The organism is Geobacter sp. SVR (assembly GCF_016865365.1).
Lineage (GTDB): Bacteria > Desulfobacterota > Desulfuromonadia > Geobacterales > Pseudopelobacteraceae > Pelotalea.
The window spans coordinates 1,480,697-1,536,789 of sequence record NZ_AP024469.1; the positions used below are offsets into that span (position 1 = coordinate 1,480,697).

Sequence of the window (56,093 nt, forward strand, 5' to 3'; positions counted from 1 at the left end):
AAGTCGAACTTGGCAAGGTAACGTGGCCTACGCGCAAAGAGACTGTTGCAACCACTTCGGTGGTTGTACTGATCGTTCTGTTGATTTCTCTCTATCTTGGTGCCTGTGATATCGTTCTCGCCAAGTTGATGCGGCTGATACTGGGGTAAAGGAATATATATGTCCAAAAAGTGGTATGGAATTCACACGTATTCCGGCTTCGAAAACAAGGTCAGGCTCAACCTGCTTGAACGCATAAAAAACGAAGGAATGGATGAATTTTTTGATGAAATTCTGATTCCTTCCGAAACGGTGGTCGAGTTAAAGAAAGGCGAAAAGAAAACTTCCTCCCGCAAATTTTTCCCCGGCTACATTCTGGTCAAAATGGAGCTCACCGACGAAAGCTGGCATATCGTCAAAGAAACTTCCAAAGTCACTGGATTTGTCGGCGGAAATACTCCTTTTCCGATACCGGACGACGAAGTCAATAAAATCACCCGGCGGATGGTGGAGGGAGCCGAAAAGCCGAGGCCGAAAGTTCAGTTCGAAGTTGGTGAAACAGTACGGGTAATCGATGGTCCTTTCCTGAACTTTTCCGGCATTGTCGAAGATGTCAAGCCTGATAAGGGCAAGTTGCGTGTAACGGTCACCATTTTCGGCCGGGCAACTCCGGTCGAGCTGGAGTTCATGCAGGTAGAAAAGAACTAATCACTTCATTCCATATAAAGATGTAGGCATCAGGACACAAAGGAGCACGAAATGGCAAAGAAGATCACGGGGTATATCAAGTTACAGGTTCCTGCCGGTAAAGCCAATCCCTCGCCACCGATCGGTCCGGCACTTGGTCAGCACGGCGTGAACATCATGGAATTCTGCAAGGCATTCAACGCCAAGACCCAGGCTGACGAAGGCACGATCACTCCTGTCGTAATCACGGTATACGCCGATCGTTCGTTCACATTCATAACCAAAACGCCTCCTGTTCCGGTGCTCATAAAGAAGACTCTTGGTCTTGCGAGCGGCTCCGCCGTACCCAACAAAACCAAGGTCGGCAAGCTTACCAAGGCTCAGGTTGAAGAAATCGCCAAGAAAAAGATGCCTGATCTCAATGCAGCCTCTCTGGAAGCTGCCATGAGAACTGTTGAGGGAACTGCCCGTTCTATGGGCGTTGACATCGTTTAGCCATTTGCGATTTGTTTATTTACGATACAAAGAGAGGTTGCATCATGTCGAAGACAGGAAAAAAACTTACTGCGGCAGCCGAGAAAATCGATAGATCGAAAGTTTATCCCATTGCCACCGCTCTCGATGTTGTGAAAGAGGCATCTTTTGCAAAATTCGATGAGACGGTAGATCTCGCTGTACGTCTGGGGGTAGATCCCCGGCACGCCGACCAGATGGTGCGTGGCGCAGTCGTACTGCCCAATGGCCTTGGAAAAGAGGTGCGTGTTCTCGTTTTTGCCAAGGGCGAGAAGGAGAAGGAAGCTCTCGAGGCTGGTGCCGACTATGTCGGTGGGGATGACCTCGTTGCCAAGATCCAGGAAGGCTGGTTTGAATTCGATACAGCCATCGCAACACCCGACATGATGGGCGTTGTCGGCAAGATCGGCAAGCTGCTCGGGCCACGCGGACTCATGCCCAACCCCAAGGTTGGCACCGTTACCTTCGAAGTGGGCAAGGCGGTCAAGGAGTCCAAAGCCGGCAAAGTTGAATTCCGCGTCGAAAAGGCAGGGATCATTCATGCTCCGGTGGGTAAGGTCTCTTTTGATTCCGACAAGCTGAAGGGCAATGTGCTTGCACTGGTCGAGGCTCTTGTGAAAGCCAAGCCTTCCGCGGCAAAGGGTGTTTATATAAAGAAGATCTCCGTCTCCTCCACCATGGGGCCTGGGATCAATCTTGACGTTGCTGACGTAACTTCACAGCTTTAATCTTCACATAGCCAAAGTCAAAGACAGCAGGCGTGCCCACTTAATCCATCAATACTGGACCTGCCGAGACTTGGGTGTCGCGAAGCAGTTTATCGCGTTTCCTGACTTTGGCCGGGGGAAACCCCAGATACCAAAAGAAAGGAGGAAGTCGCTTGAACAAGGAAAACAAGCAAGAGTTGGTCACACAGATGCATGAGCGGCTCTCACGCGCGAAGGCTGTCTTTCTGGCAGATTTTCGCGGCATGAACGTGGGGCAGGCCACCAATCTCCGTACCGAGTTGCGGAATGCATCCGTTGAGTACAAGGTTTTTAAGAATACTTTGCTCGATCTTGCTGCCAAAGGGACTGACGTCGAATGTCTTACACCCTACTTGGCCGGTCCGACTGCTATCGCCATTTCGTATGACGATCCTGTCAGTGCCGCCAAGGTGATCAGCAAGTTTGCCAAAGACCCGCAGGGAAAGCTTGTTTTAAAAGCAGGAGTGCTCTCTGGCAAGCTGCTGGATGTAAAACAGATTCAGGCATTGGCCGATCTTCCCTCGCGGGAAGTGCTCATCGCCAAAATGCTTGGCTCCATGCAGGCACCTGCTACCAACTTCGTTGGCGTGCTCGCAGCTCTCCCGGGCTCGCTCGTTCGTGCTCTGGACGCCATACGCGCTAAAAAAGCAGGTAACTAACTTCACCATATCAGTAACTCAACATTAATTGGAGGAATATCCCAATGGCAGAAATCACCAAACAGGACGTTGTTGCTTTTATTGAAAAAATGACTGTTCTCGAACTCGCTGAACTGGTCAAGGAGCTGGAAGAAAAGTTCGGCGTTTCCGCAGCGGCTCCCGTTGCCGTTGCCGCTGCCGGCCCTGCCGCTGCTGCTGAGCCCGCTGAAGAGCAGACTGAATTTGATGTTATTCTGAAAGCTGCCGGTGCCAACAAGATCAATGTCATCAAGGTTGTGCGTGCTCTCACCAGCCTTGGTCTCAAAGAAGCCAAAGATCTCGTTGACGGCGCTCCGGGCACTGTCAAAGCCGGCATTTCCAAAGCTGAAGCCGAAGACGCCAAGAAGCAGCTGGTTGAAGCTGGCGCTGAAGTAGAAATCAAATAATTACTCTCTCTACAGAGACGTAGAAAGCCAAGGTCGCCTGGTGCGGCCTTGGCTTGTCCTGTTTAACTGTCCTCGTAGATCTTTATATATCAATAATTCCAGCCGGTTACCCTTTTCGGCCGGATGTCGCCACGAGACTCGCCAAAGGAGAAGCTATGGCTTATTCGATTGCCAACAACCACCTGTTGCGTAAAAACTTTGCCAAAATCAAGAACATCATTGATATCCCCAACCTGATTGATATCCAGAAAAATTCCTACAGACGATTTCTGCAGCAGGAAGTAACGCCGGAACAACGCAGCAATATCGGCCTTGAAGCCGTATTTCGCAGCGTTTTTCCGATCAAGGACTTCAGTGAAAGCGCCTCGCTGGAATACGTATCCTACTCGCTGAGCAAGCCGAAATATGATGTGGAGGAATGCCATCAGCGCGGCATGACCTTCGCTGCGCCGATGAAGGTCAAAGTGCGGCTGGTCATTTGGGATTCCGGCAAGGATACTGGTGTCAGGGCTATCAAGGATATCAAAGAACAGGAGGTTTACTTCGGCGAAATACCGCTGATGACCGACAACGGTACTTTCATTATCAATGGTACCGAGCGTGTTATCGTCAGCCAGCTGCACCGCTCTCCAGGCGTATTCTACGATCATGACAAAGGCAAAACCCACTCGAGCGGGAAAGTACTCTACTCCGCCAGGGTGATTCCATACCGCGGGTCATGGCTCGATTTCGAGTTCGACCACAAGGACATACTGTACGTACGCATCGACCGGCGCCGCAAAATGCCTGCTACGGTGCTGTTGAAGGCGCTCGGTTATTCCGTCGAGCAACTCCTCAACTACTATTACAAAAGTGAAGAAATCTTTATTCAGGGAGACTCGCTCTCCAAAAGCATAGACCCGGAACTGCTCACGCTTCAGAAAGCAGCCATAGACGTATGCGATCCCAAGACCGGTGAAGTGATCGTAAAGGCCAACCGGAAATTTACCAAAGCTTCGATCAAGAAAATGCTCGAGCATGGCATCGCGGGCGTCCCGGTCACCACTGACGGCATTATCGGCCGCTACGCATCGGCCGATGTCGTTGATCCGGCAACCGGCGAAGTTTTGCTTGAGTGCAACGAGGAAATTACCGCGGACAAGCTGGAGGAGATCAAGACCCGCAGCGTCTCCAGCTTCAAGCTGCTTTTCATAGACAATCTTCATGTCACCTCATCATTCCGTGACACGCTGCTGGTTGACAAAATCGGAACCACCGACGAAGCGCTCATCGAGATCTACCGGCGTCTGCGCCCCGGCGATCCGCCGACGCTCAAGAGTTCGCTGGCTTTGTTTGAAAACCTGTTCTTCAATCCGGAGCGGTATGACCTCTCTGCTGTCGGCCGCCTGAAGCTGAACTTTAAACTGGGGCTCAAAGTATGGCCCGATTGTACCGTACTCAACGCTCCGTGCATGTTCAGCACCGACGACGTCACCAGTTTCGAGGAATTGGTGAAGCTGCTCGCCGACAAGAACGGCACGTTCGCGCAATATCTGGGCACCAAGTTGCCCGGTGATTTCTATAAGACCCTGCAGAAACAGGAGCCGGGACAGCCGGTGCCGGACAAGCTCAAAGAGCAACTGCTGCATGAGCTCAACAACGTGGTGAAGGATGCTGATTTCATGCCCAAGGATGTTGCCGCCGGCTTGAGGATCAGCGAGGAAACCATCAAATTGACGGAATATATCGAAGCCGGTGGCTTCGATGAGAATCGCCGTGTCATCGAGATTCTCCGCCGCAACCGCATGATCTTTGAAGACCTGTTCGCGCCGGTTATTCAGAAGAGCCCGAAAAACGACATTCTTGAAATCGTCAGGTATCTGATCGAATTGAAAAACGGTCGTGGCACCATTGACGATATCGATCATCTGGGAAATCGTCGTGTCCGCGCAGTCGGTGAACTGCTCGAAAACCAGTACCGGATCGGGTTGGTCCGCATGGAGCGGGCCATTAAAGAGCGCATGAGCCTCCAGGAAGTGGAGAATCTGATGCCTCACGACCTGATCAACTCCAAGCCTGTCTCGGCAGTGGTCAAGGAGTTCTTCGGTTCGTCCCAGCTGTCGCAGTTCATGGACCAGACCAATCCGCTGTCGGAAGTTACCCACAAGCGGCGCCTTTCGGCTCTCGGACCTGGCGGTCTGACCCGTGAAAGGGCCGGTTTCGAGGTCCGCGACGTCCATCCGACGCATTATGGCCGTGTGTGTCCAATTGAGACACCTGAAGGCCCGAACATCGGTCTGATAGCTTCGCTCTCGACCTATGCCCGCATCAACGAGCACGGCTTCGTGGAAACTCCGTACCGGATAGTCCAGGACGGCAAACTTACCAATGAGGTGCGCTTCTTCTCGGCTCTGGAGGAAGAGGGGCATGCCATTGCCCAGGCCAATGCCGAGGTCGACAAAAACGGCCGCTTTGTGAACGACTACGTTTCCGCCCGTAAGAGCGGCGAGTTCATTCTGGTCCACCGCGACGAGATCGAGCTGATGGACGTGGCGCCGAAGCAGCTGGTTTCCGTAGCAGCCGCTCTGATTCCCTTCCTGGAAAACGACGACGCCAACCGCGCCCTGATGGGGTCCAACATGCAGCGTCAGGCCGTACCGCTGCTGCGTGCCGACTCCCCTCTGGTTGGTACCGGCATGGAGCGCATCGTGGCAAAGGATTCCGGTGTTTCTGTCATCGCCCGGCACAAAGGGGTGGTGGAATCGGTCGATGCATCCCGCATCGTCGTCAAGATCGACGAAGGGGAGCATGACGAAACCGGCACCGGCGTGGACATCTACAATCTGATCAAGTTCGCCCGCTCCAACCAGAATACCTGCATCAACAACAAACCGGTGGTAAAGGTCGGAGATGCGGTCAAGCGCGGTGATGTGATCGCCGACGGCCCTTCCACGGAGATGGGTGAACTGGCCCTAGGCCAGAACATCGTGGTGGCCTTCATGCCGTGGGGCGGCTACAACTTCGAGGACTCGATCCTTGTTTCCGAGAAGCTGGTCAAGGATGATCGCTATACCTCGATCCACATCGAGGAGTTCGAATGTGTTGCCCGGGATACCAAGCTCGGCAAGGAAGAAATTACCTCGGATATTCCCAACCTGGGTGAAGAGGCTCTCAAGGATCTGGATGAATCCGGGATCATCCGCATCGGCGCCGAAGTCAAGCCGGGCGATATCCTGGTCGGAAAGATCACTCCCAAGGGTGAGACCCAGCTCTCTCCTGAAGAGAAACTGTTGCGGGCCATATTCGGCGAAAAGGCCGGCGATGTCCGTGATACCTCTCTTACTGTTCCTCCGGGTGTCGAGGGTACGGTTATCGGGGCCAAGGTCTTTTCCCGCAAAGGCGCTGATAAGGACACCCGTACCGAACTGATCGAAAAGGCCGAAGAAGAGAAGCTTCGCAAGGATGAGCAGGACGAGATCCGCATCATCAGGGATTCGGCCGTTGGCAAGCTGATGCGGTTGCTGGTCGGCAAGACTCTGGCGGTCAAGCTGGAGAAGGCCGATGGCACCCTGATTCTGCCGAAAGGCAAAAAGATCACGGAAGAAACCCTCAAATCCCTGCCAATGGCTGACTGGAGCAGCATCTCGGTCAGCGACGACGGTGATACCGATGAGAAGGTCAGCCTGGTTCTTGACACCCTCAACCGGCAGATTGATCTGATCCACAGCGTTTTCGAGGACAAGATTCAGAAGCTCCGGCGTGGCGACGACCTCCCCCCGGGCGTGATCAAGATGGTCAAGGTCTACATCGCCATCAAGCGCAAGCTGCAGGTCGGAGACAAGATGGCCGGGCGCCACGGCAACAAGGGTGTTGTGTCCCGCATTCTTCCCGAGGAGGATATGCCCTACATGGAGGACGGCCGGCCGGTGGAGATCGTTCTCAACCCTCTGGGCGTGCCTTCGCGTATGAACGTGGGACAGATCCTCGAAACCCATCTCGGATGGGCAGCCAAGGGAATTGGCTGGAGGATCGAGGAGATGCTTCAGAAACATACCTCCGAAGAAAGCCTGAAAAAGTATCTGAAGGATGTCTACGGCGACAAGGAAACCGGTTCCTTTATCGATGGCCTTGATCGCGACGAGATGCTTAACGTCTGCCGGCGTCTGCAGCGTGGGGTTCCCATGGCATCCCCGGTATTCGAAGGGGCTTCCGAAGACAAGATCAAAGGCATGCTTGAGAAAGCAGGCTTCCACTCTTCCGGTCAGGTAACCCTGTTCGACGGGCGCAGTGGTGATCCCTTCAAGCATAAGGTCACGGTCGGGGTGATGTACGTTCTCAAGCTGCACCACTTGGTCGATGACAAGATCCATGCCCGTTCAATCGGGCCTTACAGCCTGGTCACCCAGCAGCCGTTGGGCGGCAAGGCCCAGTTCGGCGGACAGAGGCTGGGCGAGATGGAGGTCTGGGCGATGGAAGCCTACGGCGCCTCCTATGCCCTGCAGGAGTTCCTCACCGTAAAATCGGACGATGTCTCCGGTCGCACAAGGATGTATGAAGCCATAGTCAAAGGCAAGCATACCCTCGAGCCGGGTCTGCCCGAATCTTTCAACGTTCTTATCAAGGAACTGCAGTCGCTGTGTCTTGATATCGAACTTCTGGAAGGCGAAGAGGAATAGGTCGTCGCGTGAGAAGTGCCGGGCACGCGACCAGCATACTGCACACCTGCGCCGACGGCCGTTTTCGGCACTGACGCGGAGCTTCAGATAACGGAGGAGAGCATCGTGGAAGATTACTTCAGCTTTTTTGATAAACCCAAGGATCCGCTCCATTTTTCAGCAATCAGAATATCGGTGTCTTCCCCGGAAAAGATCCGTGAACGTTCTCACGGTGAGGTGAAGAAACCGGAAACCATCAATTATCGTACCTTCAAACCGGAACGGGACGGCCTTTTCTGTGCCAAGATCTTCGGTCCGACCAAGGACTACGAATGTAACTGCGGCAAATACAAACGCATGAAACACCGCGGCATCGTCTGCGAGAAATGCGGCGTCGAGGTAATTCCCTCCAAAGTGCGCCGCGAACGACTGGGGCACATCGATCTGGCCACGCCGGTCGCACATATCTGGTTCCTCAAGTCTCTGCCCTCACGCATCGGCAACCTTTTGGACATCACGCTGAAGGATCTGGAAAAGGTTTTGTATTTCGAGGCCTTTGTCATCAGCGATCCAAAAAACACTCCGATGCAGTTCTGTGAGGTCATGTCCGAGGAGAAGTTCCTGAAGGCCCAGCAGGAATACGGTTCCGACGCGTTCGAGGGGGGCATGGGCGCGGAAGCTATCAGGAACTGTCTCAAATCGCTCAACCTGGATGAACTGGCGATTCAGCTCCGGACCGATATGATGGAGTCCACCAGCGAGGCAAAGCGTAAGAAGAACGCCAAACGTCTCAAGGTGGTTGAGGCTTTCAAAACCTCCGGTAATCGGCCGGAATGGATGATCTTGGAGTGCATCCCGGTGCTGCCTCCCGAGTTGCGCCCGCTGGTGCCGCTGGATGGCGGCCGTTTCGCCACCTCCGATCTGAACGATCTTTACCGCCGGGTCATCAACCGTAACAACCGCTTGAAACGCCTGGTCGAACTGCAGGCCCCCGAAGTCATCATCCGCAACGAGAAACGCATGCTGCAGGAGGCGGTTGACGCCCTTTTCGACAACGGTCGCCGTGGCCGGGCAATTGCCGGCCCCAACAAGCGCCCGCTCAAATCCCTGTCCGACATGCTGAAAGGGAAGTCGGGCCGCTTCCGTCAGAACCTGCTGGGCAAGCGCGTCGACTACTCCGGCCGTTCGGTTATCGTCGTTGGACCCGAATTGAAACTGCACCAGTGCGGTCTTCCTAAGAAGATGGCCCTGGAGCTGTTCAAGCCGTTCATTTACAACAAGTTGGAAGAACGGGGCTTGGTAACCACCATCAAGAGTGCCAAAAAGATGGTTGAAAAGGAACGGCCCGAGGTGTGGGACGTCCTGGAAGAGGTGATCAAGGAACATCCGGTTATGCTCAACCGTGCTCCTACGCTGCACCGCCTCGGTATCCAGGCTTTCGAACCGGTTCTGATCGAGGGCAAGGCGATTCAGCTGCATCCGCTGGTCTGTACCGCCTTCAATGCCGACTTCGACGGCGACCAGATGGCCGTGCATCTGCCCCTTTCCATCGAGAGCCAGGTCGAGGCCCGTGTTCTCATGATGTCCACCAATAACATTCTCTCTCCGGCACACGGCAAACCGATCATCGTTCCGTCCCAGGATATGGTTCTGGGCGCTTACTACATGACTCGGGACAGGCTGTACGAGCCGGTGATCGACGAGAAGACCGGTAAGCCCTTTATCAACGAGAGCGGCATGCCGATGTACCGTAAGGTCAAGGGCACCGGTAAGGTCTTTGCCGGTCCGGATGAAGTCCGGATTGCTTTTGATGCCGGTGAAGTCGACATGCAGGCCACTGTCAAGGTTCGCATGAAGAACCTGACTTCCGACGAAAAGCCGCAGTTGGTGGATACTACCGTCGGAAGGGTCCTGCTGCGCGAAATTCTTCCCGATTCCGTACCCTTCAGTGCGGTTAACAGGGTCATGAACAAGAAGGAGTTGTCGAATCTGGTCGATACCTGCTACCGCATGGCCGATAACAAGGAAACGGTCATTCTCGCCGACAAGCTCAAGGATATCGGTTTCCGTTACGCCAATCTGGCCGGTATTTCGATCTGTCTCGACGACATGGTCATTCCGGAAGGAAAAACGGCCATCATTACCAAGGCCGAGGACGAGGTCAAGGAAATTCAGAACCAGTACACCGAAGGTCTTATTACCGACGGCGAGCGTTACAACAAGGTAATCGACATCTGGGCCAAAGCAACGGAAGATATTGCCAAGGAAATGCTCGACAACCTCTCCAAGGAAAGCTTCTTCGTGGATGGGGTAGGGGATCTGCAGGAGTCTTCCTTTAATGCCATCCATATGATGGCCGACTCCGGTGCCCGTGGTTCCGCACAGCAGATCCGTCAGCTGGCAGGGATGAGGGGGCTGATGGCCAAACCGTCCGGCGAAATCATTGAGACACCGATTACCGCCAACTTCCGCGAAGGACTGACGGTACTCCAGTACTTCATCTCCACCCACGGTGCCCGTAAGGGTCTGGCCGATACGGCTCTCAAGACTGCCAACTCCGGTTACCTGACGCGCCGTCTGGTCGATGTCGCCCAGGATGCAATCATTACCGAAGAGGATTGCGGTACCCTGGACGGGCTGGTCGTCTCCTCCCTTACCGAAGGTGGCGAGATCATCGAGCATATCGGGGACAGGATTCTGGGACGTGTCGCGCTCGACGATATTCTTGATCCGATCACCGGCGATGTGCTGGTGGCTGCCAACGAGGATATCGATGAAAGCCTGGTCAAGAGAATCGAGGATGCCGGTCTTGAAAAGGTCAAGATCCGTTCGGTGCTCACCTGCCAGAGCCGCCGGGGCATCTGTTCCAAGTGCTACGGCCGCGACCTGGCACGCGGACACAGCGTCAACATGGGTGAAGCTGTCGGTGTCATCGCAGCGCAGTCCATCGGCGAGCCGGGTACGCAGCTGACGATGCGTACCTTCCATATCGGTGGTACCGCTTCCCGGCACGCTGAGCAGACTTCGCTCGAAGCGCGTACGGACGGTATCCTCAAATTCATCAACCTGAACACCGTTGTGAATGCTGAGGGACACCACATCGTCATGAACCGCAATGGAGAAATTTCCATTGCCGATGAAACCGGCCGTGAGCGTGAAAAATACATGGTCGTGTACGGTGCCAAAATCAAGATCGCTCCCGGCGGCAAAGTCACCCAAGGTTCGATCCTGGCCGAGTGGGACCCCTACACCATGCCGATCCTCACCGAGTTTGCCGGAAAGGTCAAATTCGGCGACATCATCGAGGGTGTGACCATGGAGGAGCAGTTGGACGAGGTAACCGGCCTCTCACGCAAGGTTATCATCGAATCCAAGGATAGCGACAAACGTCCTCGTATCGCCATGAAGGCACTTGGCGGCGATTCGGGAGACAGCGCAACAGGCACAATCGGGCGTTATTTCCTGCCGGTAGGTGCCAATATTACCGTTCAGGACGATACCGTCATCAGTGCAGGCGATATCATCGCAAAGATTCCTCGCGAAACTACCAAGACAAAGGACATCACCGGTGGTCTGCCGCGTGTTGCCGAGCTGTTCGAGGCGCGCAAACCCAAAGACTTCGCGGTCATTTCCGAAATCGATGGCCGGGTCTCCTTCGGCAAGGATGCCAAGGGCAAACGCAAAGTGATCGTAACCCCCGAGCTGGGCGAGCCGAAAGAGTACCTGATCCCCAAAGGAAAGCATATCAGCGTCCATGAAGGCGATCATGTACGTGCAGGAGAGCCTCTCATGGATGGTTCCTCCAACCCCCATGACATACTGCGGGTATTGGGGGTCAAGGAACTGGCCAAGTATCTCGTGGACGAAGTTCAGGAGGTATACCGCCTCCAGGGCGTCAAGATCAATGACAAGCACATCGAGGTCATTGTCCGCCAGATGCTGCGTCGCGTACGCATTAAAGACGTAGGCGATACGAGCTTGCTGGTGGATGATCAGGTGGAGCGTTGGGTGTTTGAGACTGAGAACCAGAAAGTGCTGAACGAAGGAAAGCGTCCGGCCATTGCTGAACCTCTTTTGCTCGGCATCACCAAAGCTTCTCTTTCAACCGAGTCGTTCATTTCAGCCGCTTCCTTCCAGGAAACCACCAAAGTGCTGACTCAGGCTGCCATTGAAGGCAAGGTAGACTACCTGAGAGGGTTGAAGGAAAACGTCATCATGGGCCGGTTGATACCTGCCGGCACCGGTTTGTCGCGTTATCGCAGTCTCAGGATGGTTGCTGAAACTGCTGATCAGGAGCAGCTTGAAAGCTCTCTGGAAAAAGAGCCTCAAGACATTCAGGAAGCCGCTTGATCGTCGTTTCTTAGAGCCGGGGGCACAGCCAATGGTTGCGTCCCCGGCTTTTTTTGATATCCTTTTCCGGAACACAGCAATAAAAAAACGAGACTGTAATTTTTTTTGTTGACAATCGTCGCGTAGTCTAGTATCTAATGTGTCTCATTTGAGATTGAGAGCCCAGGATGAAATGTGTCCTGCGACATGAATGGAGATGCCGGTGCGATTCCGGCCCTACACTTATTCCATTCCCCACCTCGTTTATGCGCCTTCGCGCTAGGCCGGCCTCAATCTCGAGCCACCAATTGAGTAAGCTTTTTGTGTGCCCGGTTGCCTGTTTGATGGGTTTTTTTGGTAATATTTGTGTGTAAGTTAAAAAAATGATTGACATTCTGAAAATTTCTCTGTTATTTTCATCGTTCACCCTGCTTGGGGTGGTAAAAATAATTTAAAGCTGGAGAGGTCGGGAAGTATGCCAACGATTAACCAACTGATTCGTATGGGCAGAGAGAATAAAAGGGACAAGTCGACAGCCCCTGCTCTGAAGTGTTGTCCGCAAAAGCGCGGCGTTTGCACGAGGGTCTATACTACTACCCCTAAAAAGCCGAACTCCGCTCTGCGTAAGGTTGCCAGGGTGAGGCTGACTAACGGGATTGAGGTTACCTCTTATATTCCGGGGGTTGGTCATAATCTGCAGGAACACTCCGTTGTTCTGATTCGCGGCGGCAGGGTCAAGGACCTTCCTGGTGTCCGCTATCATATCGTACGCGGCACGCTGGACTCGGTTGGTGTCAAGGGGCGCATGAAAAGTCGCTCCAAGTACGGCGCTAAGCGGCCGAAATAATTTAGCACTGATCTAGTTGAGGGGATTGATTTATGCCAAGAAGAAGAGAAGTTCCCAAAAGGGTCATTCTGCCTGATCCGAAGTTTCACGACAAGACGGTTGCCAAGCTGATCAATATCATGATGCTTGGTGGCAAGAAGAGTATAGCCGAATCGATTCTTTATGGTGCCTTGGATGTTGTGGCTCAAAAGGCAAATGAAGATGCTGTCAAGGTTCTTAAGAAGAGTCTTGATAATATAAAGCCGATGCTCGAGGTGAAGTCGCGCCGTGTTGGTGGCTCTACCTATCAGGTGCCAATCGAAGTTCGGCCCGATCGCCGTGTTTCGTTGGCGATGCGTTGGTTGATCAAGTATTCTACCGCCCGCAGCGAAAAGACGATGAAAGACAAAATTGCTGGCGAAATTCTTGATGCCTACAACAATCGCGGCGCCGCTGTCAAGAAGCGCGAGGATGTACACAAGATGGCCGAAGCCAACCGCGCCTTCGCCCATTATCGCTGGTAATTGTCTGATCAGTACTGGAGGAATTTGTGCCCCGTTTATCACCGCTTGAACAATACAGAAATATCGGAATCATGGCTCACATTGACGCCGGAAAAACGACGACGACTGAGCGTATTCTCTACTACACGGGTGTCTCGCACAAGATAGGCGAGGTTCATGACGGCACCGCCACCATGGACTGGATGGAGCAGGAGCAGGAGCGTGGTATTACCATTACTTCCGCTGCCACCACCTGTAACTGGCGTGACAGCCGTATCAATATTATTGACACCCCGGGTCACGTTGATTTCACTATCGAGGTTGAGCGTTCCCTTCGCGTGCTCGATGGTGCTGTGGCTGTGTTCTGCTCTGTCGGTGGTGTTGAGCCGCAGTCGGAGACTGTCTGGCGTCAGGCTGACAAATATGGCGTTCCCCGTATAGCGTTCATCAATAAGATGGACCGCATTGGCGCCGATTTTTTCCGCGGCGTACAGATGATCAAGGACCGTTTGAAGGCGAATCCGCTTCCCATTCAACTGCCTATCGGCAAAGAGGAGTATTTCAAAGGTGTCATCGATCTCGTGCGGATGAAGGGGATCGTCTGGGAAGATGAGTCGCTCGGCGCCAAATTCAACGAGATAGATATTCCGGCTGACTTGGTTGACGAGGCTAACGAATATCGCGAGAAGATGATTGAAGAGATCGCCAGCCACGATGATGCTTTGATGGAGAAGTATCTTGGCGGCGAAGAGTTGTCCGAAGACGAAATCATGGGTGCGATTCGTTCGTGCACCATTAACATCAAGATCTGTCCGGTAATCTGCGGTTCCTCCTTCAAAAACAAAGGTGTGCAGAACCTGCTGGATGCCGTTGTCGATTATATGCCTTCTCCTGTCGATATTCCCGCCATCAAGGGTGTCGATGTTGACAGTGGCGCTGAAATTGAGCGTAAGGCTTCTGATTCTGAGCCCTTCTCTGCCTTGGGGTTCAAGATCATGACCGACCCCTTTGTTGGCCAGCTGACCTTCTTCCGTGTGTACTCGGGTGTGGTCAATGCCGGCTCATATGTATATAACTCCACCAAGGGCAAGAAAGAGCGCATCGGCCGCATCCTGAAAATGCACGCAAACAAGCGTGAGGAAATCAAGGAAGTCTATGCTGGTGATATCGCCGCCGCTGTTGGTCTGAAGTATACCACTACCGGCGATACTCTTTGCGATGAAGACCATCAGGTCATTCTGGAGTCGATTGAATTTCCTGATCCGGTTATCGACATCGCCATTGAACCCAAGACCAAGGCAGACCAGGAGAAACTGGGACTCAGCCTGCAGAAGCTTGCCAGCGAGGACCCTTCTTTCCGCGTGAAGACCGATGTGGAAACCGGTCAGACCATCATCTCCGGTATGGGTGAACTACACCTCGAGATCATCGTCGATCGTCTGATGCGGGAATTCAAGGTGGAAGCAAACGTCGGCAAGCCTCAGGTTGCCTACCGTGAGACGATCACGAAGAAGGTCAAGGCAGAGGGCAAATTTGTTCGCCAGTCCGGCGGCCGTGGACAGTTCGGTCACGTGTGGCTCGAAATCGAACCACAGGAGCCTGGCAAGGGTTACGAATTCGTCGACGCCATCAAAGGCGGTGTCGTTCCTCGCGAGTACATTCCTGCAGTTGACAAGGGTATTCAGGAAGCTCTCGACAATGGTGTCATGGCAGGTTTCCCTGTCGTTGACCTCAAAGTAACTCTGATCGATGGTTCCTACCACGAAGTCGACTCTTCCGAGATGGCATTCAAGATTGCTGGCTCCATGGGCTTCAAGGAAGGCTGTCAGAAGGCTTCGCCCATTATCCTCGAGCCGATCATGTCTGTGGAAGTCGTTGTGCCTGAAGAATATATGGGAGATATCATCGGTGACCTCAACTCCCGCCGTGGCCGCATCATGGGTATGGATTCACGTGCCGGCGCACAAGTCGTCAGCGCCATGGTGCCCCTCGCATCAATGTTTGGTTACTCTACCGATATGCGGTCCGCTACTCAAGGGCGTGCTACCTACTCCATGACCTTTGACCACTACGAGCCGGTACCCAAATCGGTAGCTGAAGAAATCGTCGCAAAAGTAAAAGGTTAAGAAATAACCAGAATCAAGGAGGGCCTGTCATCATGGCGAAGGCTAAATTCGAGCGTACTAAACCTCATGTTAACATTGGCACGATCGGTCACGTAGACCACGGCAAGACCACTCTGACTGCAGCTATCACCAAGGTGCTTGCAGGCAAGGGTCAGGCCGAGTTCAAGGCCTTTGATCAAATCGACAACGCCCCTGAAGAGCGCGAGCGTGGTATCACCATTGCCACCGCCCACGTGGAATACGAAACCGACAAGCGTCACTATGCGCACGTCGACTGCCCCGGCCACGCCGACTACGTAAAGAACATGATCACCGGTGCTGCACAGATGGACGGCGCCATCCTGGTCGTGTCCGCCGCTGACGGCCCCATGCCGCAGACCCGCGAGCACATCCTGCTGGCCCGTCAGGTTGGTGTACCCTACATGGTCGTCTTCCTCAACAAGGCCGACATGGTTGATGACGCCGAACTGCTGGAGCTGGTAGAACTCGAAATCCGCGAGCTGCTCTCCAGCTACGACTTCCCCGGCGACGATATCCCCATCATCAAAGGTTCCGCTCTGCAGGGCCTCAACGGTGAAAAGGGCGAGCTGGCCGAGCCGGCCATCATGGCTCTGATGGACGCTGTCGACGCCTACATTCCGGATCCGGAGCGCGCCATCGACAAACCGTTCCTCATGCCGGTAGAAGACGTCTTCTCGATCTCCGGTCGTGGTACCGTGGCCACCGGTCGCGTTGAGCGCGGCATCGTCAAAGTTGGCGAAGAAGTTGAAATCGTCGGCATGAAAGCCACCGCGAAGACCACCGTCACCGGCGTTGAAATGTTCCGCAAACTGCTCGACGAAGGTCGTGCCGGCGACAACATCGGCGCACTGCTGCGCGGCGTCAAGCGTGAAGATATTGAGCGCGGCCAGGTACTTGCCAAGCCGGGTTCCATCACCCCGCACACCAAATTCAAGGCCGAAGCCTACATCCTCACCAAGGAAGAAGGCGGTCGCCACACCCCGTTCTTCAACGGCTATCGTCCGCAGTTCTACTTCCGTACAACTGACGTAACCGGTGTAGCAGAATTGCCTGCCGGCATCGAAATGGTTATGCCCGGCGACAACGTCGCCATGACCGTCAAACTGATCACCCCGATTGCCATGGACGAAGGTCTGCGTTTCGCCATCCGTGAAGGTGGCCGTACCGTTGGCGCCGGCGTCGTCAGCTCGATTGTTGAATAATAACGTTTACGAGGATATCAATGCAGAGCCAGAAGATCAGAATTCGCCTTAAGGCATACGACCATAAATTGTTGGATGTATCCGTCAACGAGATTGTTGATACCGCTAAGCGGACGGGAGCACGTGTTGCGGGGCCGATCCCGTTGCCGACCGTAATCAACAAGTACTGCGTACTGCGTGGGCCGCACGTTGATAAGAAATCGCGTGATCAGTTTGAAATTCGGACTCACAAAAGGCTTATTGATATTCTCGATCCGACGCAGCAGACGGTCGATGCGCTCATGAAGCTGGATCTGTCCGCTGGCGTCGATGTAGAAATCAAACTATAAGCACACTTTTTTCGAACAGGAACAGATATGAAAAAAGGCATCATTGGAAAAAAACTGGGTATGACCCAGATATTCACCGAAGACGGAACCTGTTTGCCCGTCACCGTAATTCAGGCTGGCCCCTGCGTGGTCACCCAGAAGAAGACCTCTGCCACCGACGGATACAATGCCATCCAGGTCGGCTTCCAGTCAATTAACGCTGCCGGTGCCAACAAACCGCAACTTGGCCACTGTACAAAGTCCGGCCAGGGTGTTTTCAGGCATCTGCGCGAGTTTAAATTCGAAAACTCTGCGGACCTTAACGTGGGCGATGCACTGAATGTCGATCAGTTTGCCGCAGGCGATTATGTCGATGTTACCGGAACCAGCATCGGTAAAGGTTTCCAGGGTGTTATCAAACGCTACAATTTTGCTGGCGGCCGGGCATCTCACGGTTCACGCTTCCATCGTGCGCCCGGTTCCATCGGTTGTTCGGCTACCCCTTCCCGTGTTTTCAAAAACAAAAAAATGCCGGGACAGATGGGTAATGCCAAAGTCACTGTTCAGCGACTGCAAGTAGTACGAGTGGATGCTGACCAGAACCTGCTCCTGATCAAGGGCGCCGTTCCGGGGCATCGTAACAATATCGTTCTCATCAAAAACAGCGTTAAAGCAATCAAGTAACCAAGCGGGAGTATTCGTATGCCTTCGATAGCAGTTTTCAATATGGACCGGCAGCAGGTAGGAGAGCTTACGCTGTCAGAAGAAATCTTCAACGCTGAGGTCAAAGAGCATTTGATGCATCTTGCTCTTCGCATTCAACTCGCGAATCGCCGCGCTGGAACAGTGAAGACGAAAAACCGGTCAGAAGTTGCAGGCAGTAACAAGAAGCCTTTCAAGCAAAAAGGCACCGGCAATGCTCGTCAAGGTAATATTCGCGCTCCGCAGTATCCCGGCGGCGGCGTAGCTTTTGGCCCCCAGCCCAAGGAATACAACCTGAGCATGAATAAAAAGGCCCGCAATGCCGCTCTGCGTTCGGCTCTGTCGTTCCAGTTCAAGAACGAGCGTATCACCGTGATGGATAAACTTGACTTTGATTCCATCTCCACCAAAGCTTTTGCAGGTTTCTTGAAGCGTTTCGACATTGAACGGTCTCTGATTATCACCGATAATTTTTCCAATAATCTTCAGCTTTCATGTCGCAACGTTCCGCATGTAAAGTTACTGAAATATGATGCTCTTAATATTCACGACATGCTCAAATACAAGAACATCATCATTACTCAGGGCGCGGTGCAATCCGTTGAAGGAGCGCTTCAGAAATGAATATTTACTCAGTGATCAAAAAGCCACATGTAACCGAAAAGACCTCACTTGGCAGCGATTCCACCAACACGGTTGCCGTTGTTGTTGATAAGGATGCCAACAAAATTGAGATCAAGCAGGCAGTTGAAACCTTGTTCAAAGTCAAGGTTGACGATGTCAGGACGGTAAATGTCGCTGGCAAAGTAAAACGGTTCGGACGTAATTTCGGTAAACAGTCAAACTGGAAAAAAGCCTACGTGACCCTCGCAGAGGGTCAGTCCTTAGATTTCTTTGAGGTTTAATCAATATTTTCGGGGTTCGCAATGGGAATCAAAAGTTATAAGCCAACATCGGCAGGCCGCAGACATCAGACCTGCTCGACTTTTGAAGAGATTACAACGTCTACGCCTGAAAAATCTCTTCTCATAAAACTGAAGAAGACTGGCGGCAGGAACTCGTATGGTCGGGTAACTTCGCGTCATCAGGGCGGTGGGCATAAACAGAAATATCGTATAATCGATTTTCGCCGCGACAAGCTGAGTATTCCGGCCAAAGTGGCCAGCATCGAGTACGATCCCTATCGTAGCGCACGCATTGCTCTCCTGCACTATGTCGATGGCGAGAAGCGTTATATCCTGGCACCTCTTGATCTCAATGTCGGTGATACCATTGTCAGTGGTCCCGAAGCCGATATCAAGCCGGGCAACGCACTTCCGCTGAAAGCCATTCCGCTCGGCACGATCATCCACAACGTGGAACTGAAGATCGGTAAAGGCGCCCAGCTCGCGAGAAGCGCTGGAACTTTCGCACAGCTCATGGCTAAAGAGGGGCGTTACTCTCAGGTTAAGTTGCCTTCAGGGGAAGTTCGGATGGTTTTGCAGGATTGCTACGCAACCATCGGCCAGGTAGGCAACCTTGATCATGAGAAGATCAACATCGGTAAAGCCGGCCGTTCCCGTTGGCTCGGCAAACGTCCTAAAGTTCGCGGTGTAGCCATGAACCCGGTCGACCATCCCCATGGCGGCGGTGAGGGACGTACCTCCGGCGGTCGTCATCCTGTTACTCCGTGGGGTATCCCCACCAAGGGTTACAAGACTCGTACCAACAAGTCTTCCGACCGCTTCATTGTGAAGAAGCGCAGCAAATAAACAGTGAGAGGCTGAAATCATGGCGCGTTCAATAAAAAAAGGTCCCTTTGTGGATCAGCACCTGATAAAAAAAGTTGAAACCGAAGGTCCCAGTTCCAAAAAAGTAATCAAGACCTGGTCGCGCCGCTCGACCATTACACCCGATTTCATCGGGCTCAGTCTGGCTGTCCATAATGGCCGCAAGTTTATTCCGGTATATGTCACTGAGAATATGGTTGGTCATAAACTGGGGGAGTTTGCTCCTACCCGGACTTTCCATGGTCATGCTGCTGATAAAAAGAGCAAAGTTAAGAAGTAGCTAAGGGAGCTTTAAATGGAATCCAGCGCAAAACTGACATCAATACGCCTATCTCCGCGCAAGACTCGACTTGTTGTCGATCTCGTCAGAGGTAAAGGTATTCAGGAGGCACTTAACACTCTTCGTTTTCTTCCGCAGCCTTCTGCAAAACTCATCAGCAAATTGCTGAAGTCTGCAGTTGCCAACGCGGAACAGAAGGGTGTTGCCGATGTAGACCGTCTTTTTGTAAAGACTATTTATGTCGATGGCGGGGCCGTGCTCAAACGCTTCTTGCCGAGAGCAATGGGCAGGGCGAGCAAGATCCGTAAACCGACTAGTCATATTAGCGTTACTCTTTCAGATTCTTCGAAATAGCTTTAATCCGTGGAGGTGTAGTTTTGGGACAAAAAATTAACCCGATAGGTTTCAGGCTTGGTGTCATTAAGACGTGGGACTCCAAATGGTATGCAGAAGCGGATTATGCGACTCTCTTGCATGAAGATCTCAAGATCCGGTCTTTTCTCAAGAAGCGTCTGTATAGCTCGGGCGTTTCCAAAATCGAGATCGAGCGCGCTGCCAATAAGACCAAGATCAATATATTCACTGCGAGACCCGGTCTCATAATCGGCAAAAAAGGCTCCGAGGTTGAAACAATCAAAAAAGAATTGTCCAGCCTCACCTCTAAAGAAATCTTCATCAACATCAATGAAGTGAGGAAGCCGGAACTCGACGCTCAGTTGGTTGCCGAAAACGTTGCCCTGCAGCTTGAGCGCAGGATCGCTTTCCGCCGTGCCATGAAAAAGAGCGTGACGTCGGCCCTGAAATTTGGCGCCAAAGGCATTCGGATCACCTGTTCCGGCCGTCTTGGCGGCGCTGAAATGTCCCGCACCGAGTGGTACCGTGAAGGACGGGTTCCTTTGCACACCCTGCGTGCCGATATTGATTACGGTTTTGCCGAAGCAAAGACGACCTATGGGCTGATTGGCGTAAAGGTGCTCATTTTCAAAGGTGAAATTCTTCCCGGTCAATAATCATATTTTGCAGAACAGGAGTAAGTTTCAATGTTAATGCCGAAGCGGGTTAAGCATAGAAAACAGATGAAAGGGCGTATGACCGGCAAACCGTGCCGCGGTATTACCCTTTCCTTCGGAGAGTATGGTATTCAAGCCACTGAGTGTGGTTGGCTGGATTCGCGTCAAATTGAAGCTGCCCGTATTGCCATGACTCGTTATATAAAGAGGGGTGGTAAGATCTGGATTCGTATTTTTCCTGATAAACCGCTTACGTCAAAACCGGCTGAGACCAGGATGGGTAAAGGCAAAGGTTCGCCCGACTCCTGGGTTGCCGTTGTCAAGCCCGGAACCATTCTCTATGAGATGGAGGGCGTTTCCGAAGAGATAGCTCGTGAGGCGCTCAGACTCGCAGCTCACAAACTGCCTATCTCTACCAAGTTTATCGCCAGGGGTGAAAGCAATGAAGCCTAATGAGCTGCGCAAATTGTCTGCCGAAGAACTGGCTGCAAAAAAGGGTGATCTTACCCAGGAACTCTTTAACCTCAAGTTCCAGTTGCATACCGGCAGACTCGAAAATTCCGCCAAGTTGAAAAACATCCGCCAGGATATAGCCAGAATCAATACAATTCTGACCGAGAACAAGGCATAGGGAGCACAACAGATGAGTGAACGCGGTCACAGAAGAACTCAGGTTGGTGTTGTAGTAAGCGATAAAATGAACAAGACTGTCGTCGTCAAGGTTGACCGTCTTGTCAAACATCCTGTCTACAATAAATATATTAAGCGCAGCGTGACTTACAAAGTCCACGATGAAAATAACAGCTGCAAGGTTGGCGATCGCGTTCAGATAATCGAGTGCCGCCCTTTGAGTAAAGACAAACGCTGGAACCTGAAGCAAATCAGTGAATAATGCATCTTTTAAGATAGGGGTATTGTGTAATGATACAGATGCAGTCAATATTGGATGTCGCCGATAACTCCGGCGCAAAGAAACTGTTCTGCATTAAGGTGCTTGGTGGTTCCAAGCGCAAGTATGCGGGAATCGGCGACATCATTGTTGCCTCGGTTCGTGAGGCTCTGCCGAATTCCAAGGTAAAAAAAGGCGATGTTGTAAAGGTTGTCATTGTTAGAACGGCCAAGGAACTGGGACGTCCGGATGGCTCTTACATCCGCTTCGACGACAATTCCGGGGTTGTCATCAACAACGCCAACGAGCCGGTCGGCACCCGTATCTTCGGCCCCGTTGCCAGAGAGCTGCGTGCTAAAAAGTTTATGAAAATTATTTCCCTCGCACCTGAAGTACTTTAATAGGAATCGGAGAGACATTGATGCAAGCCTCTAAATCTCACGTCAGTAAGGGTGAAACGGTAATGGTTATTGCCGGTAAGGAGAAGAACAAGACCGGTAAGATTGTTCAGCTTCTGCCCAAAAAAGATAGCGTCATCGTTGAAGGGCTGAATATTGTAAAGCGCCATGTGAAAGCCCGTGGCAACGAGCCAGGCGGGATCAAGGAGAAAGAAGCCGCGATCCACATCTCCAATGTTATGCCATACTGCTCAAAGTGCTCCAAACCCGTAAGAGCGCGGCGTGTTGTGCTGGAAAATGGCGAAAAACAGCGAACCTGCGCTAAATGCGGGAATGTTTTCGAGAAATAGGAGGAAGTATCAATGGCTCGTTTGAAGGAACTTTACCATAAAGAAGTAGCCCAGAAGCTTCAGAATGACTTTAACTACAAAAATGTCATGGAAGTCCCCAAGATCGTCAAAGTTGTCGTGAACATGGGATTGGGCGAGGCTATCCAGAATATAAAGATCCTGGATTCTGCGGCAGCCGAACTGAACGCCATCACTGGTCAGAAATCGGTGATCACCAAGGCCAAGAAATCCATCGCTACATTCAAACTTCGTCAGGGAATGCCGATCGGTTGCATGGTTACGTTGCGCCGTGACAGAATGTACGAATTCCTCGACCGCCTCATGAACGTCTCCCTTGCACGCGTACGTGACTTTAAAGGCGTTTCCGGCAAGGCCTTCGACGGAAAAGGCAACTACACCCTTGGTGTTAAAGAGCAGCTCATATTTCCCGAAATCAATTATGATACCGTTGACAAGATCAAGGGTATGAATATAACGATAGTTACCAGCGCCAAAACCGATGAAGAGGGCAAAGCGCTCCTTAAGTACCTGGGCATGCCGTTCAGGAACTAAGAATTCTGGAGGATTCCGTGGCAAAAGTTTCAATGATCATCAAATCCCAGCGTAAGCCTAAGTTTCAGGTTCAACAGCACAACCGTTGTACTGTTTGTGGCCGGCCCAAGGCATTTTATCGCAAGTTTAAAATGTGCAGGATTTGCCTTCGTAAATATGCCTCTACAGGCCAGATCCCCGGCGTGACCAAGTCTAGCTGGTAATCTACAACGATTGAAGAAATTGACAGGAGCACACATCGATGTCCATGACAGATCCAATCGCCGATATGTTGACCCGAATCAGGAATGCCAACATGGTGAAGCATCAGAAAGTTGATATTCCTTCTTCAACCTTGAAAGTTAACATTGCAACCGTCCTCAAGCAGGAAGGTTTCATCAAGAATTACAAGGTCATCTCCGATAATCTGCAGGGGGTCCTCAGGATCTACCTCAAGTACATTGACGAGAAAGACTCTGTAATTAATGAAATCAAGCGGGTCAGCAAGCCGGGCGGCCGGGTATATGTTAAATCCGAAGATATACCTGTTGTTAAAAGCGGCCTTGGTGTGGCGATTCTTTCCACCTCCAAGGGCATCATTACCGACAATGCCGCCCGTAAGGCAGGCGTTGGCGGCGAGATTCTCTGCACCGTCTGGTAATCAAGAATTCAAGGAGTAAGAAGCGATGTCGAGAATAGGTAAGCTTCCGATAGAGGTAATTAAGGGCGTAAAACTTGACTTCACAGATTCCGTTCTGACCGTTCAGGGCCCGAAGGGAAAGCTTTCGCGTCAAATTATGCCTTGTGTCAGCCTGAATATCTCTGACACATCGGTTACTGTCACAAGAAATGATGAAAACAACGCAACCCGTGCTGCTCACGGTTTGACGCGTACTCTCATCAATAACATGGTTGTCGGCGTCACCAAGGGTTTCCAGACCGATCTCGAAATCAACGGGGTAGGTTACCGTGCCGAAGTCAAGGGGAAAGAGCTTGTATTGAGCCTTGGATATTCTCACCCTGTCAATTTTTCCATTCCTGAAGGCATCGTCATTGAAGTGGACAAAATGACGAAGGTTTCGGTCAAAGGTTACGATAAGGAACTTGTCGGTCAAACGGCTGCCAAAATAAGATCTTTCCGTTCTCCTGAGCCTTACAAAGGCAAGGGAATTAAATATGCAGACGAGACTATCCTGAGAAAAGCCGGTAAAACCGGCAAGAAATAGTCTTTATAAGGAGATTGCTGTGGCCAAGACCGCCCTTAAAACAATTACCAGGCTCAAGCGACAGGTACGCGTGCGCAAGAAAGTCCGTGGCACTACCGAGCGTCCGCGCTTGAACGTTTTTAAAAGTGCGAAGCATATCTATGCACAGATTATCGACGATACTAACGGTGTGACTTTGGCAGCATATTCCACTCTGTCGTCTGATTCTGACGCTGCTACGGGGAATGTCTCAGCTGCCGTCAATGTTGGTCAGAACATTGCGCGACTGTCGATTGAAAAAGGCATTACTTCTGTGGTTTTCGACCGCAACGGTTTTCTGTACCACGGCAGGATCAAGGCACTGGCAGACGCAGCCCGCGAAGCCGGGCTTCTTTTCTAAGTATTAGGGGAGGTTTTCATTGAGCAGAGTAAATCCAGCAGACTTGAATCTTACTGATCGCGTTGTGCACATCAGCCGCGTTGCAAAAGTTGTAAAAGGCGGCCGACGCTTCAGTTTTTCCGCTCTGATCGTTGTAGGTGATGGGAACGGCTATGTAGGATATGGCCTGGGCAAGGCAAACGAAGTCCCCGAGGCCATCCGCAAAGGCGTTGAACAGGCCAAGAAAAATCTTATCAAGGTTCCTGTCAATCAAAACCAGACGATTCCATTCGAAATCGAGGGCAAATTTGGGGCCGGACGACTGCTTATGAAGCCTGCGTCAGCTGGTACCGGTGTTATTGCCGGTGGCGCCGCCCGTGCTATCTTTGAGGCAGCCGGCATCAACAACATTTTGTCCAAGTGCCTCGGCTCGAACAATCCGCACAACGTTGTCAAAGCTGCATTTGCTGGCCTTCAACGACTCAAATCTCCGGATGAAATGATCGCACGCCGCGGTTTGACTGAATAATTATTGAGGTGAAGTTGCTATGAGTGCCAAACTGCAGATAACGCTCCACAAGAGCACCATCGGTAAACCGAAAAAACATCGCGCTATTGTCGCCGGTCTTGGACTTACCAAGCTTAACCAGACAGTGGAACTTGCAGACACCCCGGAAGTTCGGGGAATGATAGCGAAAATCAGCCACATGGTCCTAATCAAGTAAAGAAGGTGGATATAATGGATTTGAATACACTCAAGCCCGCCCTGGGGTCAACAAAACAAGGAAAGCGTATTGGTCGCGGTCCCGGTTCAGGTCACGGTAAAACCGCCGCCAAGGGCCACAAAGGGCAGAAGGCCCGTTCCGGCGGAAGTATCAAGGCTGGATTTGAGGGAGGGCAGATGCCTCTCCAGCGCCGACTCCCCAAACGGGGGTTCACACCTCTCGATCGCGTTGAATACTCTCTGGTCAATCTTAAGCAGCTTGAGGTATTTGAGGCCGGTTCGGTTGTCGATGCTGCAGCTCTTGCTGAACGTGGCCTGATCAAGTGTGCCTGCGCGAATGTCAAGATTCTCGGAGATGGCGATCTTGCCAAATCCCTTAAAGTGTCCGCTACTAAATTCAGCCAATCCGCCAAGGAGAAGATCATTGCCGCCGGCGGAACGGTCGAGGAGAAAGCCTAGTGCTCGACGCACTTAAGAACATCTTCAAGATTCCTGAACTTAAGAAGCGTGTGCTGTTTTCTTTGGGTATGCTTGCGGTGTACCGTATTGGATGCCATATCCCGACTCCCGGTATTGATCGGATCGCCTTGGCCACTTTTTTCAAGCAGGCCCAAGGCACCCTACTTGGGCTGTTCGACATGTTCTCCGGTGGTGCGCTTGAGCGTTTGACCGTCTTTGCTCTCGGTATCATGCCCTACATTTCGTCGTCCATTATCTTTCAATTATTGACTGTCGTTGTTCCTGCCGTCGAGAAGCTCTCCAAGGAGGGTGAATCCGGCCGTAAAAAAATTATTCAGTACACCCGCTACGGCACTGTTGTTCTGAGCTTGGTGCAGGGCCTCGGTATTGCGATCGGCCTCGAGAGTATGCGCGGTCCTGCAGGGGAACTGGTGGTGCCTTCCCCTGGCTGGTCATTCCGTTTTATGACGGTTTTGACTTTGACAGCCGGCACTGCCTTCATTATGTGGCTTGGTGAGCAAATGTCCGAGAAGGGAATCGGCAACGGTATCTCCCTGATAATCTTTGCGGGCATTGTGGCGCGTATTCCCACTGCTTTGGGCAACACGGGAAGACTTCTGAATGCCGGACAGATCTCACTGTTCGTGATCATCTTCGTAGTTGCCCTGATGTTTGCCGTCATCGCAGGGGTCGTATTCGTTGAGCGCGGCCAGCGGCGTCTGCCCATACACTATGCAAAGCGCGTGGTCGGGTTGAAGACGTTCAATGCCCAGTCGTCCCACCTGCCGCTTAAGGTCAATATGGCTGGAGTCATTCCTCCGATCTTTGCTTCATCCATCATTATGTTTCCGGCAACGATCGCCAATTTCATCGACATACCCTGGGTCCAAAAGGCTGCCAAAAGTCTCACCCCGGGTAACTGGATTTACAACATATTTTTTGTTGCCTTCATAGTGTTTTTCTGTTACTTCTATACGGCTGTGACTTTCAACCCTGTTGATGTCGCTGAAAACATTAAAAAGCATGGCGGCTATATCCCCGGCATCAGGCCCGGTAAAGAAACCTCTGATTTTATGGATAGCGTTCTTACCCGACTTACATTTGCGGGTGCGATCTATATTTCTTTGGTTTGTGTTTTACCGTCCATTCTCATTGGAAAATTCAACCTGCCTTTCTATTTCGGCGGCACTGCGTTGCTTATCGCGGTTGGTGTCGGGATGGATACCGTTGCCCAGATAGAGTCCCATTTGATTACCCGTAACTATGAAGGGTTTTTGAAGGGTGTCAGAATCAGGGGGAGAAAGTAGTGAACCTGATACTGTTTGGACCTCCAGGGGCGGGAAAGGGTACTCAGGCGCAGTACATTGTCGAGCGGTTCGGACTGCCTCAGATTTCCACGGGCGATATGTTGCGTGCTGCGGTCAAGGCGCAGACTCCTCTGGGGCTCAAGGCGAAAACCATTATGGACGCAGGTGGGCTGGTGTCCGACGAGCTCGTGCTGGGCATAGTGTCTGAGCGTCTCGCTCAGCCGGATTGCGTCAACGGTTTTATTCTCGATGGTTTTCCTCGAACGATACCTCAGGCCGATGCGCTGGTGGATGTTCTTTCCGGTATGGGTAAGTCGATTGATCATGTTATCTCTCTTGAGGTTGACACTGACGAAATCGTTCAGCGGCTTTCTGGTCGCCGTACCTGTTCCGCTTGCGGTAAGGGTTATCATGTGGTCAATGCTCCTTCACGCGCGGACGGTTTTTGCGATGTCTGCGGAAGTGCCCTGCTTCAGCGCGACGATGATCGCGAGGATACGGTCAAGCACCGGTTGGCGGTTTATGACCAGCAAACCGCTCCATTGAAAAAATACTACGAGCAGTCCGGTGTTCTGCGGAGTATTACTGGCACTGGTGCGGTAGAGGAAATTCAGCGGCAGATCGTTGCGATACTGGAAGGGTAGCTGTGATCATCCTTAAGTCTCCGCGAGAGATTGAGCGGATGCGGGTCGCATGCAGGATGGTTGCGGAGATACTTGAGCTTCTCAAGAGTCGGGTAAAGCCGGGAATTACAACAAGCGAGCTGGAAGCTTTTGCGAATGACGAGGCCCGTAAACGTAAGGCGAAGCCTGCATTCAAGGGTTACTGCAACTATCCGAGCGCTCTCTGCTGTTCTCCGAACGAGCAGGTAGTGCATGGGTTGCCCACCGTGGAGCCGCTTAAAGATGGTGATATCCTCAGCCTTGATTTTGGTATCTTGTATGATGATTTCTATGGTGACGCGGCAGTAACGTTGCCGGTTGGCGCTGTTGACCCTGCTGTTACGGCGCTTTTGAAAGCAACTGAGGAATCACTTTACGAAGGTATCGCCAAGGCGTTGCCCGATGGTAGGCTTTTTGATATCTCTCATGCCATTCAGGTCTATGTTGAAAGGCGGGGTTATTCAGTCGTTCGTGATTTTGTAGGGCATGGGATCGGCAGGTCTCTGCACGAAGATCCCCAGGTACCCAACTACGGACATGCTGGCAAGGGAGTCAGGCTCAAGCCCGGGATGGTTTTGGCAATCGAGCCGATGATCAACCAGTATTCATACGAAGTGAAGACATTGGATGATGGTTGGACGGTGGTTACGAATGATGGTGGTTTATCCGCTCATTTTGAACATACTGTCGCCATTACTGAAAGCGGACCGGATATTCTGACGCGATTAACAAGTGTATAGGGGATTTATATGAAAGTGAGAGCATCTGTTAAGAAGATCTGCGACAAATGTAAAATCATCAAGCGCAAGGGTGTTGTCCGCGTTATCTGCGATATTCCGAAGCATTCCCAGCGTCAGGGATGAAGTAACTAAAGGAGGACGTTCAATTGGCACGAATTGCTGGTATTGACCTACCAAAGAATAAGCGGATAGTAATTGCCTTGACCTATATCTACGGCATTGGCAACTCAACGGCGGAATCCATTCTTGCTGCGGCAAAGATTGATCCCGATACACGCACCGACAAGCTGACTGAGGCCGAAGTTACGCGTCTCCGTGACGAAATCGACCGCAATGTCAAAGTCGAAGGTGATCTTCGTCGTGAAATTTCCATGAATATCAAGCGGCTCATGGATCTTGGCTGTTACCGCGGACTTCGTCACAGAAAAGGGCTTCCTGTCAGGGGACAGCGCACCAAGACGAATGCCCGTACCCGTAAAGGTCCAGCCCGTACTGTTGCCGGCAAGAAGAAATAATCCCATTAGCCTTGGAGAGTCAGAATGGCAAGCCCCGCTAAAAAAGTTGTCCGCAAGAAGAAGGAACGGAAAAATATCACTAATGGTGTTGCCCATATACAGGCTACATTCAACAACACCATTATTACTATTACCGACCCGGTTGGGAACGTCGTCGCCTGGTCGACATCCGGCGCAAAGGGCTTCAAAGGGTCTCGTAAGAGTACTCCCTTTGCCGCTCAGATCGCTGCCGAGGACTGTGCCAAAAAGGCTCAGGAACACGGCATGAGAAACGTCGAAGTGTACGTCAAAGGCCCGGGATCTGGACGTGAATCTGCCCTGAGGGCGCTTCAGGCTGCCGGATTCAGCATCAGCTTCATCAAGGATGTAACGCCCATCCCGCATAACGGGTGCCGGCCGCCCAAAAGAAGAAGAGTCTAAACTAAGAATTACCATTTTCAAGGAGGTTTTCATTGGCTCGTTATACAGGACCTTCGTGCCGTCTGTGCAGAAGAGAAAACATGGAATTGTTTTTGAAAGGGGACCGGTGTTACACCGACAAGTGTGCTATCAAGCGCCGTAACTATCCCCCCGGACAACATGGTCAGGGACGTTCCAAAACCTCTGCTTACGGTGTGCAGTTGCGTGAAAAGCAAAAGGTCAGACGCATCTACGGCCTTTTGGAAAAGCAGTTCCGTGGCTATTTTGCTGAAGCTGACCGGATGAAGGGTGTTACAGGTGAAAACCTGCTGTCCCTTCTTGAGAGACGTCTTGACAATGTCGTTTATCGTCTCGGATTTGCTTCTTCGCGTACTGAATCGCGCCAGCTGGTTCGCCATGGTCACTTTACTCTGAACGGCAGGAGAGTCGACATTCCTTCCATTCAGCTCAAAGTCGGCGATGTTATCGCTCTGCGTGATAAAAGCACCAAAATCGCCGTCATAAATGATGCTCTGGAAGCAGTTGTCCGTCGCGGCATACCTCAGTGGCTCGAACTCGATCGGGAAGGGTACAAGGGATCCCTCAAAGGGCTGCCTGTACGTGAGGATATCACCACTCCGATCCAGGAACAGCTTGTCGTCGAACTCTACTCCAAGTAGTAGATTTTACTGAATTCTGCCCGTAACATCCAGGACCGGATGATTTTCTCCGGAGGAGGTTGTAATGTATAAAAACTGGCGCGATCTTATCAGGCCGAAACAGCTTCAGGTTGAGAAAGAATCGCTTTCAGATACGTACGGAAAATTTTACGCGGAGCCCTTTGAGCGTGGTTTCGGCACCACTCTGGGAAATTCTCTCAGAAGAATTCTGCTCTCCTCCTTGCAGGGTGCAGCAATCACTTCGTTGCGGATCAAGGGCGTTCTGCACGAATTCTCTGCAATTCAAGGCGTCACAGAAGATGTAACCGATATCATTCTGAATCTGAAGGGCGTACGCCTCAAACTTCACTCGGCTGAGCAGGCTACGATTCGCGTAGTACACAAAGGTGAGGGTGTGGTGAAGGCGGGCGACTTCATTTCCGGTCACAACGTCGAAATCATGAATCCTGATCATCATGTCGCCACCTGCGGCAAGGATGCTCACTTCGAAATGGATATGACCGTCAGAATGGGCAAGGGATACGTGTCCGCCGATCGCAATCGCGATGAGAAGGCTCCGGTTGGAACCATCCCCATCGATGCCATCTACTCTCCCATTAAAAAGGTGAATTTCACCGTTTCTAACGCTCGTGTAGGTCAGATGACCGACTACGACAAACTGACTCTGGAAGTCTGGACCGATGGGAGCGCCAAGCCGGAGGATGCTGTTGCATATGCGGCAAAAATCATGAAAGAGCAGCTGACAATCTTCATCAATTTCGATGAGGAGTCAGAGCCGCATCAGCTCGAAGAGTCCCAGGAAGAGATCGACAAGATTAACGAGAACCTCTACCGTACTGTCGAGGAACTCGAGCTCTCCGTCCGGTCCGCCAACTGCCTCAAGAATGCCGGCATCAAATTCATCGGCGAACTTGTTTCCAAAACCGAAGCGGAAATGTTGAAGACACAGAACTTTGGTCGCAAGTCTCTGAACGAAATTAAAGATATTCTCTGTGACATGGGGCTCACCTTTGGCATGAAGCTCGAGACATTCCCGGATCCGGAGATATTACGCCGCCTGCGTGGCGAACAGAAAGAAGAAGAGTAATACCTCCGACCGTTATTTGCTTCAGAAAGGAACTCCGTTATGCGTCACAATAAGGCTGGCAGACGTCTTGGCAGAAAAACAAGCCATCGCGAAGCGATGTTCAGAAACATGGTGACTTCGCTCCTGAGCCATGAAAAAATTACCACTACCGATGCCAAGGCAAAAGAAATTCGGTCCGTGGCCGAAAAGATGATAACCCTCGGCAAGCGCGGTGACCTGCACGCCATGCGTCTGGCAGCTTCTTACATCCGCGAGAAGTCGGTGGTGACCAAGCTGTTCAGCACCATTGCTCCCCGCTACAAAGAGCGTTCCGGCGGATATACCCGCATCATCAAGCTCGGCATACGCCAGGGTGACACTGCACCGGTTTCCATGATTGAGCTCGTCGAAGAGGAATTTACTCCGAAAGCACCCAAGCAGAAGCCTCTCAAGACCGTGACCAAGACCGCTGCTCCTGCTGCTGTCGAAGAAGTCGTTCCTGCAGTGCTTCCCGAGGATGCTGCTCCTGCGTGTGAGGCAAGTGCAGACTGATTGATCCAGCTGTACGACGTACCATGCTGATACACGAAAAAGGCGAGGAATTTTCCCCGCCTTTTTTTATTCACTCATTGGCTGTCTGCGAATCAGGTGATGAGATCAACCACCAGTCCCTTGATGCCTATGACCTTTGCCGTAATTGCCATTCGATCCCGGTGTTCGTTGACGATCAGATTATACAGCTTGTCGGCTTCCTTATCTATGACGGTTATGACTTCGTAGTAGCGCGGATTCTGCGGCGTTCCCCCCACCTTCTCAAGCCGATATGCTTCGGCGCTGATCCGCTTTGCCAGACGACTTAATAGATTGCGAAACTTCTGAAAATTGTTCAGGTTCGGCTCTTTCTCCAATTGGTCTCCGGCCTGCTCGATATCGCGCCGTAATTCCTCGACCTCCTGGGTGTAAGAACTCGCTTCCACTTCCTGTTTGCTCAGTTCCGATGCAAAAATCGATGAAGCTCCGTTTTTGAGGGCGGGTGCAGTTTTTGCTGTTGATCCGATGTCGCTGAATACCTTCTCTTTGATGCGCATATGAGGTCGTCTCCGGGGGCTCGATATCGGGCTACCCTACCATAGGGATAGGGTTGTTATCAATTGATGCAAAAATGCTACAATCACATTTGCATCACATGCCGCATATGATATGCTTCTTGCGACGAAAGTCCACCACAATGAGAGGAGGCACAGTATGCCGGATTTACTCGAAAAGATTGTGATGACTGTCATTGGAACGGCCGCTATTACCCAAAAAAAGGCGGATGAACTGATCGCCGAGATACGGGACCGATACAAGCTGAGTGAAGAGGAGGGGAAGATTTTCGTCGAACGGTTGCAGACGCTGGCCCAGGAGAGCAGGAACAAGGTCCGCGACATGTCCGAGAGCGAAATCAGGAAGACCATCGATCGCCTGGGGTTGGTATCCCGTGAGGAATTCGATCGCCTTGCCGCGCGCGTTCAACTTCTTGAAAACAAGTTCGAAGGACCATGTTCTCCTTCCTGAAATTGCCAGGTAACCTGCGCAGCATCCGCCGATACGTAAATATCGTGCGGGTTCTGAGTTCCTATGGATTCGACCATTTCCTCGAAATGCTGGGACTGGCCGATCTGGCCGCCAGGAGCAGGAGGCTTTTCCAGAGGGAGCGGGCGGCGATCAGACGTTTGTCCGCAGCAGAACGCATGCGCCTTGCGCTTGAAGAACTCGGGCCGACCTTCATAAAGCTGGGGCAGATTCTTTCCACCCGACCGGATGTGCTGCCTCCGGCGTTTATCAGTGAATTCGAGAAGCTTCAGGACAATGTGCCGAGTTTCTCTTTCGAAGAGGCCAAAAAACAGATCGAGAACGAGCTTGGCGGACCGGTCGGAGATTTTTTTTCCTCCATTGAGCCGACTGCCCTGGCTGCCGCATCCATTGCCCAGGTGCATCGGGCTACTCTGAAGACGGGTGAGGCGGTCGTTGTAAAGGTTCGCCGCCCCGGCGTGCTGGAACTAGTGGAATCCGATATCAGCGCCCTGATGGGGCTTGCTCATCTGGCGGAACGGCATATACCCAACAGCGAGGTCTATGATCCGGTCGGCATTGTGCGGGAATTTTCCCGTACTATCCGCCGTGAAATGGATTTTTCCCGTGAAGGCCACACCATCGAAAAATTCCGGGATAATCTCGCTGCTGCAGATGGCCTGTATTTCCCCAGGATTTACTGGGCCCAGACTGCCCGCGGGGTTCTCACGCTTGAATATGTTGAAGGGCTCAAGGTCTCCGACTTATCCGCGCTCGACTGTGGCGGTTATGATCGGAAACTGATAGCGCGCAGAGGAGCGGATGCCTTCCTGGAAATGGTGCTTAACCATGGATTTTTCCACGGCGATCCGCATCCCGGCAATGTCCTGATCATGCCCGGCAATGTGGTCTGTCTGCTCGATTATGGCATCGTCGGCCGACTGGACGACGAACTTCGGAACTTTTTGAGCGACATGCTCTTTGCGATAGTGCAGCGCGACATCGATGAGGTAGTGTCACTGCTGTTTTTTGCCGGCGATATTCCCGATACCCTCAATATGCGTGCCTTGAAACATGATCTTCTGAACTTCATTGACGGATATTACGAGATTCCGCTTCAGGAGATCGAGGTAGGGCGTATGTTGATGGAATTCATCGAAATCATATCTCTTAACAGAATCCGCATTCAGCCTGATTTCATGCTGCTTGCCAAATCGCTGGTGGTCGTTGAGGGGATGGGGCGCAACCTCGATCCGGAGTTCAATATGATCGACCACCTCCGCCCCTTCATGGAAAAGGCCAGGCTACAAAAATACTCGGCGAAGCGCATTACCAAGGACGTCAACGCTCTGTTGCTCTCCTACCTGAACCTGGCCCGGAATCTGCCGCGCGATCTGCAGGAGATCGTCAACCGTATAAATCGCAACAAGTTCAAGATCGACCTGGAACATCGCGGTCTGGACCGCTTCACCACCGACTTCGATCGCTCCGTGAACCGCCTTTCCTCCAGTCTTATTCTGGCGGCGCTCATCATTGGCTCCTCGATCATCATGCAGACCGACAAGGGGCCGCAACTACTGGGATTCCCCATGTGGGCATTCCTAGGCTATACGGCAGCTGCGGTCATCGGACTCTGGCTGGTGTATGGCATCATTCGTTCCGGGAGGCTCTGATGCTGCCTGGATTATATTACCGCCGGCGGTGCCGTTGATGGATCTCAAGATGTCCCGGTATGAACGAAAAAAGAGGATCAGGGAGGCGGTCATCATCGTCCTGGCCGTGATCCTGATCCTGTTTCTCACGAAGACGGAAATCCGGCTCACGCAACTGAGCGCCGCCGCCCCCATGGGCAGCAATATTGCCATATTCGGCGTGATCAACGTGGTAATCTTGCTGGTGATCCTGCTGGTCTATCTTGTCAGCCGCAATATTGCAAAGCTTCTGCTGGAGAGCCGCAACAATCCCCTGGGCACAAAATTACGGACGAAGCTGGTGTTCTCGTTCGTAGGACTGTCGCTGGTCCCTACCATGCTGCTGTTTTTTGCAGCAGCCTCCTTTGTGAACAATACGGTTCACAACTGGTTCAACACGCAGGTGGAAAGCTCCCTGAGCGAATCGCTGGAAGTGGCTCAGACCTATTACAAGAGCTCCTCTTCCAACGCCCTCTATTATGGCCGCCAGATCAGCGGATTCATCAAGGATAGGAAACTGCTCAACCAGGACAACCTTCCACAGCTGAAGGAATTGATTCAGCAGAAACAGAAGGAGTACAACCTGGGCGTGGTGGAGGTTTATTCTGCCCAGCGCGAGGAACTGGTACGCTCCTCCAACAAGGATGTCCCCAAGGGCGAATTCACCAATCCTTCCTCCGACGATATCAATCGCGTTCTGGCCGGAAACGAAGTGACCCGCATCAACCCGGCCGGCAAGGCAGACCTGATTCGCGGCATCGTGCCGGTCTACTCCACCTGGAATGAGAAGGACGTGGTCGGGGCAGTGGTGGTCAACTATTATGTCCCGTATTCACTGGTCAACAAGATGAAAGAGATCACGGAATCCTATCACGAATTCCGTCAGCTCAAGATCCTCAAAAATCCGATCCGGACAGGGTACATTTTGACGCTGTTCCTGATCACGGCCGTGATCATCTTTTTGGCCTACTGGATGGGCATCTATCTGGCCAACAGCATGACCAGGCCGGTGCAGGAACTGGTTGAGGGCACCCGCGCGGTGGCGGACGGGAATCTCGACGTCCACATAGAATCGGCCTCAGCCGATGAAATCGGCATGCTGGTGAGATCGTTCAACCAGATGACGAGCGACCTGCGCTCGAAGCAGGAAGCGCTGAACGCTTCCAATCGGGAACTCTTCCGCATCAACCAGGAGATCGAACAGCGCCGTCGCTATATGGAGATCGTGCTGCGCAACGTCGCCGCGGGCGTCATCTCGGTCGACAAGTCCGGCACGATCACCACCATCAACAAATCAGCCGAAAAACTGCTCAACATCAGTACCGGTACTATCGTTGGCCGCAATTTCCGCGAGCTGCTCCGCGATACCCACCTGGAGATCGTCAAGGAAACGCTGCGTGAGTTGCTCTCGGCCAAGCAGGACACCATCAACCGGCAGGTATTTCTGGATGTGCGAGGCGCGCGCCTGGCCCTGCACCTGCATCTGACCATGCTCAGGGACGAAAGCGGCGATTTCATGGGTACGGTGCTCGTGCTGGACGATCTGACCCAGGTGATGAAGGCGCAGCGCATGGCAGCCTGGCGTGAAGTGGCCAGACGTATCGCTCATGAGATCAAGAACCCCCTGACGCCGATCCAGCTCTCGGCCCAGCGGCTGCGCAAACGGTATTTATCCCGCTTCAGCGATGACGAATCGGTTTTCGATGAATGTACCGAAATGATCATCAAATCGGTGGACGAGTTGAAAACCCTGGTCAACGAGTTTTCCAATTTTGCAAGGATGCCGGCCATACAGCCCGAGCCGAACGACCTGAATGCGATCATTCGTGAAACCCTGACGTTGTACCAGGAGGCCCACCGCGGGGTGCGTTTCGAGTTTGCGCCGGACCCCAACCTTCCGCAACTGAAGGTTGACCGGGATCAGATCAAGCGGGTGGTGATCAACATCCTCGAAAACAGCGTGGCTGCCATGGAAGAGCAGGGGGCCATCGAGATCAACAGCCGCTTCGACTCCGAGTTGAAGATGGCCTCTTTTACCATTGCGGACGATGGCCCGGGGATCCTTCCCGAAGACAAGCCGCGGCTGTTCGAGCCGTACTTTTCCACCAAAAAAACCGGCACCGGCCTTGGCCTGGCGATCGTCAACAGCATCGTCTCCGATCATAACGGCTTTGTGCGTGTCAGGGACAATAAGCCCCGTGGGGCCTGTTTCGTGGTGGAACTGCCGGTGGGATGAAACTACAGGTCAAGGTTGAGGTTAAGGTTGAGAAAATACTTAACCTCAACCTCAGTCTTAACCTGCTTTTAAGGAGTTGCGTATGTCGAAGACAATTCTGATCGTGGATGATGAAAAGGATATCAGGACATCCCTGACCGGTATCCTGGAAGACGAGGGCTACCAGGTACTCAGTGCGGCCAGCGGCGCCGATGCGCTGGAAAGCGTCCGCCAGGACCTGCCTGATCTGATCATGCTGGACATCTGGATGCCGGGCATGGATGGATTGGAAACGCTGGAAAAGCTGAAGGCGCTCTTTCCGTTGGTTACGGTTATCATGATCTCCGGTCACGGCACGATCGAAACCGCGGTCCGGGCCACCAAGCTGGGGGCATTCGATTTCATCGAAAAGCCGCTCTCCCTGGACAAGGTGCTGATTACGGTTTCCAATGCCCTGCGAATGAAAGAATTGCGGGTGGAAAACGAAGAACTCAAGCGGGTGGTGGGAAACGAGTATGAGCTGATCGGCACAAGCCCGGCCATTGCGGAGCTGCGTGAGCAGATCGTCCGGGTGGCACCTACGACCGCGTCGGTGCTGGTTACCGGTGAGAACGGTACCGGTAAGGAGTTGGTGGCCCGTTCGATCCACTATTACAGTCTGCGCAGCGATAAGCCCTTTATTGCCATAAACTGCGCCGCAATTCCTGAAGAGCTGATCGAAAGCGAATTGTTCGGTCACGAAAAGGGGGCATTCACCGGCGCCGTGGCCCAGAAAAAAGGTAAATTCGATCTGGCTGACGGCGGAACTCTCTTTCTGGACGAAATCGGCGACATGTCCCTGAAAACCCAGGCCAAGGTTCTGCGAATCTTGCAGGAACGGCGCTTTGAACGGGTGGGCGGTACACGGACGGTAACCGTCGATGTGCGTATCATCGCGGCTACCAATAAGGAGCTGGAAACGGAGATCCGGCAGGGACGGTTCCGTGAGGACCTCTACTACCGTCTGAACGTGGTCCCCTTCCGCGTACCCGCATTGAGAGAACGTTCGCAGGATATTCCCCAACTGGTGCCGCATTTCGTGAGCCAGTTTTACCGGCGCGAGGGGCGCGAACCGAAAGTGTTTCTGCCCGAAGCCCTCGAAAGCCTCAAACATCATGATTGGCCCGGGAACGTGCGAGAGCTCAAGAACATCATCGAACGGATACTGATCATGAGTCCCGGCAGGCAGATCACGCCGGCCGACATTCCGGAGCTCTCACCGGCTCGCGGTGCGGCGGACTCACCGGACATCAGGCCGGACAGCCTGTTCGTGCCCGGTACACTCAGAGAGGCCCGGGAAGGGTTTGAACGGGATTTCATCATTCAGAAGCTGGAGGAGAATGATTGGAACATCTCCCGCACGGCCGAGATCATCGAACTCGAACGGAGCAATCTCCACCGCAAGATCAAGAGTTACGGCATCGACGTGCGGAAATAGCCTGAAAAGTTAAAGGGGGATTTACCGGGAGGTCCCGGGGGGCGCCGGCTGCAGCATGATCAGAAGCAGCGAGGCAAGACCGGCCAATCCGGCACCGGACATGAACGCCGCCTGCGGGGATACCTTCTGCCAGATGAGCCCGAAGAGCAGACTGGCAGGAAAGGCCCCGATGCCGATGGCGGCATTGTACCAACCGAAAGCCGCGCCCCTTTCGGCAGGTTCCGCCAGATCCGACAGGTACGCCTTTTCCACTCCCTCGGTCATGCCATAGAACAGGCCATACCAGGCGAATAACAGCCATATCTGCAGTTCGTTTCCTGCTAGTGCGAAACCGGCATAGGCGAGGGCATAGACGCACCAGCCGGCAACGATTACGCTGCGCCGGCCGATGCGGTCGGAAAGCGCGCCGAACGGCATCGAGGCGAGCATCTTGACGGCATGGAAAAAGGTCCACAGAAGGGGGATGCGGGCCGGAGAAACTCCGAGTTGGCCGGCGCGCAGCAGCAGGAAAGCATCGGACGAGTTGCCCAGTGTGAAGAGCAGTAGAACCAGCAGGTAGCCCCTGATGTTCCTCGGTGGGGAGATATCAAAGGTGCTGCTGCTGACGGAGGTTCGCCGGGGCACGTCACGCAGCTTTACCACGATCAATCCGACAGCCATGGCACCGGGAATGGCGGCCAGCCAGAACACGGTCCGCAGATCAACCGCCAGCCATGCCAGCAGTCCACTGGCCACCAGCGGCCCCAGGATCGCCCCGGCGTGGTCCAGTGCCCGTTGAAAACCGAAGGCCTTGCCCCACATGTTCTGATCAGTCGAATCGGCAATGAGTGCATCACGGGGGGAAGTACGGATGCCCTTGCCGGCCCGGTCGAAAAAACGTACCAGCAAAACGTGTGCTGGCGATGCGGCCAGGGCGACCAAAGGCCTCGCGATGGCGGCGAGCGAGTAACCGGCCAGTACCAGCCCTTTTCTGCCCCCGGTGCGGTCAGAGAGGATGCCGGACGAGAGTTTGAGCAAAGCGGCAGTTGATTCGGCAATACCTTCGATCATTCCCAGAAAGGCGGGTCCGCCCCCCAAAACGGATGTCACGAAGAGCGGCAGCAAGGGGTAGATCATCTCACTGGAAACGTCGGTCAAAAAGCTGACCAGACCGAGTATGAACACGTTGACACCGATGCCGCCGAACATGGGGGGCCTCGCTGTTACATCAACACGACCAGCAGGGCCCCGCCCCCCAGCATTGCCAGATTGCAGGAGGCGGATATGCCATGCAGGCGGGAAAACTCGCGGCGCAACGGGTGCTCTTTGGGGGTGGTGTCGAAGGAGGGGATCTGGCGCTTGAGGGCCGCTGCCCTGGGCTCGATGTAGAAGGCCTGCACCGCGGTGAGTGCCAGCATCGCCGCGATTACGACCACGGGCAGCCATTCACGGCCGCGGACCAGCAGGTGGCAGGCCAGGGCCAGGACGCCGCAGGCCAGCCCCCACCGGAAATAGGCGGGGAACAGCAACCCCACAATCGTGCCGGCCAGATCCCGGGACTGGGTCTTGAACAGCACCGGGGTCAAAACCAGGGTAAACAGGGTAACCCCTCCGAACCACAAGGAAACTGCCAGACGATACACAACACCAGCGACATGCATCTCGCTTCTCCGTTCCGGGGCTTCCATGATGGCCCCTGCATGAAATTTCGACCGTTCGGGATCTTTTAGCGGAAACCGGTTTATTATACCACCTCAAACTTACGCTGCAGGAAACCTCTATGCGGACAAAATACTCCTGGATTCTGGCCATTGCCACTGTTATCGCTATCGTTCTCACGCTGGCCCTGATTATCGGCTATCGCTGGCATGCGCTCAGGCGACAGGCCGATTCCACCTATCTGTCGCTTCTGAGCGAATCCTACGCTGCGGTGAAAAAACATTACGTCGAGAAGCCGGACGGCCAGAAGCTGGTCAAAAGCATGGTGGACGGCATGCTGGCATCCCTCGACCCCCACAGCGCCTATCTTCCTCCCGAACCGTACAAGGAGATGGAGGTCCAGATTTCAGGGGCTTTTGGCGGAGTAGGCATCGAACTGGGCATGAAGGACGGACGCCTGATCGTCATTGCGCCCATCGATGATACCCCTGCTTTCCGGGCCGGCATCCACCCCAATGATAACATCTGGAAGATAGACGGCATCACGACACGGGGCATGACTATCCCTGCTGCGGTGAAGCTCATGCGTGGAGAGAGGGGTACTCCGGTTACCCTGGGAATTCTGAGGAACGGAAATCCTCAACTGCTGACCTTCAACCTGGTACGCGACATCATCAAAGTCAAGAGCATCAAGACCCGGATGCTGGCTTCCGGCTACGGACTGATCAGAATCGCACAGTTTCAGGAACGGACCGGCAGCGAATTCAGGCAGGGGCTCAAGGAACTCAATGCCGCGGCAGGAGGCACGCTGAAGGGGCTGGTGATAGACCTGCGTTACAACCCCGGCGGGTTGCTGGGACCGGCGGTGGAGGTTGCCAATTGCTTTATCGGCGATGACATCAACGACACCCTGATCGTTTCCACAAAGGGACGGACGCCGGAATCGAACCTGGCGTACCACGCTTCCCTGGGCACCAAGGAACCCCACTATCCCATCGTGGTACTGGTGAACGGCGGAAGCGCCAGTGCCTCGGAGATCGTGGCCGGTGCGCTCCAGGATCACCGGCGGGCCGTCGTCATGGGGCGGCAGAGCTTTGGCAAGGGCTCGGTGCAGACCATCTATCCCCTGCCGGGAAATGCCGCCCTCAAGCTGACCACGGCACGTTATTACACCCCCAGCGGCCGCTCGATCCAGGCCAGGGGAATCGTGCCCGACGTCGAGGTGGGCAATGGCCGACCGGTCGACACGTCCGATCCGAAGGAAATCAAGATTCGGGAAGCTGATCTCGGGAACCGGCTGGCTCCGGATGAGAAGGACAAGGCTGGGGGGGCAACGACAGAACCGCCATCTGCTGCTGCCGGAGGAACGGAAAGTGATCTGGACAGGGACAATCAGCTGAAACGGGCCCTGGATCTCTTGAAATCGCTTGTGCTGGTGCGTGAGCAGGGATTGATGCCCCCCAAATAGGGGGGATCTCCGGGACAAAGCGCAATGGTGCCATACTTCGAAGGAAGACGGGGGATCAGCCCAAACTGCGGTTCCTGAAAACACGCATCAGCAGCACCCCCATGATCGAGAGGCAGATGCCGACGCAGAGCGCGAGATAACCGATGGTCCTGCCATCCCCCCAGCCCCACAGGTCGCTTCCCTTCATCAGGAAGACCAGCGCCAACCCTCCAAAGCAACCGATTCCTCCGACGATGTAGACCCCAAAGGCTACCAGCGCCAGGGTCAGATTCCTTTTTCCGGCCATGGTGTCTCCCTCCGGTGTGCCATCAGGCATTGATCAGTTCCCGCAATTTCTTTCCGATATCCTTTTCCCTCATAAGCGACTCGCCGATCAGGAAGGCCCCGGCGCCGGCCGCGGTCAGGGCCTCGATGTCCCTACGGCAGGTGATGCCGCTTTCAGCCACCAGCAGCCCTCCTGCGGGCATCATCCCGGCCAGGCGGCCGGTTGTGCCCAGGTCCGTGACAAAGGTCCTCAGATTCCGGTTATTGACGCCGACCAGGCTGCATCCGGTTTCGTTGGCCATTTCCATTTCAGTCTCGTCGTGGACCTCCAGCAGCACATCCAAGTGCAGCTCCCGCGCCAGGGCGTGAAAATCCTTCAGTTGCGTCAGCTCCAGACAGGAAGCGATCAGCAGGATGGCGTCGGCTCCGGCAGCGCGGGCTTCATGGATCTGGTAGGGATCGATGATGAAATCCTTGCGCAAAAGCGGCAGTGAAACCGATTCCCGAATCAGGTGCAGAAAGCGCAGGTGCCCCATGAAGAAACGCTCGTCGGTCAGAACGGAGAGACAGGTGGCGCCATTCTCCTGATAGATCCCGGCAATTTCGAGCGGGTCGAAATCGTCCCGGATGATCCCCTTGCTGGGGGAGCCTTTCTTGACCTCGGCAATGACCGCGGTCCAGCCCGAGACGGCGGCTTCGCGCAGGTGCCGCTCGAAGCCGCGCGGACTATCCTCCAGGTCGAGGATGCGGGCGCGCAGTTCCTCAGCCGGCACCGCCAGGCGGGCGGCATCTATCTCGGTACGCTTGTATTCGATGATCTTCTTGAGGACGTCAGGTGTATCGTTGGTCATGGTGCTGTCTTTCCCGGTAGAGTGGTTGAAGAAAGGGGCGGGTCGGCTCTCACTGGTTGGTCAGTTCCGCCAGTTTTTCGAGTTGTCGCAGCGCCCGGCCGGAATCGATAGCCTCGGCCGCCAGGGCAATGCCATATGCCGGGGAAGCTGCCTTGCCCGCAGCCACCAGGGCGTAGCCGGCATTCAGAAGCACGATGTCGCGTTTCGGCCCTTTGGCTCCTTCGAGCACGCCCCGAACGATCCCGGCATTGGCAGTCGCATCTCCCCCCTTGAGTTCCCCCATGTCGCAGCGCTGGAATCCGAACTGCTCCGGACGGATCGAACTGAGGTTCACACCGCTGGGAGTGACCTCGGCTACCAGCGTCTCGTCGGTCAGCGTGATTTCGTCCATCCCGTCCTTGCCGTGCACCACGAACCCGTGGCGGCAGCCCAGTCTGTGCAGCACCCCCGCCAGCTTTTCAACCAGACCGGCCTGATAGACCCCCATCACCTGGCTGTCGGCTTTGGCCGGATTGGTCAGCGGCCCGAGAATATTGAAGATGGTGCGTATGCCGATCTCGCGGCGCGGACCGATGGCGTGCTTCATGGCGCTGTGCAGTGCAGGGGCGAACAGGAACCCCACGCCGATGTCGGCGATGCATTTTTCCACCGTTTGGGCCGTGACATCCAGGTTGACCCCCAGTTTTTCCAGAACATCGGCACTGCCGCAGGCCGACGAAACCGAGCGGTTGCCGTGCTTGGCCACCTTGACGCCGCAGGCCGAGACAACGAACGAAACCGTGGTGGAGACGTTAAAGGTATTGGTGCCGTCTCCGCCGGTGCCGACCACATCCAGAATGGTTTCCTGGTCGATGTTGATGTCGTCGCGGTCCAGGTCCACCACCCCCTTGCCGACCTGGATCGGAGTAGCCTGCTCACGCATGACCCTTGCAGCGCCGGTGATTTCGTCGATGGTTTCCCCTTTCATGCGCAGAGCGGTGATGAATGAACCGATCTGGGCCGGAGTGCATTCGCCGGACATGATCTGATTCATGATCTCGATCATCTCGCCTTCGGTCAGATCTTCCCGCTCGACAATCCTGGCAATGGCTTTTCTGATCATGACACTGCTCCTTGCGTAATAAAAATGGGGATGCGCTTACATCCCCATTCATTATCAACAGGTTAAGGGTCAGGAGAGGCTGAATCTCAACCTTAACCTCAATCTTGACCTGATTCTCTAGTGGCCTTCCCTGATCTTGCGGATCGCTTCCCTGATCAGCACCTCGGCCAAGTCAGGTACCACTTCCCAAACGACACGTTCGATGACCTCCCGCGACACACCGGCCAACGCTGCTTTGAGCTGCTCCTCAGTCAGGGGAACGGCAGGGTGAGCGTCTGCAGCGGCAGAGGCAACGGAAGCGGCGTGAGCGGCCGGCTCGGCAGGGGCAGGGGGCACCGGTTCGTAGGAGGGGGAGGAGGCTGGTATTTCACCGGTCGGTTCGTCGAAGAAAAATTCGCCGAAGGCGAGGTCCTCCTGAGCCCCCGGTCTATCCACAACAGGAGCGCTCGGCTCCGGTGCCGGTTCGATGCATGGGCCGCCGGTCTCATCGAAGGTGATATCGCCGAAAGCGTCTTCAAGCGGCTGCACCGGTTCGGAAAAGCCGAAGGGCGATTCGCCTGCCGGTTCGCTGCCGAATCCAAAGGCCTGTTCGGTGACGCTCCCCCATGGCTGTGTCACCGGTTCTTCGTTGACAAGCGCGAAGACATCGGGTTCCGATGCGAAGGGGGGGGCTGGTTCCGGGGCAGGTGTTGCCGGAGCGGGCTCGGCCGGAGCCGTGAAGGCCCCCCAGATGTCATCCGGTGTGGAGATGCCGGAGGGCTGGAATGGATTTTCGGCGGCAAAGGAAACCGGGGCCGGCTCAGGAGCAGGTTTCAGGGCTGCGGCGGCTCTGGAGGCGCCCAGTTCGTACAGCTCCCTGACCTTGGCAAGAATCTGTTGCGATTCGAATGGCTTGGCTATGAAATCATCGGCGCCGCAGCGTTTGGCTATCTCCTCGTCAAAGGGTTCGAACGAGCCGGTCAGCAGCAGGATCGGTTTGGTCTTCAGTTCTGGCGTGGCCCGGACCTGTTCGCAGACGTCATAACCGGACATGCCCGGCATGGATGCGTCGATGAGCAGCACATCCGGAGAGATCTCACGCGCTTTTGCGACAGCGGCCCTGCCGTTGTCAACGACCGTGAGAGAGTAGCCTTCAGCTCCGAAAATAATGCCGATTACCTTCTGGATGGTGATGCTGTCATCGGCAAGGAGAATTTTCATGCTCATCGGCCCTCTCTGATTTCTGGGTGCGGGAGAATGGATAAATGCGGGAAAAAACTAGCATATGCCCATAGGGGTGTCAAGGTTTAAGCAGGTCGTGGTCCGAGCGGAGACGCCCTCTGCCGGACGGCCAGAATGCCGCTGCGGCCAGTGTGGAGATATCGCTCCGCAGCCGGTTGAACTGCCGGGTGTCGCGATAGTCGAGACGGATGGTCAGCAGAATCACGAACAGATCCCGCTGGGGATCGATCCAGACTGAAGAACCGCTGTAACCGGTGTGGCCGAACGACATCTCGGAGAAGAAACTGCCGCGCGGAGCGGAAAAAGGTGACTCGATGTCCCATCCCAGGCCGCGTACGATGGCGCCGTTGCCGTAAAAATAAGGGGCGGTCATCTGAGCCACCACCCGTTCGGAAAAGATGTGCCGTCCGTCGAGTGTGCCTCCGCGCAGGAGCAGGCGCGAAAAACGGGCCAGATCGGAGGCCGAGCTGAACAGGCCCGCATGGCCTGCGATGCCTCCCAATCGGCGGGCATTTTCATCCTGCACGACGCCGCTCACCAGGGTGTGGCTGGCGTTCTGCGTCGGTGCAATGGTAGTGGCGAATTCCGGTCCGGGCAGAAATGTGGTCGAATGCATTTCGAGCGGTCCGTAAATCTGCTCCCGGCAGAACGTGTCGAGAGTGGTGCCGGTAACCCGCCGGACGAGCTCACCCAGAAGGATGAAGTTGATGTCGGCATACTTGAAGCTGCTGCCCGGTATTTTTCCGTTTTTCCGGAAGGCAGCCTTCTGTATTGCGGCACTCAGTGTGGCTTCGTTGTTGAAGGAGGTGTCGTCCAGACCCGAGGTATGGGTCAGCAGGTTGAGGATGGTGATGTCTTCCCGCCCGGTTCCCTCGAATTCGGGGAACCAGCGGGTCAGCGGGTCCATCAGGGAGATGCGCCCTTCTTCCAGCAGTTTCATTACGGCCGGCGTGGTGGCGAATACCTTGGTCAGCGACGCGATGTCGAACAGCGTCCGATCGTTCAGAGGGGGAGCGTTCTCATTGGCATTGAGCCGGCCCCGCGCAGTGCTGTAGAGGATGCCGTCCCGATTGCCGATCACGACAACCCCTCCGGCGATCAGATTGCGGTTGGTGGCGCTTTCGAGGATAAAGTCGATGGTGGTGAGGCCATCGAATTCCAACAGGTCTTCAGCGGCAAAAGCCTGAACGGGAGCACAGAGGAGCCAGACAGTCAGCAGGACGACGATACGATGCACTACGATCTTCCTTGATAAAGTGTGAAGCTGTACTGACCGCCGGCTCTCTCTCAGGTCCGATAATCGGCGTTGATACTGACATAATCGTGGGAGAGGTCGGAGGTGTAGACGGTAGCCATGCCCCTGCCCAGTCCGAGATCCACAACGACGCGGAACTCCTTTTTCCTGAGTACTTCGCTGCCGCGCTGTTCGGCATCGCCACCGGCAAAGACCCCTTTGCTGGCCATGCAGACATCGTCGAAGTGCAGGTTGAGTTTTGCAGGGACCACTTCGGCTCCCGAGTAGCCGACAGCGGCGAAAATGCGCCCCCAGTTGGCGTCCTGGCCGAAGAAGGCCGTTTTGACGAGGCTTGAATTGGCAATGGACAGGGCGGCCCGCTTGGCGTCCTGATCGTTTTTTGCGCCGGTTACGCAAATTTCCACGAACTTGGTGGCCCCTTCGCCGTCCCTGACGATCTGCTTGGCCAGTGAGAGCAGCACCTCGTGCAGCAGTTCTTCGAAAATCGCTGCCTCGGGGGTATCCTCCTGGATCGGTGGATTGCCGGCCGCGCCGTTGGCCATGATCAGGCAGGTGTCGTTGGTTGACATGTCGCCGTCGACGGTGATGGCGTTGAAAGAAGCATCCACCGCGCGCCGGAAGGCCTTGTCCAGGAAGGCGGGCTCCACGGCGGCATCGCTGATGATGAAGGAGAGCATGGTCGCCATGTTGGGCATGATCATGCCGGCTCCCTTGGCAATGCCGGCCACGCTGTAGCTGATGCCGCCCGCTTGGCCGCTGCGTGCCTCCATCTTGGGGAAGGTGTCGGTGGTCATGATGGCCTGGGCGATATCATCGAGCGTACCGGAGGAGAGGCCTTCGACCAGGCCGGGGATGGCTGCCGTTATCCGTTCCTGAGGCATCTGGACGCCGATTACTCCGGTGGATGACACCTGGATTCCCTCATCGGCAATGCCGAGGGCCTCCGCCACCAGCCGGGAGGTGTCGCGCGCAACCAGCATGCCGGCTTCGCCGGTGCAGGCGTTGGCGTTGCCGCTGTTGACGATCAGGGCCTGAACCCGACCGCTTCTGATGCGTTCCATCGACAGGAGCACCGGGGCAGCCTTGACGGCGTTCCGCGTGAATACGGCACTGGCGGCTGCCGGCACTTCCGAGTAGATCAGGGCCAGATCCTTCCGGCCCGGTTTTTTTATGGCCGCCTCGACGGCGGAGAATTGAAAGCCTTTGATGTCCATGGTCGTCTCCTTCGGAGACAGATTGAGGCTGAGATTGAGGTTAAGCAAAATCCTCAACCTTAACCTCAGCCTTAACCTGTTTTTTTTACTTTCCGCAGCACTTCTTGTATTTTTTGCCGCTGCCGCAGGGGCAGGGATCGTTTCTTCCCGCCAGTTTGGCGCTCTTGGCCGGCTCCTGCGGGCGATCTTCGTCTGCCAGATTGAAGACCAGCTTCTTGCTGCGCTGTTCCTCTTCCAGTTCCTCCAACTCCGCTTCGTGCTCCATCCGGACCCAGAAAATCGAGCTTATCGATTCCTCGCGGATACGGATGATCATCTCCATGAAGAGGTTGTAGGCCTCTTTCTTGTATTCCTGCTTCGGATCCTTCTGGCCGTAGCCGCGCAGCCCGATGCCCTCTTTGAGGTGGTCGATGTTGAGCAGGTGGTCTTTCCACTGCTTGTCGATCGCATCCAGCATGAAATACTTGATCAGGCGATCCATGTCCTCCTCGCCGATTTCAGCGGCTTTGGCACGGAAGATTTCAAGGGCCTGCTCCTTGAGGGTATCGCGGAAGTTCTCCGGATTGAGCCGCGAGAGTACCTCCTCGGGCAGATCCAGCTGCAGATTGAAACACTTGAACACGATCTCGCCGATACCGTTCCAGTCCCATTCGCGGGCCGAAACCTTGTCCGGGCAGTAGGAGGCGACGATCTCCTCGACAGTCTCGTCCAGCATCTCCAGAAAACTCTCGCGGATCTCCTGGCCCGCCAGAATCTCGCGGCGCTGGGTATAAATCACTTCGCGCTGCTTGTTCATGACATCGTCGTACTCGATCAGATGCTTGCGGATATCGAAGTTGTGGGCCTCCACCTTCTTCTGGGCGTTTTCGATCGACTTGGTGATCATGGTGTGGGTGATGGCTTCCCCCTCTTCGATCTTGAGCAGGTCCATGATCTTGGCCACCCGCTCGGAGCCGAAGATGCGCAGCAGGTCGTCCTGCAGCGAGAGGTAGAACTTTGACGACCCGGGGTCCCCCTGGCGGCCCGAACGGCCGCGCAGCTGGTTATCGATGCGGCGGGACTCGTGCCGCTCGGTGCCAAGGATATGCAGGCCCCCCAGCTTGACCACCTCGTCGTGCTCGGCCGCGCATTGGGCCTTGAATGCCTGCGACTGCGCTTCGTACTGCTCGTCCGTGGCTTCCGGGTTGGATTTGCGCCACTGCTTGGCAAGTCCTTCCGGATTGCCCCCCAGCAGGATGTCAGTGCCGCGTCCGGCCATGTTGGTGGCGATGGTGATGGCCCCTTTGCGGCCGGCCTGGGCCACGATTTCGGCCTCGCGCTCGTGCTGCTTGGCATTCAGCACGTTGTGCGGTATGCCCTGGCGCTTCAGGAGATCAGACAGCACCTCGGATTTTTCGATGGAGATGGTGCCGACCAGGCAGGGCTGACCTTGGGCATAATGCTCCTTGATGTCCTCGATCACTGCGTTGAACTTCTCCATCTCGGTCTTGTAGATCACGTCCGGGAAGTCGGGACGCAGGAGCGGCCGGTTGGTCGGGATGACGGTCACATCCAGCTTGTAGATCTTGTGGAACTCTTCGGCCTCGGTATCCGCGGTGCCGGTCATGCCGGACAGCTTTGTGTACATGCGGAAGTAGTTCTGGAAGGTGATGGTGGCCAGGGTCTGGTTCTCGTTCTCGATCTTGACCCCTTCCTTGGCCTCGATGGCCTGGTGCAGCCCGTCGGACCAGCGCCGGCCCGGCATGAGACGGCCGGTGAACTCATCCACGATCATCACCTCGCCGTCCTTGACAACGTAATCCACGTCCCGTTTGTACATGGCGTGGGCCCTTAGCGCCTGCTGGACATGGTGCAGGATCTCGATGTTGCGCGGATCGTAGAGGTTGTCCACCTTGAGCAGCTTTTCCACCTTCAGGACCCCCTGCTCGGTCAGGGTGGCGCTTTTGGCTTTTTCGTCGATGGTGAAGTCGCCGGTGTAGCTCTTGCGCTTGCCGGAAAGGGTATTGGCCTCCACCTCCTGAACCTCGCCCCTTTGCAGCTGCGGAATGATCCGGTCGATGATGTAGTATTTATCGGTGGACTCTTCGGTCGGGCCGGAGATGATCAGCGGCGTCCTGGCCTCGTCGACCAGAATCGAGTCGACCTCGTCAACGATGGCGTAGTTGAAGCCGCGCTGGACATAGTCATCCAGCGAAAACTTCATATTGTCGCGCAGGTAATCGAAACCGAACTCGTTATTGGTGCCGTAGGTGATGTCGGCGGCGTAGTTGATGCGGCGCTGGTCGTCCTCGATGCCGTGCACGATCACCCCTACCGTCAGCCCCAGGAAACCGTACAGCCGGCCCATCCATTCCGAGTCGCGCCGAGCCAGATAATCGTTGACCGTAACGACGTGCACGCCCTTGCCGCTGATGGCGTTCAGGTAGGCCGGCAGGGTGGCGACCAGGGTCTTGCCTTCGCCGGTTTTCATTTCGGAGATTTTGCCGGAATGCAGCACCATGCCGCCGATCAACTGGACGTCGAAATGGCGCATGCCCAGTACGCGCTTGCCCGCCTCGCGGCAGACGGCAAATGCCTCGGGCAGCAGGGCGTCCAGCGATTCGCCCTTGGCATGGCGTTCCTTGAATTCGACGGTCTTTGCTTGCAGTTGCTGGTCGGAGAGGGTTTCGACGGATGCTTCCAGGCTGTTGATCTTGTGAACGATCGGCCACAGCTTTTTCAGCTCGCGCTCGTTTTTGCTGCCGACGATCTTTTTGATAAGAGACCCGAACATGTATATCTCCCACTTCGTGTAATTGGCAAATAGCTTATAAAATTACCATGAATCCCCAAAGTACTCAACAGAAAAGGGCAGACCGTGATGCTGCCCGCCTGCCGGAGCTAACGCTGGACAGGGTTTGCGTCTGCCTGTGATTCGGCCCGCGGGGAACAGATTTTTTTAGACACATGGCAGTAATTTTGTGCTATATATCGGGTCATCTTTTTGAATGCAGATTCCCCAGGCGTTCCAAGCTTGGGGTTTTTTTGTTGTCTGTCCGGAAGCGGGTATGTTCAGGGGATTTCCGGGGGGCAGCCCGTGCGGCAGTTTCATTCATTCTGCCGGAAAAACTTTTATTCGACGGAATTATACCATGGCAGCGAAGGCCCCGGTCTCAGGTCGGGGCCTTCGCTTTTCAGATGGAAGGAGTTTATATGAATTTCAAAGCGTTTGATTTGCATCCCGCTGTTGCCGCCGGCATCGCAGCGGCCGGCTTTGCAGCGCCCACCCCGATTCAGGAGCAGGCCATTCCCCCGGTGATGGCCGGACATGACGTGATGGGCCTGGCCCAGACCGGAACCGGCAAAACTGCGGCCTTTGTTCTGCCGATCCTGCATCGCCTGATGCAGGGGGCGCGGGGCAGGGTACGGGCGCTGATCGTTGCCCCGACTCGGGAACTGGCCGAGCAGATCCACGAGGCTATCGTGATGCTGGGGGGGCAGACCCGGCTCAGGAGCGTTACCATCTACGGCGGGGTGTCGGTCAATCCGCAGATCGAGAAGCTCAAAGGGGGCGCGGAGATCGTCGTGGCCTGTCCGGGCCGGCTGCTCGACCACCTGAGCCAGGGGACCATCGACCTTTCGCTGGTCGAGACGCTGGTACTGGATGAGGCGGATCAGATGTTCGACATGGGGTTTCTGCCCGATATCCGCCGGATTCTCAAGCAGCTTCCCCCCCGTCGGCAGACGCTGCTCTTTTCGGCCACCATGCCGGACGATATCCGCCGCCTTGCCAACGACATCCTGCACCAGCCGGTCACAGTGCAGGCCGGTATCATCGCTCCGCCGGTCACCGTGACCCATGCCCTCTACCCGGTGGCCCAACACCTCAAGACCCCTTTGCTGTTCGAACTGCTGCGCCACACCGACACCGAGTCGGTGCTGATCTTCACCCGTACCAAGCATCGCGCCAAACGGTTGGGTGAACAGTTGGAAAAGGGGGGCTACAAGGCTGCCTCGCTCCAGGGCAACCTGTCCCAGAACCGCCGGCAGGCGGCTTTGGACGGCTTTCGCGACGGCACCTTCCAGATCCTGGTGGCAACCGACATCGCTGCGCGCGGCATCGATGTATCCAGTGTCTCCCACGTGGTCAACTACGATATCACCGACACCGCCGAGGCTTACATTCACAGGATCGGCCGCACCGGCCGGGCCGCGCGCACCGGTGATGCCTTTACCCTGGTGACTACCGACGATGCGGCAATGGTGCGCACCATCGAGAAAAAGCTCGGCTGCGGCATAGAACGCCGCACCCTGGAAGGGTTCGACTACAGCGTCCCGGCTCCACATAAGGACACTGAGTTCGAGCGCCCGCCGCGCCCGCCCCGTGGCCCCGGTAAAGCGGCTGCAAAGCCTTTGCCGGCCCAGACGGCCGCTGCGCACGGCACTTCCAAAGGCGGTGCAGGCCGCCCTGCCTCTCAACCCAAACCGCACCATCCCGGCTCCGCGCCTGCTGCCCGGCATCCGCGCCGTTCGTCCCGGGCACGGTGACAGGAGCGGATCGCTACCGCGATTCACGCTTGTTTTCCGTCTGGATGAAAGCGATATGAACAGCCGTCAAACGCCGTGAGTAAGAGAAAGACCAGGTAGTGACACATGGGGAAACAGGCGCCCCGGCTCCGGTTTGACAAGCCGAAATGCCATGCCTATACTGTCGCGCTACACGAACAAGGGGAACAGGTTCCATGAAAAAAATCTTCGTCATCGGACATCGTAATCCCGATACCGATTCGATTGCGTCAGCCATCGCCTATGCCGCTCTGAAGCGCCAGCTTGGCCAGTCCAATGTCGTTGCCGCAGCTGCAGGCGAGCCTAACCCCCAGACCCGTTACGTGCTGGAGCGGCTCGGGATTGAGCCGCCGCCGGTGCTGCCTGACGTCCATCCGAAGGTCAGGGACATCATCAAGCGCGAGCCGGTCACTGCCATGGCCAGTGCCCCCCTGCGGGATGCCCTGCAGCTGTTCCATCAGCACGCGATCCGGGTCCTGCCGGTGGTTGACTCCGCCCGTGTCCCGGTTGGTATGGTTTCGCTGCTGAAGCTGTCGGAAAAATTTCTGGTGGCGGGTTCAGACCGTACGAGAGGGATCGATACGTCGCTGGCCTCACTGGCGGGCTGCCTGGAGGGGACCTTTCTGGCTGGTGACCCGGCCGATGAGGTGGAGCATCTGCACCTCTTTATCGGTGCGATGATCGAGGAATCCTTTTCCGGCAAAATTGCCGGTTATGAGGCGAATTCCCTGCTGATCCTGACTGGGGACCGCCCCTCGATCCAACTGGCTGCCATCGAGCGGGGGGTGCGGCTGCTGGTGGTGACCGGCGGGTTTGCCATTGCCGACGAACTGCTGAACAAGGCCCGGCAGGCCGGAGTCACGGTGATGACGACACCGCACGATACCGCCACCGCCGCCTGGCTGGCCCGTCTTTCCACGCCGTTGGCCTGCTTTGTCGAGCCGCGCTTCGAAACGATCGGGGTAGGGGAGGCGCTGACCGACCTGCGGCTCAAGATGCTCCATTCGGGCGAGCCGGCCGTGGTGGCGGTCGAGGTGGACGGAACCATCGCCGGGGTGGCCACGAAATCGTCGCTGCTGGCCCCGATTCCGTACGCCCTGATCCTGGTTGACCACAACGAATTGGCACAGGCGGTGCTCGGGGCCGGTGACGTCGAGATTCTGGAAGTCATCGATCACCACAAATTGGGAAACTCCCCCACCAGCCAGCCCATAACCTTCATGGCCGTGCCGGTCGGCAGCACCTGCACCGTGATAGCCTCGTTGTATCGCGAGCGCGGCATCGTGCCCGATCGCACCATTGCCGGCCTGCTCCTGGCCGGCATCCTTTCCGATACCGTCATTTTGAAGTCCCCCACCACCACCGGTCGCGACCGGGAGATGACCGAGTGGCTGGAGGAACACTCCGGGCTCGATCATGGTGTCTTCGGCAAGGAGATTTTCCTGTCGTGCAGCGGGTTCGGCGCCTACGGAAGCCCCGAGAAAGCCGTTCTGGCGGACTTCAAGCATTTCGCTTCCGCCGGTGTCTCCTTCGGCATCGGACAGGTGGAGGTGGTTGGTTTCGATGAGTTCTACAGGATCAAGGATCAGGTGGCCGAGGCTCTCAAGCGGGTCAGGCATCAGGATCGCCTCGATCTGGCCGGTGTGATGGTGACCGACATTTACAGCGAGACGACACTCCTGCTGACGGAGGGAAAGAACGAGCTGGCCCATGTGATGGGGTATCCCCAACTCGAACCGCAACTGTATGAGCTGAAAGGGGTTTTGTCGCGCAAAAAGCAGATGGTGCCGCACCTGATGAAGGTGCTGGGCGCCCTGTAGGAGTGTTCTGGGCGGCCGGAAAGGCCGATTGCCTATCAGCGTGACCAGTAGACCCGCACTGCTTCCTCCTTGTCGTTCCACTTGAAGTTCAATTCCCCGTGATGGGATTTGAACAGTTCCCGCCCCAGCTTCTGGGCCAGCTTCGCATCTGTCGTGGCCACCGCTATGCCGCCGGCTTCGCTGGTGATCTTCATGATCCTGCTGAGCCGGTTCTTGTGGGTGATCGATTGTCCTATCTGCTGGACCAGGCCGCGTAACTCGTCCTCATGTTTCGAGAAGAAATCACCCCGCATGAACAGGATGCCCCCCGGGTTATCGTCTGCAGTGCGCCGGCAGGCCGGGCAGACCAGTCTGCGCGCCTCCGGTGCCGCTGCCCCGCCATCTCCGCTGTACCAGCGTTTACTCCGAAAAACCGCGCCGCACTCGCAGAAGGCGGTTCCCCTGATACCCTCGACATCATAGGGATTCAGGCTTCGGGGGGTGCGCTGCCCTCTCTCCTCGATCCTTCTGGTGGTGGTTACCATCGCAGGGGCCTCCTTCACATCAGGATGCTTTCAGCGTTATCGCTCAGCGTTTACCGCAACCGCTTACCAGAAGAATAGCAGTTCGAATACGGTATGCAAGCGAGGCCTGTTGTGCTGCTTATCATCCGGACCCGGGCATGATATAGTATTTATATTGGTATATTTCACGGTTCAGGAGGGTGTTATGAAAGTTCTGGTACTGTTTTATTCCATGTACGGTCACATCTATCGAATGGCGGAAGAGGTTGCGGCAGGGGTCCGCGAGGTCGAGGGCGCCGAGGCGGTCGTTCGCCGCGTGCCGGAAACGCTCCCGCAGGAGGTACTGGAGCAAATGGGGGCGGTCGGGCCGCAGCAGGCCTTCAGCCATATCCCGATCTGCACGGTCGACGAATTGACCGGGTATGACGCCATCATTTTCGGCACTCCGACGCGTTTCGGCAACATGTGCGGCCAGATGCGCCAGTTCCTCGACGCCACCGGCCGGATCTGGTTCACCGGCGGTCTGGTCGGCAAGGTCGGCGGTGTTTTTACCGGCAGTGCAACGCAGCATGGCGGACAGGAATCGACCATTCTGACTTTTCATACCTTTCTGCTGCACCAGGGCATGGTGATAGTCGGCCTTCCCTACACCTTTGCCGGACAGATGAGGATCGATGAAATCACCGGCGGTTCCCCGTATGGTGCCTCCACGATCGCCGGAGGTCAGGGAGAGCGGCTTCCCAGCGAAAACGAGCTGGCAGCGGCACGGTTTCAGGGCAGGCATACGGCAACGATTGCTGCCAAGCTGGCGGCCTGACGCATCACGTCCGGTTGATACCCCCATGCCCGGCGACTGGAAAAATTTTAATGACATGGTAAAGTTAACCAGGCGGCCCAAACGTTCGAGAATAAAAGGAGACAACTGCAATGGCGACAGGAACGGTAAAGTGGTTCAACGAGAGTAAGGGATTCGGTTTCATCTCCCAGGATGACGGCAGCGGCGACGTGTTCGTGCATTTTTCCGCCATTGCGGGCAGCGGATTCAAAACCCTGGCAGAGGGGGACAAGGTCAGCTTCGACGTGGTCAAGGGGCCGAAGGGGCTTCAGGCGGAAAATGTCCAGAAGAGCTAGCCGGTAAATTCATCATTGGAGCAAGAGCCTGTCTTCGGCAGGCTTTCTTTCTCGTCAGCATAATTATTCATTTGCCGGACATAAGGGATAAGGGGATACCGTCAAAAGCGGTAGCCGAGTCCCCCCAACAGGACATCAGTATCGCGATCGTAGTCGGTTACGATGCGATGCCAGGAAACACGGAGAGCATAGGCGGGATTGAAGAGATAGGCGGCTGTCAGGGTGACGATTCCTGAAAGCGACCGTCCCCCCTCCTGCTGTTGCCGGTTCTGGTCGTAGTAGTGGTCCACCGAGATGTATCCCCCTGCGCCAATCCCCAGCGATACGTGCTTGTCAAGGTAGTCTTTCGCTCCCCAGATCTGAACGCTCACTCCATTCCGCCGTATCAGCCGGTTATCCCCTTCGTAGATCCAGCCGATGGTGCCATCCATGTATTGCAGGAGTCTGCGCCGGTATTCCAGGCTCACCGCCATTGATTTGTCCGAATCGAAACTGTTCACCACCGTCTGGCCGAAAAGGAGCGTCAGTTCGTTGCGAGCGGTTTTCGGGCGGCTGTCGTCAGACTGTACGGCGGATCTGCCGGGGGCGGTTTCCAGGTTGAGCCCGACCCCTGCAAGGATCGAGACGGTGTCGATGCTTGATGCGGTCTTGACTCCATTCAGGCGGACCTGCACCAGAAGGTCCTTTTCGGCATGCCAGGTGGCTGCCAGGCTGAAAAGCGCGCCCCAGCCGTGATCATTGGCGGAGCCGCCGGACCTGCCGATGGTGTCGAAATAGAAGTAGGGGCCCGCGCCGAGCGCGAGATTCAACCTGTCGTCGAACAGGCCGGTGTGGGTCCACAGGGTGAGGGTATGACCATCGCGGTGATGATCGGATACGTGTCCTTCATTCAGGTATGAGATGCTGGCCGCGAAACGGTCGCCAAAGCGCTCCCGATAATCAAGCTGCCAGGCATAGGAGTTTTCCCGGTCGTCGAATGAATGCATGCCTCCCCCCAGGAGCGTCAATTCCTCGGCCCCCAGCGGGCGTACGACAACAAACAGGAAAAAGGCGATGACGAGCGGCAGGCGAATCATAGAGGAAGATACCAAGGGAATCGGCACTCGTCAATGCAGCCCCGG

General features: G+C 54.9%; 63 protein-coding genes (1 of these 63 cut by a window edge). 51 read left to right on the forward strand and 12 right to left on the reverse strand.

Features of this window, described 5'->3' with window-relative positions:
- The 42 genes from secE to rplQ form a co-directional block, all read left to right on the forward strand.
- Nucleotides 1–149: the 3' portion of a preprotein translocase subunit SecE gene (secE, locus tag GSVR_RS22010; RefSeq protein ID WP_239077480.1), read on the forward strand. Its footprint begins 34 nt before the window's first position; only the last 149 of its 183 coding nucleotides appear in the window; its start codon lies beyond the left edge, outside the window; it ends in the stop codon at nt 147–149.
- A 10-nt stretch (nt 150–159) separates the two neighbouring features.
- Entirely contained in the window at nt 160–687 is a 528-nt protein-coding gene (nusG, locus tag GSVR_RS06775) for a transcription termination/antitermination protein NusG (RefSeq protein WP_173196997.1), read from the forward strand.
- A gap of 51 nt (nt 688–738) precedes the next feature.
- Complete coding sequence (rplK, locus tag GSVR_RS06780) at nt 739–1,161, forward strand: 50S ribosomal protein L11 (RefSeq protein WP_173196999.1); 423 nt, start codon at nt 739–741, stop codon at nt 1,159–1,161.
- A gap of 44 nt (nt 1,162–1,205) precedes the next feature.
- Nucleotides 1,206–1,907, forward strand: coding sequence for a 50S ribosomal protein L1 (rplA, locus tag GSVR_RS06785; RefSeq protein ID WP_173197001.1), 702 nt, complete (start codon nt 1,206–1,208; stop codon nt 1,905–1,907).
- Nucleotides 1,908–2,059: 152 nt separating this feature from the next.
- Nucleotides 2,060–2,584, forward strand: a complete 525-nt coding sequence (rplJ, locus tag GSVR_RS06790; RefSeq protein WP_173197003.1) for a 50S ribosomal protein L10 — start codon at nt 2,060–2,062, stop codon at nt 2,582–2,584.
- Between the two features lie 44 nt (nt 2,585–2,628).
- Nucleotides 2,629–3,009, forward strand: a complete 381-nt coding sequence (gene rplL, locus GSVR_RS06795; RefSeq protein ID WP_173197005.1) for a 50S ribosomal protein L7/L12 — start codon at nt 2,629–2,631, stop codon at nt 3,007–3,009.
- A 155-nt stretch (nt 3,010–3,164) separates the two neighbouring features.
- Nucleotides 3,165–7,664, forward strand: a complete 4,500-nt coding sequence (gene rpoB / locus GSVR_RS06800; protein WP_173197007.1) for a DNA-directed RNA polymerase subunit beta — start codon at nt 3,165–3,167, stop codon at nt 7,662–7,664.
- A 105-nt stretch (nt 7,665–7,769) separates the two neighbouring features.
- A complete protein-coding gene (gene rpoC / locus GSVR_RS06805; protein WP_173197009.1) occupies nt 7,770–11,993 on the forward strand; it encodes a DNA-directed RNA polymerase subunit beta' in 4,224 nt (1,407 codons plus the stop codon).
- A gap of 454 nt (nt 11,994–12,447) precedes the next feature.
- Nucleotides 12,448–12,819 (forward strand): 30S ribosomal protein S12, encoded by a 372-nt coding sequence (rpsL, locus tag GSVR_RS06810; protein WP_173197011.1) that lies wholly within the window; start codon nt 12,448–12,450, stop codon nt 12,817–12,819.
- Nucleotides 12,820–12,851: 32 nt separating this feature from the next.
- On the forward strand, nt 12,852–13,322 hold the full coding sequence (rpsG, locus tag GSVR_RS06815) for a 30S ribosomal protein S7 (RefSeq protein WP_173197013.1): 471 nt from the start codon (nt 12,852–12,854) through the stop codon (nt 13,320–13,322).
- Between the two features lie 26 nt (nt 13,323–13,348).
- The gene (fusA, locus tag GSVR_RS06820; RefSeq protein ID WP_173197015.1) at nt 13,349–15,427 is read left to right on the forward strand and encodes an elongation factor G; all 2,079 of its coding nucleotides are present in this window, start codon (nt 13,349–13,351) and stop codon (nt 15,425–15,427) included.
- Nucleotides 15,428–15,459: 32 nt separating this feature from the next.
- Nucleotides 15,460–16,650 carry an elongation factor Tu gene (tuf, locus tag GSVR_RS06825; protein ID WP_173196990.1) on the forward strand — a complete coding sequence of 397 codons (1,191 nt, stop codon included), beginning with the start codon at nt 15,460–15,462 and terminating at the stop codon, nt 16,648–16,650.
- 20 nt (nt 16,651–16,670) lie between these two features.
- Complete coding sequence (gene rpsJ / locus GSVR_RS06830; RefSeq protein ID WP_173197017.1) at nt 16,671–16,979, forward strand: 30S ribosomal protein S10; 309 nt, start codon at nt 16,671–16,673, stop codon at nt 16,977–16,979.
- A gap of 27 nt (nt 16,980–17,006) precedes the next feature.
- A complete protein-coding gene (gene rplC / locus GSVR_RS06835; RefSeq protein WP_173197019.1) occupies nt 17,007–17,642 on the forward strand; it encodes a 50S ribosomal protein L3 in 636 nt (211 codons plus the stop codon).
- An 18-nt stretch (nt 17,643–17,660) separates the two neighbouring features.
- On the forward strand, nt 17,661–18,284 hold the full coding sequence (gene rplD, locus GSVR_RS06840; protein ID WP_173197021.1) for a 50S ribosomal protein L4: 624 nt from the start codon (nt 17,661–17,663) through the stop codon (nt 18,282–18,284).
- Entirely contained in the window at nt 18,281–18,565 is a 285-nt protein-coding gene (rplW, locus tag GSVR_RS06845) for a 50S ribosomal protein L23 (RefSeq protein WP_173197022.1), read from the forward strand. Before rplD ends, rplW begins: the two co-directional genes overlap by 4 nt.
- A gap of 21 nt (nt 18,566–18,586) precedes the next feature.
- Nucleotides 18,587–19,411, forward strand: coding sequence for a 50S ribosomal protein L2 (gene rplB / locus GSVR_RS06850; RefSeq protein WP_173197024.1), 825 nt, complete (start codon nt 18,587–18,589; stop codon nt 19,409–19,411).
- A gap of 19 nt (nt 19,412–19,430) precedes the next feature.
- Nucleotides 19,431–19,709 carry a 30S ribosomal protein S19 gene (gene rpsS, locus GSVR_RS06855; protein ID WP_173197026.1) on the forward strand — a complete coding sequence of 93 codons (279 nt, stop codon included), beginning with the start codon at nt 19,431–19,433 and terminating at the stop codon, nt 19,707–19,709.
- A 15-nt stretch (nt 19,710–19,724) separates the two neighbouring features.
- Nucleotides 19,725–20,063, forward strand: coding sequence for a 50S ribosomal protein L22 (gene rplV, locus GSVR_RS06860; protein WP_173197035.1), 339 nt, complete (start codon nt 19,725–19,727; stop codon nt 20,061–20,063).
- A gap of 23 nt (nt 20,064–20,086) precedes the next feature.
- Nucleotides 20,087–20,719 (forward strand): 30S ribosomal protein S3, encoded by a 633-nt coding sequence (rpsC, locus tag GSVR_RS06865; RefSeq protein ID WP_173197037.1) that lies wholly within the window; start codon nt 20,087–20,089, stop codon nt 20,717–20,719.
- A 30-nt stretch (nt 20,720–20,749) separates the two neighbouring features.
- Nucleotides 20,750–21,172, forward strand: a complete 423-nt coding sequence (gene rplP, locus GSVR_RS06870) for a 50S ribosomal protein L16 (protein ID WP_173197039.1) — start codon at nt 20,750–20,752, stop codon at nt 21,170–21,172.
- Nucleotides 21,162–21,350, forward strand: a complete 189-nt coding sequence (gene rpmC / locus GSVR_RS06875; protein ID WP_173197041.1) for a 50S ribosomal protein L29 — start codon at nt 21,162–21,164, stop codon at nt 21,348–21,350. Before rplP ends, rpmC begins: the two co-directional genes overlap by 11 nt.
- Nucleotides 21,351–21,362: 12 nt before the next feature.
- On the forward strand, nt 21,363–21,611 hold the full coding sequence (gene rpsQ / locus GSVR_RS06880; RefSeq protein WP_173197043.1) for a 30S ribosomal protein S17: 249 nt from the start codon (nt 21,363–21,365) through the stop codon (nt 21,609–21,611).
- Nucleotides 21,612–21,640: 29 nt separating this feature from the next.
- A complete protein-coding gene (rplN, locus tag GSVR_RS06885) occupies nt 21,641–22,009 on the forward strand; it encodes a 50S ribosomal protein L14 (protein WP_173197045.1) in 369 nt (122 codons plus the stop codon).
- 20 nt (nt 22,010–22,029) lie between these two features.
- Nucleotides 22,030–22,356: a 50S ribosomal protein L24 gene (rplX, locus tag GSVR_RS06890; protein ID WP_173197047.1), complete on the forward strand. Its 327-nt coding sequence runs from the start codon at nt 22,030–22,032 to the stop codon at nt 22,354–22,356.
- A 12-nt stretch (nt 22,357–22,368) separates the two neighbouring features.
- The gene (rplE, locus tag GSVR_RS06895; RefSeq protein ID WP_173197049.1) at nt 22,369–22,908 is read left to right on the forward strand and encodes a 50S ribosomal protein L5; all 540 of its coding nucleotides are present in this window, start codon (nt 22,369–22,371) and stop codon (nt 22,906–22,908) included.
- 17 nt (nt 22,909–22,925) lie between these two features.
- Nucleotides 22,926–23,111 (forward strand): type Z 30S ribosomal protein S14, encoded by a 186-nt coding sequence (locus tag GSVR_RS06900; protein WP_173197057.1) that lies wholly within the window; start codon nt 22,926–22,928, stop codon nt 23,109–23,111.
- A gap of 38 nt (nt 23,112–23,149) precedes the next feature.
- Nucleotides 23,150–23,548, forward strand: coding sequence for a 30S ribosomal protein S8 (gene rpsH / locus GSVR_RS06905; RefSeq protein ID WP_173197059.1), 399 nt, complete (start codon nt 23,150–23,152; stop codon nt 23,546–23,548).
- A gap of 25 nt (nt 23,549–23,573) precedes the next feature.
- Nucleotides 23,574–24,113, forward strand: coding sequence for a 50S ribosomal protein L6 (gene rplF, locus GSVR_RS06910; protein WP_173197061.1), 540 nt, complete (start codon nt 23,574–23,576; stop codon nt 24,111–24,113).
- 19 nt (nt 24,114–24,132) lie between these two features.
- Nucleotides 24,133–24,492, forward strand: a complete 360-nt coding sequence (rplR, locus tag GSVR_RS06915) for a 50S ribosomal protein L18 (protein WP_173197062.1) — start codon at nt 24,133–24,135, stop codon at nt 24,490–24,492.
- Nucleotides 24,493–24,511: 19 nt separating this feature from the next.
- Entirely contained in the window at nt 24,512–25,000 is a 489-nt protein-coding gene (gene rpsE, locus GSVR_RS06920; RefSeq protein ID WP_173197064.1) for a 30S ribosomal protein S5, read from the forward strand.
- Between the two features lie 19 nt (nt 25,001–25,019).
- Nucleotides 25,020–25,196: a 50S ribosomal protein L30 gene (rpmD, locus tag GSVR_RS06925; RefSeq protein WP_173197066.1), complete on the forward strand. Its 177-nt coding sequence runs from the start codon at nt 25,020–25,022 to the stop codon at nt 25,194–25,196.
- A gap of 14 nt (nt 25,197–25,210) precedes the next feature.
- Nucleotides 25,211–25,654, forward strand: coding sequence for a 50S ribosomal protein L15 (gene rplO / locus GSVR_RS06930; protein ID WP_173197068.1), 444 nt, complete (start codon nt 25,211–25,213; stop codon nt 25,652–25,654).
- The gene (secY, locus tag GSVR_RS06935) at nt 25,654–26,961 is read left to right on the forward strand and encodes a preprotein translocase subunit SecY (protein ID WP_173197070.1); all 1,308 of its coding nucleotides are present in this window, start codon (nt 25,654–25,656) and stop codon (nt 26,959–26,961) included. Before rplO ends, secY begins: the two co-directional genes overlap by 1 nt.
- Nucleotides 26,961–27,605 (forward strand): adenylate kinase, encoded by a 645-nt coding sequence (locus tag GSVR_RS06940; RefSeq protein WP_173197072.1) that lies wholly within the window; start codon nt 26,961–26,963, stop codon nt 27,603–27,605. Before secY ends, GSVR_RS06940 begins: the two co-directional genes overlap by 1 nt.
- A 2-nt stretch (nt 27,606–27,607) precedes the next feature.
- On the forward strand, nt 27,608–28,363 hold the full coding sequence (gene map, locus GSVR_RS06945) for a type I methionyl aminopeptidase (protein WP_173197074.1): 756 nt from the start codon (nt 27,608–27,610) through the stop codon (nt 28,361–28,363).
- Nucleotides 28,364–28,372: 9 nt separating this feature from the next.
- Nucleotides 28,373–28,486: a 50S ribosomal protein L36 gene (rpmJ, locus tag GSVR_RS06950; RefSeq protein WP_173197078.1), complete on the forward strand. Its 114-nt coding sequence runs from the start codon at nt 28,373–28,375 to the stop codon at nt 28,484–28,486.
- 23 nt (nt 28,487–28,509) lie between these two features.
- Nucleotides 28,510–28,878, forward strand: coding sequence for a 30S ribosomal protein S13 (gene rpsM, locus GSVR_RS06955; protein WP_173197080.1), 369 nt, complete (start codon nt 28,510–28,512; stop codon nt 28,876–28,878).
- A 24-nt stretch (nt 28,879–28,902) separates the two neighbouring features.
- Entirely contained in the window at nt 28,903–29,298 is a 396-nt protein-coding gene (gene rpsK, locus GSVR_RS06960; RefSeq protein WP_173197082.1) for a 30S ribosomal protein S11, read from the forward strand.
- 32 nt (nt 29,299–29,330) lie between these two features.
- A complete protein-coding gene (gene rpsD / locus GSVR_RS06965; RefSeq protein WP_173197091.1) occupies nt 29,331–29,957 on the forward strand; it encodes a 30S ribosomal protein S4 in 627 nt (208 codons plus the stop codon).
- A gap of 64 nt (nt 29,958–30,021) precedes the next feature.
- Nucleotides 30,022–31,044 carry a DNA-directed RNA polymerase subunit alpha gene (locus GSVR_RS06970; protein WP_173197092.1) on the forward strand — a complete coding sequence of 341 codons (1,023 nt, stop codon included), beginning with the start codon at nt 30,022–30,024 and terminating at the stop codon, nt 31,042–31,044.
- Between the two features lie 39 nt (nt 31,045–31,083).
- Nucleotides 31,084–31,575, forward strand: coding sequence for a 50S ribosomal protein L17 (gene rplQ, locus GSVR_RS06975; RefSeq protein WP_173197094.1), 492 nt, complete (start codon nt 31,084–31,086; stop codon nt 31,573–31,575).
- A gap of 92 nt (nt 31,576–31,667) precedes the next feature.
- On the opposite strand, the gene GSVR_RS06980 is transcribed toward rplQ, so the two are convergent.
- The gene (locus GSVR_RS06980; protein WP_173197096.1) at nt 31,668–32,111 is read right to left on the reverse strand and encodes a YaaR family protein; all 444 of its coding nucleotides are present in this window, start codon (nt 32,109–32,111) and stop codon (nt 31,668–31,670) included.
- 157 nt (nt 32,112–32,268) lie between these two features.
- Between GSVR_RS06980 and GSVR_RS06985 the strand changes: the two genes are divergently transcribed.
- The 4 genes from GSVR_RS06985 (at nt 32,269) to GSVR_RS07000 (ending at nt 37,960) form a co-directional block, all read left to right on the forward strand.
- The gene (locus tag GSVR_RS06985; RefSeq protein WP_173197098.1) at nt 32,269–32,580 is read left to right on the forward strand and encodes a phasin family protein; all 312 of its coding nucleotides are present in this window, start codon (nt 32,269–32,271) and stop codon (nt 32,578–32,580) included.
- Complete coding sequence (locus GSVR_RS06990; RefSeq protein ID WP_173197100.1) at nt 32,565–34,250, forward strand: AarF/ABC1/UbiB kinase family protein; 1,686 nt, start codon at nt 32,565–32,567, stop codon at nt 34,248–34,250. Before GSVR_RS06985 ends, GSVR_RS06990 begins: the two co-directional genes overlap by 16 nt.
- Nucleotides 34,251–34,287: 37 nt before the next feature.
- Nucleotides 34,288–36,504 carry a PAS domain-containing sensor histidine kinase gene (locus GSVR_RS06995; RefSeq protein WP_173197102.1) on the forward strand — a complete coding sequence of 739 codons (2,217 nt, stop codon included), beginning with the start codon at nt 34,288–34,290 and terminating at the stop codon, nt 36,502–36,504.
- An 82-nt stretch (nt 36,505–36,586) separates the two neighbouring features.
- Nucleotides 36,587–37,960, forward strand: coding sequence for a sigma-54 dependent transcriptional regulator (locus GSVR_RS07000; protein WP_173197104.1), 1,374 nt, complete (start codon nt 36,587–36,589; stop codon nt 37,958–37,960).
- Between the two features lie 21 nt (nt 37,961–37,981).
- On the opposite strand, the gene GSVR_RS07005 is transcribed toward GSVR_RS07000, so the two are convergent.
- Nucleotides 37,982–39,148 carry an MFS transporter gene (locus GSVR_RS07005; RefSeq protein ID WP_173197106.1) on the reverse strand — a complete coding sequence of 389 codons (1,167 nt, stop codon included), beginning with the start codon at nt 39,146–39,148 and terminating at the stop codon, nt 37,982–37,984.
- A gap of 14 nt (nt 39,149–39,162) precedes the next feature.
- Nucleotides 39,163–39,600, reverse strand: a complete 438-nt coding sequence (locus GSVR_RS07010; protein WP_173197487.1) for a DUF4149 domain-containing protein — start codon at nt 39,598–39,600, stop codon at nt 39,163–39,165.
- A 119-nt stretch (nt 39,601–39,719) separates the two neighbouring features.
- On the opposite strand from GSVR_RS07010, the gene GSVR_RS07015 reads away from it, so the two are divergent.
- Nucleotides 39,720–41,066, forward strand: coding sequence for a S41 family peptidase (locus tag GSVR_RS07015; RefSeq protein ID WP_173197108.1), 1,347 nt, complete (start codon nt 39,720–39,722; stop codon nt 41,064–41,066).
- A 55-nt stretch (nt 41,067–41,121) separates the two neighbouring features.
- On the opposite strand, the gene GSVR_RS07020 is transcribed toward GSVR_RS07015, so the two are convergent.
- The 7 genes from GSVR_RS07020 to secA form a co-directional block, all read right to left on the reverse strand.
- Nucleotides 41,122–41,352: a hypothetical protein gene (locus tag GSVR_RS07020; RefSeq protein ID WP_173197110.1), complete on the reverse strand. Its 231-nt coding sequence runs from the start codon at nt 41,350–41,352 to the stop codon at nt 41,122–41,124.
- 22 nt (nt 41,353–41,374) lie between these two features.
- On the reverse strand, nt 41,375–42,181 hold the full coding sequence (trpC, locus tag GSVR_RS07025) for an indole-3-glycerol phosphate synthase TrpC (RefSeq protein ID WP_173197112.1): 807 nt from the start codon (nt 42,179–42,181) through the stop codon (nt 41,375–41,377).
- A gap of 49 nt (nt 42,182–42,230) precedes the next feature.
- Nucleotides 42,231–43,283 (reverse strand): anthranilate phosphoribosyltransferase, encoded by a 1,053-nt coding sequence (gene trpD / locus GSVR_RS07030; protein ID WP_173197113.1) that lies wholly within the window; start codon nt 43,281–43,283, stop codon nt 42,231–42,233.
- Between the two features lie 117 nt (nt 43,284–43,400).
- A complete protein-coding gene (locus GSVR_RS07035; protein ID WP_173197115.1) occupies nt 43,401–44,489 on the reverse strand; it encodes a PleD family two-component system response regulator in 1,089 nt (362 codons plus the stop codon).
- A gap of 73 nt (nt 44,490–44,562) precedes the next feature.
- Nucleotides 44,563–45,741 (reverse strand): serine hydrolase, encoded by a 1,179-nt coding sequence (locus tag GSVR_RS07040; RefSeq protein WP_173197117.1) that lies wholly within the window; start codon nt 45,739–45,741, stop codon nt 44,563–44,565.
- Between the two features lie 50 nt (nt 45,742–45,791).
- A complete protein-coding gene (gene argJ, locus GSVR_RS07045; protein WP_173197119.1) occupies nt 45,792–46,973 on the reverse strand; it encodes a bifunctional glutamate N-acetyltransferase/amino-acid acetyltransferase ArgJ in 1,182 nt (393 codons plus the stop codon).
- Nucleotides 46,974–47,058: 85 nt separating this feature from the next.
- Nucleotides 47,059–49,746, reverse strand: coding sequence for a preprotein translocase subunit SecA (gene secA / locus GSVR_RS07050; RefSeq protein WP_173197129.1), 2,688 nt, complete (start codon nt 49,744–49,746; stop codon nt 47,059–47,061).
- Nucleotides 49,747–50,165: 419 nt separating this feature from the next.
- Between secA and GSVR_RS07055 the strand changes: the two genes are divergently transcribed.
- Nucleotides 50,166–51,500, forward strand: a complete 1,335-nt coding sequence (locus GSVR_RS07055) for a DEAD/DEAH box helicase (RefSeq protein WP_173197131.1) — start codon at nt 50,166–50,168, stop codon at nt 51,498–51,500.
- Nucleotides 51,501–51,694: 194 nt separating this feature from the next.
- Complete coding sequence (locus GSVR_RS07060) at nt 51,695–53,338, forward strand: putative manganese-dependent inorganic diphosphatase (protein WP_173197133.1); 1,644 nt, start codon at nt 51,695–51,697, stop codon at nt 53,336–53,338.
- A gap of 35 nt (nt 53,339–53,373) precedes the next feature.
- Here GSVR_RS07060 and GSVR_RS07065 read toward each other — a convergent pair whose 3' ends face one another.
- Complete coding sequence (locus GSVR_RS07065) at nt 53,374–53,862, reverse strand: BCAM0308 family protein (protein ID WP_173197135.1); 489 nt, start codon at nt 53,860–53,862, stop codon at nt 53,374–53,376.
- Between the two features lie 184 nt (nt 53,863–54,046).
- Here GSVR_RS07065 and wrbA point away from each other — a divergent pair, with 184 nt between their 5' ends.
- Together wrbA and GSVR_RS07075 are read left to right on the forward strand one after the other, a co-directional pair.
- Entirely contained in the window at nt 54,047–54,658 is a 612-nt protein-coding gene (gene wrbA / locus GSVR_RS07070; RefSeq protein ID WP_173197137.1) for an NAD(P)H:quinone oxidoreductase, read from the forward strand.
- A 110-nt stretch (nt 54,659–54,768) separates the two neighbouring features.
- Entirely contained in the window at nt 54,769–54,972 is a 204-nt protein-coding gene (locus tag GSVR_RS07075) for a cold-shock protein (protein ID WP_173197139.1), read from the forward strand.
- A 101-nt stretch (nt 54,973–55,073) separates the two neighbouring features.
- Here GSVR_RS07075 and GSVR_RS07080 read toward each other — a convergent pair whose 3' ends face one another.
- Nucleotides 55,074–56,048, reverse strand: coding sequence for a hypothetical protein (locus GSVR_RS07080; protein ID WP_173197141.1), 975 nt, complete (start codon nt 56,046–56,048; stop codon nt 55,074–55,076).
- Nucleotides 56,049–56,093 lie beyond the last annotated feature (45 nt).

What these genes read in the sequence shown, in the direction of transcription:
- rplW (WP_173197022.1), top strand. Translation starts at nt 18,281, where the DNA reads ATGAATATTTACTCAGTGATCAAAAAGCCACATGTAACCGAAAAGACC.
- rplX (WP_173197047.1), top strand. Translation starts at nt 22,030, where the DNA reads ATGCAAGCCTCTAAATCTCACGTCAGTAAGGGTGAAACGGTAATGGTT.
- rplA (WP_173197001.1), top strand. Translation starts at nt 1,206, where the DNA reads ATGTCGAAGACAGGAAAAAAACTTACTGCGGCAGCCGAGAAAATCGAT.
- GSVR_RS06990 (WP_173197100.1), top strand. Translation starts at nt 32,565, where the DNA reads ATGTTCTCCTTCCTGAAATTGCCAGGTAACCTGCGCAGCATCCGCCGA.
- GSVR_RS07055 (WP_173197131.1), top strand. Translation starts at nt 50,166, where the DNA reads ATGAATTTCAAAGCGTTTGATTTGCATCCCGCTGTTGCCGCCGGCATC.
- rplB (WP_173197024.1), top strand. Translation starts at nt 18,587, where the DNA reads ATGGGAATCAAAAGTTATAAGCCAACATCGGCAGGCCGCAGACATCAG.
- rplF (WP_173197061.1), top strand. Translation starts at nt 23,574, where the DNA reads ATGTCGAGAATAGGTAAGCTTCCGATAGAGGTAATTAAGGGCGTAAAA.
- rplK (WP_173196999.1), top strand. Translation starts at nt 739, where the DNA reads ATGGCAAAGAAGATCACGGGGTATATCAAGTTACAGGTTCCTGCCGGT.
- rplC (WP_173197019.1), top strand. Translation starts at nt 17,007, where the DNA reads ATGAAAAAAGGCATCATTGGAAAAAAACTGGGTATGACCCAGATATTC.
- GSVR_RS06980 (WP_173197096.1), bottom strand. Translation starts at nt 32,111, where the DNA reads ATGCGCATCAAAGAGAAGGTATTCAGCGACATCGGATCAACAGCAAAA.
- GSVR_RS07035 (WP_173197115.1), bottom strand. Translation starts at nt 44,489, where the DNA reads ATGAGCATGAAAATTCTCCTTGCCGATGACAGCATCACCATCCAGAAG.
- nusG (WP_173196997.1), top strand. Translation starts at nt 160, where the DNA reads ATGTCCAAAAAGTGGTATGGAATTCACACGTATTCCGGCTTCGAAAAC.
- rpsK (WP_173197082.1), top strand. Translation starts at nt 28,903, where the DNA reads ATGGCAAGCCCCGCTAAAAAAGTTGTCCGCAAGAAGAAGGAACGGAAA.
- rpmC (WP_173197041.1), top strand. Translation starts at nt 21,162, where the DNA reads ATGAAGCCTAATGAGCTGCGCAAATTGTCTGCCGAAGAACTGGCTGCA.
- GSVR_RS07075 (WP_173197139.1), top strand. Translation starts at nt 54,769, where the DNA reads ATGGCGACAGGAACGGTAAAGTGGTTCAACGAGAGTAAGGGATTCGGT.
- GSVR_RS07005 (WP_173197106.1), bottom strand. Translation starts at nt 39,148, where the DNA reads ATGTTCGGCGGCATCGGTGTCAACGTGTTCATACTCGGTCTGGTCAGC.
- argJ (WP_173197119.1), bottom strand. Translation starts at nt 46,973, where the DNA reads ATGGACATCAAAGGCTTTCAATTCTCCGCCGTCGAGGCGGCCATAAAA.
- rpmD (WP_173197066.1), top strand. Translation starts at nt 25,020, where the DNA reads ATGAGTGCCAAACTGCAGATAACGCTCCACAAGAGCACCATCGGTAAA.
- rpsG (WP_173197013.1), top strand. Translation starts at nt 12,852, where the DNA reads ATGCCAAGAAGAAGAGAAGTTCCCAAAAGGGTCATTCTGCCTGATCCG.
- GSVR_RS06995 (WP_173197102.1), top strand. Translation starts at nt 34,288, where the DNA reads ATGGATCTCAAGATGTCCCGGTATGAACGAAAAAAGAGGATCAGGGAG.
- GSVR_RS07010 (WP_173197487.1), bottom strand. Translation starts at nt 39,600, where the DNA reads ATGCATGTCGCTGGTGTTGTGTATCGTCTGGCAGTTTCCTTGTGGTTC.
- rpsQ (WP_173197043.1), top strand. Translation starts at nt 21,363, where the DNA reads ATGAGTGAACGCGGTCACAGAAGAACTCAGGTTGGTGTTGTAGTAAGC.
- GSVR_RS06985 (WP_173197098.1), top strand. Translation starts at nt 32,269, where the DNA reads ATGCCGGATTTACTCGAAAAGATTGTGATGACTGTCATTGGAACGGCC.
- GSVR_RS07060 (WP_173197133.1), top strand. Translation starts at nt 51,695, where the DNA reads ATGAAAAAAATCTTCGTCATCGGACATCGTAATCCCGATACCGATTCG.
- rplO (WP_173197068.1), top strand. Translation starts at nt 25,211, where the DNA reads ATGGATTTGAATACACTCAAGCCCGCCCTGGGGTCAACAAAACAAGGA.
- rpmJ (WP_173197078.1), top strand. Translation starts at nt 28,373, where the DNA reads ATGAAAGTGAGAGCATCTGTTAAGAAGATCTGCGACAAATGTAAAATC.
- GSVR_RS07080 (WP_173197141.1), bottom strand. Translation starts at nt 56,048, where the DNA reads ATGATTCGCCTGCCGCTCGTCATCGCCTTTTTCCTGTTTGTTGTCGTA.
- rplQ (WP_173197094.1), top strand. Translation starts at nt 31,084, where the DNA reads ATGCGTCACAATAAGGCTGGCAGACGTCTTGGCAGAAAAACAAGCCAT.
- rpsS (WP_173197026.1), top strand. Translation starts at nt 19,431, where the DNA reads ATGGCGCGTTCAATAAAAAAAGGTCCCTTTGTGGATCAGCACCTGATA.
- secA (WP_173197129.1), bottom strand. Translation starts at nt 49,746, where the DNA reads ATGTTCGGGTCTCTTATCAAAAAGATCGTCGGCAGCAAAAACGAGCGC.
- tuf (WP_173196990.1), top strand. Translation starts at nt 15,460, where the DNA reads ATGGCGAAGGCTAAATTCGAGCGTACTAAACCTCATGTTAACATTGGC.
- rplE (WP_173197049.1), top strand. Translation starts at nt 22,369, where the DNA reads ATGGCTCGTTTGAAGGAACTTTACCATAAAGAAGTAGCCCAGAAGCTT.
- rpsL (WP_173197011.1), top strand. Translation starts at nt 12,448, where the DNA reads ATGCCAACGATTAACCAACTGATTCGTATGGGCAGAGAGAATAAAAGG.
- rpsJ (WP_173197017.1), top strand. Translation starts at nt 16,671, where the DNA reads ATGCAGAGCCAGAAGATCAGAATTCGCCTTAAGGCATACGACCATAAA.
- GSVR_RS07000 (WP_173197104.1), top strand. Translation starts at nt 36,587, where the DNA reads ATGTCGAAGACAATTCTGATCGTGGATGATGAAAAGGATATCAGGACA.
- rpsH (WP_173197059.1), top strand. Translation starts at nt 23,150, where the DNA reads ATGTCCATGACAGATCCAATCGCCGATATGTTGACCCGAATCAGGAAT.
- wrbA (WP_173197137.1), top strand. Translation starts at nt 54,047, where the DNA reads ATGAAAGTTCTGGTACTGTTTTATTCCATGTACGGTCACATCTATCGA.
- GSVR_RS07065 (WP_173197135.1), bottom strand. Translation starts at nt 53,862, where the DNA reads ATGGTAACCACCACCAGAAGGATCGAGGAGAGAGGGCAGCGCACCCCC.
- rpoB (WP_173197007.1), top strand. Translation starts at nt 3,165, where the DNA reads ATGGCTTATTCGATTGCCAACAACCACCTGTTGCGTAAAAACTTTGCC.
- GSVR_RS06970 (WP_173197092.1), top strand. Translation starts at nt 30,022, where the DNA reads ATGTATAAAAACTGGCGCGATCTTATCAGGCCGAAACAGCTTCAGGTT.
- rplP (WP_173197039.1), top strand. Translation starts at nt 20,750, where the DNA reads ATGTTAATGCCGAAGCGGGTTAAGCATAGAAAACAGATGAAAGGGCGT.
- GSVR_RS07015 (WP_173197108.1), top strand. Translation starts at nt 39,720, where the DNA reads ATGCGGACAAAATACTCCTGGATTCTGGCCATTGCCACTGTTATCGCT.
- trpD (WP_173197113.1), bottom strand. Translation starts at nt 43,283, where the DNA reads ATGATCAGAAAAGCCATTGCCAGGATTGTCGAGCGGGAAGATCTGACC.
- rplD (WP_173197021.1), top strand. Translation starts at nt 17,661, where the DNA reads ATGCCTTCGATAGCAGTTTTCAATATGGACCGGCAGCAGGTAGGAGAG.
- trpC (WP_173197112.1), bottom strand. Translation starts at nt 42,181, where the DNA reads ATGACCAACGATACACCTGACGTCCTCAAGAAGATCATCGAATACAAG.
- GSVR_RS07020 (WP_173197110.1), bottom strand. Translation starts at nt 41,352, where the DNA reads ATGGCCGGAAAAAGGAATCTGACCCTGGCGCTGGTAGCCTTTGGGGTC.
- rplL (WP_173197005.1), top strand. Translation starts at nt 2,629, where the DNA reads ATGGCAGAAATCACCAAACAGGACGTTGTTGCTTTTATTGAAAAAATG.
- rplV (WP_173197035.1), top strand. Translation starts at nt 19,725, where the DNA reads ATGGAATCCAGCGCAAAACTGACATCAATACGCCTATCTCCGCGCAAG.
- rplN (WP_173197045.1), top strand. Translation starts at nt 21,641, where the DNA reads ATGATACAGATGCAGTCAATATTGGATGTCGCCGATAACTCCGGCGCA.